55 protein-coding genes (2 of these 55 cut by a window edge) are annotated in these 57,671 nt (G+C 49.0%); 24 read left to right on the top strand and 31 right to left on the bottom strand.

The window, feature by feature from the left end; all coding sequences use genetic code 11:
• Nucleotides 1–205 carry the 3' end of a homocysteine biosynthesis protein gene (locus N836_RS67120; RefSeq protein WP_023075992.1) on the top strand. 983 nt of this gene lie to the left of the window's left edge, so the window shows 205 of its 1,188 coding nt (coding positions 984–1,188); its start codon lies off the left edge, out of view; the stop codon is at nucleotides 203–205.
• Between the two features lie 34 nt (nucleotides 206–239).
• Here N836_RS67120 and N836_RS73890 read toward each other — a convergent pair whose 3' ends face one another.
• A complete protein-coding gene (locus N836_RS73890) occupies nucleotides 240–1,313 on the bottom strand; it encodes a hypothetical protein (protein ID WP_023075991.1) in 1,074 nt (357 codons plus the stop codon).
• A 583-nt stretch (nucleotides 1,314–1,896) separates the two neighbouring features.
• On the opposite strand from N836_RS73890, the gene N836_RS67110 reads away from it, so the two are divergent.
• Nucleotides 1,897–2,829: a tetratricopeptide repeat protein gene (locus N836_RS67110; RefSeq protein WP_023075990.1), complete on the top strand. Its 933-nt coding sequence runs from the start codon at nucleotides 1,897–1,899 to the stop codon at nucleotides 2,827–2,829.
• Between the two features lie 15 nt (nucleotides 2,830–2,844).
• Here N836_RS67110 and N836_RS67105 read toward each other — a convergent pair whose 3' ends face one another.
• Nucleotides 2,845–3,177, bottom strand: a complete 333-nt coding sequence (locus N836_RS67105) for a hypothetical protein (RefSeq protein WP_023075989.1) — start codon at nucleotides 3,175–3,177, stop codon at nucleotides 2,845–2,847.
• Nucleotides 3,178–3,258: 81 nt separating this feature from the next.
• Between N836_RS67105 and N836_RS67100 the strand changes: the two genes are divergently transcribed.
• Both N836_RS67100 and N836_RS67095 read left to right on the top strand, forming a co-directional pair.
• Nucleotides 3,259–3,906 carry a pseudouridine synthase gene (locus N836_RS67100; RefSeq protein ID WP_023075988.1) on the top strand — a complete coding sequence of 216 codons (648 nt, stop codon included), beginning with the start codon at nucleotides 3,259–3,261 and terminating at the stop codon, nucleotides 3,904–3,906.
• Nucleotides 3,907–4,267: 361 nt separating this feature from the next.
• The gene (locus tag N836_RS67095; RefSeq protein ID WP_081716998.1) at nucleotides 4,268–6,181 is read left to right on the top strand and encodes a serine/threonine phosphatase; all 1,914 of its coding nucleotides are present in this window, start codon (nucleotides 4,268–4,270) and stop codon (nucleotides 6,179–6,181) included.
• Nucleotides 6,182–6,225: 44 nt separating this feature from the next.
• Here N836_RS67095 and speA read toward each other — a convergent pair whose 3' ends face one another.
• Nucleotides 6,226–8,205 carry a biosynthetic arginine decarboxylase gene (gene speA / locus N836_RS67090; RefSeq protein ID WP_023075986.1) on the bottom strand — a complete coding sequence of 660 codons (1,980 nt, stop codon included), beginning with the start codon at nucleotides 8,203–8,205 and terminating at the stop codon, nucleotides 6,226–6,228.
• Between the two features lie 173 nt (nucleotides 8,206–8,378).
• On the opposite strand from speA, the gene N836_RS67085 reads away from it, so the two are divergent.
• Complete coding sequence (locus N836_RS67085; protein WP_023075985.1) at nucleotides 8,379–8,981, top strand: hypothetical protein; 603 nt, start codon at nucleotides 8,379–8,381, stop codon at nucleotides 8,979–8,981.
• A gap of 29 nt (nucleotides 8,982–9,010) precedes the next feature.
• Here the strand turns inward: N836_RS67085 and N836_RS67080 are convergent, their stop codons facing one another.
• The 3 genes from N836_RS67080 to N836_RS67070 form a co-directional block, all read right to left on the bottom strand.
• Nucleotides 9,011–10,579, bottom strand: a complete 1,569-nt coding sequence (locus tag N836_RS67080) for an Hsp70 family protein (RefSeq protein ID WP_023075984.1) — start codon at nucleotides 10,577–10,579, stop codon at nucleotides 9,011–9,013.
• A gap of 11 nt (nucleotides 10,580–10,590) precedes the next feature.
• Nucleotides 10,591–11,139, bottom strand: a complete 549-nt coding sequence (locus tag N836_RS67075; protein ID WP_023075983.1) for a hypothetical protein — start codon at nucleotides 11,137–11,139, stop codon at nucleotides 10,591–10,593.
• A gap of 79 nt (nucleotides 11,140–11,218) precedes the next feature.
• On the bottom strand, nucleotides 11,219–11,674 hold the full coding sequence (locus tag N836_RS67070) for a nitrate reductase associated protein (RefSeq protein WP_023075982.1): 456 nt from the start codon (nucleotides 11,672–11,674) through the stop codon (nucleotides 11,219–11,221).
• 67 nt (nucleotides 11,675–11,741) lie between these two features.
• Here N836_RS67070 and N836_RS76770 point away from each other — a divergent pair, with 67 nt between their 5' ends.
• The 4 genes from N836_RS76770 (at nucleotide 11,742) to N836_RS67055 (ending at nucleotide 13,310) form a co-directional block, all read left to right on the top strand.
• Nucleotides 11,742–11,900 (top strand): hypothetical protein, encoded by a 159-nt coding sequence (locus N836_RS76770; protein ID WP_023075981.1) that lies wholly within the window; start codon nucleotides 11,742–11,744, stop codon nucleotides 11,898–11,900.
• A gap of 166 nt (nucleotides 11,901–12,066) precedes the next feature.
• Nucleotides 12,067–12,279, top strand: a complete 213-nt coding sequence (locus tag N836_RS67065; protein ID WP_023075980.1) for a DUF2997 domain-containing protein — start codon at nucleotides 12,067–12,069, stop codon at nucleotides 12,277–12,279.
• Between the two features lie 70 nt (nucleotides 12,280–12,349).
• Nucleotides 12,350–12,745 (top strand): DUF1257 domain-containing protein, encoded by a 396-nt coding sequence (locus tag N836_RS67060; protein WP_023075979.1) that lies wholly within the window; start codon nucleotides 12,350–12,352, stop codon nucleotides 12,743–12,745.
• A 103-nt stretch (nucleotides 12,746–12,848) separates the two neighbouring features.
• A complete protein-coding gene (locus N836_RS67055) occupies nucleotides 12,849–13,310 on the top strand; it encodes a ferredoxin (RefSeq protein ID WP_023075978.1) in 462 nt (153 codons plus the stop codon).
• Nucleotides 13,311–13,314: 4 nt separating this feature from the next.
• Here N836_RS67055 and N836_RS67050 read toward each other — a convergent pair whose 3' ends face one another.
• The 5 genes from N836_RS67050 to phoU form a co-directional block, all read right to left on the bottom strand.
• A complete protein-coding gene (locus tag N836_RS67050) occupies nucleotides 13,315–14,463 on the bottom strand; it encodes a DUF4335 domain-containing protein (RefSeq protein ID WP_023075977.1) in 1,149 nt (382 codons plus the stop codon).
• A 179-nt stretch (nucleotides 14,464–14,642) separates the two neighbouring features.
• Entirely contained in the window at nucleotides 14,643–15,425 is a 783-nt protein-coding gene (locus N836_RS67045) for a hypothetical protein (RefSeq protein WP_023075976.1), read from the bottom strand.
• 51 nt (nucleotides 15,426–15,476) lie between these two features.
• Nucleotides 15,477–16,145: a flavin prenyltransferase UbiX gene (locus N836_RS67040; protein ID WP_023075975.1), complete on the bottom strand. Its 669-nt coding sequence runs from the start codon at nucleotides 16,143–16,145 to the stop codon at nucleotides 15,477–15,479.
• An 8-nt stretch (nucleotides 16,146–16,153) separates the two neighbouring features.
• Complete coding sequence (locus N836_RS67035; protein ID WP_023075974.1) at nucleotides 16,154–18,553, bottom strand: ribonuclease R family protein; 2,400 nt, start codon at nucleotides 18,551–18,553, stop codon at nucleotides 16,154–16,156.
• Between the two features lie 473 nt (nucleotides 18,554–19,026).
• Nucleotides 19,027–19,752, bottom strand: coding sequence for a phosphate signaling complex protein PhoU (gene phoU / locus N836_RS67030; protein WP_023075973.1), 726 nt, complete (start codon nucleotides 19,750–19,752; stop codon nucleotides 19,027–19,029).
• 457 nt (nucleotides 19,753–20,209) lie between these two features.
• On the opposite strand from phoU, the gene psaM reads away from it, so the two are divergent.
• From psaM to ribBA, 3 genes are all read left to right on the top strand, one after another.
• Nucleotides 20,210–20,305: a photosystem I reaction center subunit XII gene (gene psaM / locus N836_RS67025; protein WP_006514064.1), complete on the top strand. Its 96-nt coding sequence runs from the start codon at nucleotides 20,210–20,212 to the stop codon at nucleotides 20,303–20,305.
• Nucleotides 20,306–20,666: 361 nt separating this feature from the next.
• Entirely contained in the window at nucleotides 20,667–21,017 is a 351-nt protein-coding gene (locus N836_RS67020) for a hypothetical protein (RefSeq protein ID WP_023075972.1), read from the top strand.
• A gap of 74 nt (nucleotides 21,018–21,091) precedes the next feature.
• Nucleotides 21,092–22,828, top strand: coding sequence for a bifunctional 3,4-dihydroxy-2-butanone-4-phosphate synthase/GTP cyclohydrolase II (gene ribBA / locus N836_RS67015; RefSeq protein WP_023075971.1), 1,737 nt, complete (start codon nucleotides 21,092–21,094; stop codon nucleotides 22,826–22,828).
• A 17-nt stretch (nucleotides 22,829–22,845) separates the two neighbouring features.
• Here ribBA and N836_RS67010 read toward each other — a convergent pair whose 3' ends face one another.
• The gene (locus tag N836_RS67010) at nucleotides 22,846–24,174 is read right to left on the bottom strand and encodes a S41 family peptidase (RefSeq protein WP_023075970.1); all 1,329 of its coding nucleotides are present in this window, start codon (nucleotides 24,172–24,174) and stop codon (nucleotides 22,846–22,848) included.
• A 435-nt stretch (nucleotides 24,175–24,609) separates the two neighbouring features.
• Between N836_RS67010 and N836_RS67005 the strand changes: the two genes are divergently transcribed.
• Nucleotides 24,610–25,275 carry a YdcF family protein gene (locus N836_RS67005; RefSeq protein WP_023075969.1) on the top strand — a complete coding sequence of 222 codons (666 nt, stop codon included), beginning with the start codon at nucleotides 24,610–24,612 and terminating at the stop codon, nucleotides 25,273–25,275.
• Here N836_RS67005 and N836_RS67000 read toward each other — a convergent pair.
• From N836_RS67000 to N836_RS66970, 7 genes are all read right to left on the bottom strand, one after another.
• Complete coding sequence (locus tag N836_RS67000) at nucleotides 25,238–26,776, bottom strand: ArnT family glycosyltransferase (protein ID WP_200867475.1); 1,539 nt, start codon at nucleotides 26,774–26,776, stop codon at nucleotides 25,238–25,240. The genes N836_RS67005 and N836_RS67000 overlap by 38 nt on opposite strands.
• 174 nt (nucleotides 26,777–26,950) lie before the next feature.
• Nucleotides 26,951–27,616 carry a hypothetical protein gene (locus N836_RS66995; protein ID WP_023075967.1) on the bottom strand — a complete coding sequence of 222 codons (666 nt, stop codon included), beginning with the start codon at nucleotides 27,614–27,616 and terminating at the stop codon, nucleotides 26,951–26,953.
• An 80-nt stretch (nucleotides 27,617–27,696) separates the two neighbouring features.
• A complete protein-coding gene (locus N836_RS66990; protein WP_023075966.1) occupies nucleotides 27,697–29,022 on the bottom strand; it encodes a PhoH family protein in 1,326 nt (441 codons plus the stop codon).
• 162 nt (nucleotides 29,023–29,184) lie between these two features.
• On the bottom strand, nucleotides 29,185–29,877 hold the full coding sequence (locus tag N836_RS66985) for a hypothetical protein (protein WP_023075965.1): 693 nt from the start codon (nucleotides 29,875–29,877) through the stop codon (nucleotides 29,185–29,187).
• 25 nt (nucleotides 29,878–29,902) lie between these two features.
• A complete protein-coding gene (locus tag N836_RS66980; RefSeq protein ID WP_023075964.1) occupies nucleotides 29,903–30,586 on the bottom strand; it encodes a hypothetical protein in 684 nt (227 codons plus the stop codon).
• Nucleotides 30,587–30,869: 283 nt separating this feature from the next.
• Entirely contained in the window at nucleotides 30,870–31,262 is a 393-nt protein-coding gene (locus N836_RS66975; protein ID WP_023075963.1) for a hypothetical protein, read from the bottom strand.
• Nucleotides 31,263–31,365: 103 nt separating this feature from the next.
• A complete protein-coding gene (locus N836_RS66970; protein ID WP_081716997.1) occupies nucleotides 31,366–31,686 on the bottom strand; it encodes an SH3 domain-containing protein in 321 nt (106 codons plus the stop codon).
• A gap of 325 nt (nucleotides 31,687–32,011) precedes the next feature.
• On the opposite strand from N836_RS66970, the gene N836_RS66965 reads away from it, so the two are divergent.
• The 6 genes from N836_RS66965 (at nucleotide 32,012) to N836_RS66940 (ending at nucleotide 38,895) form a co-directional block, all read left to right on the top strand.
• Entirely contained in the window at nucleotides 32,012–32,488 is a 477-nt protein-coding gene (locus N836_RS66965; RefSeq protein WP_023075961.1) for a host attachment protein, read from the top strand.
• A 337-nt stretch (nucleotides 32,489–32,825) separates the two neighbouring features.
• Nucleotides 32,826–33,020 carry a hypothetical protein gene (locus N836_RS77240; protein WP_152532274.1) on the top strand — a complete coding sequence of 65 codons (195 nt, stop codon included), beginning with the start codon at nucleotides 32,826–32,828 and terminating at the stop codon, nucleotides 33,018–33,020.
• Between the two features lie 120 nt (nucleotides 33,021–33,140).
• Nucleotides 33,141–34,841, top strand: a complete 1,701-nt coding sequence (locus tag N836_RS66955; RefSeq protein ID WP_152532273.1) for a GAF domain-containing sensor histidine kinase — start codon at nucleotides 33,141–33,143, stop codon at nucleotides 34,839–34,841.
• A 379-nt stretch (nucleotides 34,842–35,220) separates the two neighbouring features.
• Nucleotides 35,221–36,066, top strand: a complete 846-nt coding sequence (locus tag N836_RS66950) for a response regulator transcription factor (RefSeq protein WP_023075958.1) — start codon at nucleotides 35,221–35,223, stop codon at nucleotides 36,064–36,066.
• Nucleotides 36,067–36,276: 210 nt separating this feature from the next.
• Nucleotides 36,277–37,209, top strand: a complete 933-nt coding sequence (locus tag N836_RS66945) for a response regulator (protein ID WP_023075957.1) — start codon at nucleotides 36,277–36,279, stop codon at nucleotides 37,207–37,209.
• Nucleotides 37,210–37,410: 201 nt separating this feature from the next.
• A complete protein-coding gene (locus tag N836_RS66940; RefSeq protein ID WP_023075956.1) occupies nucleotides 37,411–38,895 on the top strand; it encodes a serine/threonine-protein kinase in 1,485 nt (494 codons plus the stop codon).
• A 208-nt stretch (nucleotides 38,896–39,103) separates the two neighbouring features.
• Here N836_RS66940 and N836_RS66930 read toward each other — a convergent pair whose 3' ends face one another.
• Entirely contained in the window at nucleotides 39,104–40,417 is a 1,314-nt protein-coding gene (locus N836_RS66930) for a cytochrome P450 (protein ID WP_031294099.1), read from the bottom strand.
• A gap of 150 nt (nucleotides 40,418–40,567) precedes the next feature.
• Here N836_RS66930 and N836_RS66925 point away from each other — a divergent pair, with 150 nt between their 5' ends.
• Complete coding sequence (locus N836_RS66925; protein WP_023075953.1) at nucleotides 40,568–41,194, top strand: Uma2 family endonuclease; 627 nt, start codon at nucleotides 40,568–40,570, stop codon at nucleotides 41,192–41,194.
• Between the two features lie 222 nt (nucleotides 41,195–41,416).
• A complete protein-coding gene (gene panB, locus N836_RS66920; RefSeq protein WP_023075952.1) occupies nucleotides 41,417–42,220 on the top strand; it encodes a 3-methyl-2-oxobutanoate hydroxymethyltransferase in 804 nt (267 codons plus the stop codon).
• Between the two features lie 15 nt (nucleotides 42,221–42,235).
• Here panB and N836_RS66915 read toward each other — a convergent pair whose 3' ends face one another.
• From N836_RS66915 to N836_RS66900, 5 genes are all read right to left on the bottom strand, one after another.
• Complete coding sequence (locus tag N836_RS66915) at nucleotides 42,236–43,417, bottom strand: lipocalin-like domain-containing protein (RefSeq protein ID WP_235071173.1); 1,182 nt, start codon at nucleotides 43,415–43,417, stop codon at nucleotides 42,236–42,238.
• Between the two features lie 4 nt (nucleotides 43,418–43,421).
• Nucleotides 43,422–46,070: an FtsX-like permease family protein gene (locus N836_RS66910; RefSeq protein ID WP_023075950.1), complete on the bottom strand. Its 2,649-nt coding sequence runs from the start codon at nucleotides 46,068–46,070 to the stop codon at nucleotides 43,422–43,424.
• Nucleotides 46,070–46,852, bottom strand: coding sequence for an ABC transporter ATP-binding protein (locus N836_RS0139430; protein ID WP_023075949.1), 783 nt, complete (start codon nucleotides 46,850–46,852; stop codon nucleotides 46,070–46,072). Before N836_RS0139430 ends, N836_RS66910 begins: the two co-directional genes overlap by 1 nt.
• 302 nt (nucleotides 46,853–47,154) lie before the next feature.
• On the bottom strand, nucleotides 47,155–47,796 hold the full coding sequence (locus N836_RS66905) for a YHS domain-containing (seleno)protein (protein WP_023075947.1): 642 nt from the start codon (nucleotides 47,794–47,796) through the stop codon (nucleotides 47,155–47,157).
• Nucleotides 47,797–47,914: 118 nt separating this feature from the next.
• Nucleotides 47,915–48,997, bottom strand: coding sequence for a serine hydrolase domain-containing protein (locus tag N836_RS66900; protein WP_023075946.1), 1,083 nt, complete (start codon nucleotides 48,995–48,997; stop codon nucleotides 47,915–47,917).
• Between the two features lie 375 nt (nucleotides 48,998–49,372).
• Here N836_RS66900 and N836_RS66895 point away from each other — a divergent pair, with 375 nt between their 5' ends.
• Nucleotides 49,373–50,572, top strand: a complete 1,200-nt coding sequence (locus N836_RS66895; protein ID WP_023075945.1) for a lanthionine synthetase C family protein — start codon at nucleotides 49,373–49,375, stop codon at nucleotides 50,570–50,572.
• A 216-nt stretch (nucleotides 50,573–50,788) separates the two neighbouring features.
• Entirely contained in the window at nucleotides 50,789–51,790 is a 1,002-nt protein-coding gene (gene hpsE, locus N836_RS66890) for a hormogonium polysaccharide biosynthesis glycosyltransferase HpsE (RefSeq protein ID WP_031294097.1), read from the top strand.
• A 27-nt stretch (nucleotides 51,791–51,817) separates the two neighbouring features.
• Here hpsE and N836_RS0139425 read toward each other — a convergent pair whose 3' ends face one another.
• The 5 genes from N836_RS0139425 to trxA all read right to left on the bottom strand — a co-directional run bounded on the left by N836_RS0139425 (nucleotide 51,818) and on the right by trxA (nucleotide 56,470).
• A complete protein-coding gene (locus tag N836_RS0139425; protein WP_023075942.1) occupies nucleotides 51,818–53,557 on the bottom strand; it encodes a two-component system sensor histidine kinase NtrB in 1,740 nt (579 codons plus the stop codon).
• Between the two features lie 126 nt (nucleotides 53,558–53,683).
• Complete coding sequence (locus N836_RS66885; RefSeq protein WP_023075941.1) at nucleotides 53,684–54,307, bottom strand: Crp/Fnr family transcriptional regulator; 624 nt, start codon at nucleotides 54,305–54,307, stop codon at nucleotides 53,684–53,686.
• Nucleotides 54,308–54,504: 197 nt separating this feature from the next.
• Nucleotides 54,505–55,521, bottom strand: a complete 1,017-nt coding sequence (locus N836_RS66880; RefSeq protein WP_023075940.1) for a hypothetical protein — start codon at nucleotides 55,519–55,521, stop codon at nucleotides 54,505–54,507.
• 161 nt (nucleotides 55,522–55,682) lie between these two features.
• Entirely contained in the window at nucleotides 55,683–55,985 is a 303-nt protein-coding gene (locus N836_RS66875; RefSeq protein ID WP_023075939.1) for a DUF4342 domain-containing protein, read from the bottom strand.
• Between the two features lie 149 nt (nucleotides 55,986–56,134).
• Entirely contained in the window at nucleotides 56,135–56,470 is a 336-nt protein-coding gene (trxA, locus tag N836_RS66870; RefSeq protein ID WP_023075938.1) for a thioredoxin, read from the bottom strand.
• Nucleotides 56,471–56,638: 168 nt separating this feature from the next.
• Here trxA and N836_RS66865 point away from each other — a divergent pair, with 168 nt between their 5' ends.
• Nucleotides 56,639–56,965 (top strand): ArsR/SmtB family transcription factor, encoded by a 327-nt coding sequence (locus N836_RS66865; RefSeq protein WP_023075937.1) that lies wholly within the window; start codon nucleotides 56,639–56,641, stop codon nucleotides 56,963–56,965.
• An 8-nt stretch (nucleotides 56,966–56,973) separates the two neighbouring features.
• Here the strand turns inward: N836_RS66865 and N836_RS66860 are convergent, their stop codons facing one another.
• Nucleotides 56,974–57,671, bottom strand: partial view of a glycerate kinase type-2 family protein gene (locus tag N836_RS66860; protein ID WP_031294090.1) — the 3' portion only. 580 nt of this gene lie beyond the right edge of the window; 698 of the gene's 1,278 nt are visible here — the last part of the coding sequence; its start codon lies off the right edge, out of view — the gene reads right to left on this strand; the stop codon is at nucleotides 56,974–56,976.

Raw genomic sequence — 57,671 nt, 5'->3', positions numbered from 1 at the left:
TGGGCTGGTCAGCTATCAGCAGCTTAAATCCGGACATCTAACCATCAATGGCAGCCGAGTCAGGACCGCCCCCTTGTCTAGTCTGTATCTTGGACGTCAGGTGGCACTCACCCTCAAAGAATGGCTCCTCAAGGGTGAGTTTGAACTCAGTGAACCGGTCGCTCCTTTGCCCAAACAAACAGCCTTTTTGCCCCAGAATAATTAACTCGTGAGCCTTGAGGACTAAAACGACTGTGTCCTTACTCCTCTGAATTGTCTGGACTTGAGCTAACGCTACTGTCACCGACTTTGACCACAGTGGGTTTTTCGGCTGTCTTTTCAGCTCTAGAGCCATCATCTTTGGCTAAGTTGGGTTTGGGGCGAGAGCGTTTGGCAGGGCGTCGTTTACCACCACCACTGGGTGGCCGTTTCTTAGAACGCTTTTTCGGTGGCACAGCTGCAACATAGTTCCCCTCCTTGAGCACAAACTGATTGCCTTCTCGCTGTACATGCATATCCCAGAAGTAGCCAATGGTCTTGACCCCAATGCTGCCATTGATTAACAGCTTAAAGGGGCGCTTGGGCTGCTTACCTGTGCGCATTTTCTGGACAATGCTAACGGTAATTTCCTGTTTTCGTTCATCATATTTGATTACTTCACCCCGAATGGAGAAGTAATCAGGTTGAATCGCATCAGCCGGGGTTTCCAGCGTCTCATCCTCATCTTCACCCAGGGTTTCCGGTTCCCAAACACCAACAATCTGAACCGCAATACCCAAATCGTCCTGAAAAATAGTCCGAGGATACACAACCCACAGGTGTTCTTTTTCTAAATCCAGATGCTTTTTAACCAGGCTAGTGGTTCGTCCTAACAGTACCGCTGCAGTAGTGGTGCCATCGTGATTGATGATACCGCCACGATTAAAGGTTTCCTCTGAGGGTTCATATCGTCCCTTTAATAACCCAATGGCCCGGTACTGCATGGGCTCACTAGGCGGTGCAATGGGCTGGATTCTGGGTTGAGGAGTCTCTGGTTCAGTGGAGTCAGTGTCACTGCCATCGGCTTTATTCTCAACGGGTGTCTCAACGGGTGTCTCAACGGGTGTCTCAACCGCAGGCACAGGATCGGGTGCATCAGCCTTCTTTAACGCAACTAGCTGCTCTTTAACCGACGTTTCAACTGGCTTGGGCTCTTCAACAGGAGCCGGTCTCACCGGTCGTCTAGGCGGCTTTTTTAGAGCAGGGCGATCTGAGTCAGCAGCTGCGCTTACATCCGGCTTGCTATTGGATGCAGTGTTAGGCATTTCAGGGGGGCGACTGTCTGCAGAACTCATTAATCTCGAAACCTCCTCAATCAGGAAAACCGGCTTACTTAAAATTGGAACAATAGATTAGTTAGAGCATAGCGATAGGAAGAAGGTATTGGTTTGAGTATCTAAACCTATATTTGACCTACTACTCTGACCTAATTACTTATATCTGGTTTGTATCTTTACCTAGCTGGAAATCATAAATATCAAAGGGTGATATGAATTACCGTTTGGTTGAACCTAGCAGTTTTTAGATGAATAAACCAAGCCTATCCAAAAAAAATAGTAGGAATAGTAACTTAAACTAGATCACCTCATGGCCGCTTTTACGTTACCATTCATAGATTTTGACAGATGTCAGCTCAATTTAAGGATATTCTGTCTAATCAAATGTTTTGAACCGTGTTATTCGAGGTTTGACACTCTCAAACTGTGGTTTGTGAGATTTATAGGTAACGATAATAGTGATGTGATGTAAATATATTGTGCAATCTTTTTTAACGACGTTGGCTGGTGCATAGGAGTTGTGGCCTCCAGCAAGCTGCCAAGTCGTATCGACTCGTTTAGGTTTAAGATGGGCAAGTTGCTTTGAAGGAGGGGGAGTCCTGTGGCTGTCAAACGCAATCGCTGGCTAGTTGGCGGTATTTTATTCATAGCTGTAGCAGCGCTGTTAGCGGTCTCACTGGGACCTTTAATCCAAGCAGCGTTTAATCAAAATTCTGGTTATGACAATAGTGGGCACACTGCGGCTGCTAATGCTGATCGCCAGGCAGAATTACAGGGGCGTGCCAATGGCTATGAGCTGGTTCTAGAGCGTGAGCCAGATAATCAAGCTGCCCTTGAGGGACTGGTGGAGGCCCGTGTCGGTCTGGGGGATTTGGCAGGAGCGGCTGAACCATTGGCTCGCTTGGCAGAGTTAAATCCTCAAGAGCCTCGCTACTCTGTGTTGTTAGCCCAGGCAAAACAAGAACTCAATGATCTTGAAGGAGCCGCTCAAACCTATCGCAACATATTGACGGCGACCCCCGGCAATATGGAGGCGTTACAAGGTCTGGTGGCCTTATTGGTAGGGCAGGAACGCCCTCAGGCAGCGGTGGGTTTGTTGGAAGACACGCTGAAAACGGCTGAGCAGTCAAATCAGATTCGACCGGGCACCATTGATGTGGTTGCTGTGAAGCTGCTCCTGGGGCAGGTATATGCGGAACAGGCTCGCTATGATGATGCGATCGCCACCTACGATACTGCCATCCAGGATGTCGAGGCCCAGGGTGGCACCCCTGACTTTCGGCCCATGTTGGCCAAAGGCTTGATCCTGCAGGACATTGGTCAAGCTGATGAGGCTCAACCCCTATTTGAGACCGCTCTATCACTTGCACCGGCTCAATACAAGGACAGTATTCAGCAGCTGATGGCTCAGGGACAAGCCAACCAGCAGCCAGCTGCAGAGAGTGCTGCCGACGTCCCCACCTCCGATGAGACCGACACCGTGCTCCCCGACTCAGCTGATGTGCCTGAACCAGCTGAATCAGAAGCTAATTAATCTGTTCAACGGTACCTAGGCGACGGTTTGACTGGGCATTTGCGGATTAGTAAACGACTGATTTTGGCTGTCTTTAGCCGCGATCGCATCAACTTCACTAAATTCGATGTGATTGATTAAAGTAGTCACAAAGGCAAATAGCAAAAACGGAAGGGACAGAACTAAAATCAGCCCAACGCAAACCAGCGCATAGATTGGACGACTAGCCCCCATGAGAGCGAGGGCCGTTGCCAAGCTCAAAAACAGCACAATCAGCCAGACGATAATCTGTCCATAAATGTCACCAAAGGTCAACGTACAGACAAATCGGTACTTAGAGGCATTGTTCATCATATTGCCGATACTCATGTTGATCGAATCTATTCAGCATATCTATCGACCTAGCTGAGTTCACCATTTCTCAATACAGCTTCAAGAATTGCCAGGGCCATGGACCATCGCTATCTAATTTTTTATAAGCCCTACGATGTCCTGAGCCAGTTTTCCAACACTGAAAATGGCCACACTACTCTCAAGTCTTTTATTTCAGTGCCGGGAGTATATCCGGTCGGTCGGCTTGATCGCGATAGTGAAGGGCTCTTGCTGCTGAGTGATGACGGCAAATTACAACATCGATTGTGTCATCCCCAATTTCGTCATCCCCGCACCTATTGGGCACAGGTAGAGCGGATTCCCGATCCCAAAAGTTTGATACAACTGTGTCAGGGGGTAACCATTCGCGGCTACACCACACTGCCCGCCGAAGCTACCTTACTAGCGGCAGAACCAGAATTGCCCCCTCGCACACCCCCTATTCGCTTCCGCAAACAGGTGCCCACGGCCTGGCTACAGCTCACCTTGCGAGAGGGCAGAAATCGTCAGGTACGACGCATGACAGCCGCCATCGGATTTCCCACATTACGGCTAGTACGCGTTAGTATTGGGCATCTACATCTGGGAAATCTGCAACCTGGGGAATGGCGCGAGCTCACCTCCGATGAACGAACATACCTGCATCAGTTAACTAAAGGGTATGACTCGCTTCATCGGCGACGAAGGCAGCTATCCCGCCCTAAAATTCGACAACGTTACGATTAATGTAGTTGTATTGATATCAATGTATGCATGACCCATCGGCTATGCTGAACTGTATTTAATTTATTAAGAAACTACGATTTCCTATTCTAATGATATTGAGAGCTAAGACTATTTTTAACTTTGGGAATAATGGTATATGGCAACGTCATAATCATTATTGATTAAAAGGTTGGGTATAGTGATTAGCTTTACGCAACTGAATCCAAACCAGGAACTTGTATTTTCTTTATAGAAAAACTAAAGTTCTAAATGTGGACAAGGTTTATCTATCAGAGTTTTGCGAACTGATTCATAGGTTGGATCGGTAACGCCGTATTTTTCTTAGCTGCGGTCATTGTCAACGGCCTTCTTCTATCCACAGATGATCATTTGCCCATATTGCCAATTCAATAACCCGATCGAGCATAAATTTTGTCAGTCGTGCGGGTCACCACTGCAGCTATGGAGAGCCCTTATTTTGCCAGGGAAACCATCCATTGCCTTAGCAGTTGATGAGACGACTGGCCCTGAAATGGAGCCGTCAACCAGCGGCAACCCTGAGATTTGGCAACAGGTAGCTAGTGATAACATCGATCCGATTGCTGCTGAGGTGGTTGGGACACGAGCAGCTGGTGACTGGCTGGGGTCTCAACAGCGTTATCGCTTGATTGAACCAATAGCGCTCAATGCCGATAGCCAAAACCAAAAAGTTGTAGAAGTTCAGGTAACCGATACTAAGCCCAACGACATGGCGTCCTCCTTGGTGGAACAGCGGCATCGGTTTTCCTTAGTCGAGATCGATCAAGCTGATGGGAAGTCGCATTTTCCGCTGATGGCCTATCCCTATCTGGCACTCCACAGTCGGTTTTTCCCATCGATTCCAGAACTTCAAAATGCCTGGATTGAAGCTGACTACAGTGTCTTGATCGTTGAAGACCGCCGCCACCTGCCAGATTTACTCACGATCTGGCAGCAAGCCACGTTAGACCCACTGCAGCAGGTGCATAGCTTCTATGTCATGGTCGAACTTTGGGATGCGATGGCCGCCTTTAAGGGGCAGGGCAGTTTGCTAAACATCAGCAATCTGTGTATGGACGAAGACCAAATTGTCTGTCTGCGCTGTATTGAAATGGGACCCTATCGCAATGACTACCGACTGGCTGATATGGGTCTACTGTGGCAGTCTTTATTGCAGTCCAATAGTCAGTCCCTGTCAGATTTAATTGGGCTGGCGACCCAGGTCACTGAAGGGCAGATTGATGTCATTGATAGCTTAAAGGAAGCGTTGGTTGCGATCGCAGATCGATATCAGCTCGGTACAGACATTGCCCCAGCAGTTTCAGAAACCCCTGCCGAGAGCAACGTCCTGGCAGATTTAGACATTCCCGGCCTCGAAGGCATCGACATTAGCAGTGAAGATACCGGCATGGATAGCATCGACTCACCCACCATGGTGTTGCCGATGAAACTCACGGGTCTAGAAGACGCCGGCCAGTCCCATGTGGGTCAGCAGCGCGACCACAATGAGGATAATTACTTTATCCAATCTGCACTGAGTCGGCAGGAAACCCTATCTACCCAAACCCTGGACGCAAAATGTGCCTATATCCTCTGTGATGGCATGGGGGGACACTCCGGTGGCGAGGTGGCCAGCCAGCTAGCTGTGGATACTCTGCGCGAATATCTTGATGACCATTGGGATGCAGAACTACCTGATGAAAAAGAGCTACGCCATTCCATCGGTCTAGCTAATCAGGTTATTTATGAGAAAAATCAGATAGAAGAACGAACGGGAAGTGCGCGCATGGGCACTACTCTCGTCATGCTGCTAGTCAAAGGAACTACTGCAGTGGCCGCTCATGTCGGTGATAGTCGGCTATACCGCTACACTAAACGACTGGGGCTACAGCAAATTACCGTTGACCACGAAGTGGGGCAGCGAGAAATTAAGCGTGGTGTTGAGCCAGCCATTGCCTACGCCAGACCCGATGCCTATCAGCTGACTCAAGCCCTGGGTCCCTGTGGTGAAGAAGCGCTTGAACCCAGTTTTAACTATCTAAACCTCACTGAAGATACCCTATTACTGCTCTGTTCCGATGGCCTCAGTGATGATCGGTTGCTCGAAACCCATTGCTCTACCCACATAGAGCCAATTCTAAGAGGACATAAAGGCATTGAAGAAGGGGTGGCCGATTTAATTGAATTAGCTAATGAACAAAATGGCCATGACAACATCACGGCTTTAGTGGTGAAGCTTAAGGTGAAACCGGATCTCTCTAAGCTGCAATCAGTTTAAGAATAAATTTTGTGGGGGTGTTCCATGGAACACCCCCACAAAATTTATGACAGATAGGTATATCGGCTCAAACTCTCTTCGTAGTTTTGCAACAACAGCTGGGCCTCTGGCAACGTAATGCGCTTTTCTCTGAGGGATATCTCCGAACGACGGCGGATTTGTTCAACCAGGTCCTCAGAATCATACTGCACATAGCCCAGGACCTCCTTCATCGTGTCACCCTTCACCACATGTTCAATGGTGTATCCCTGGGGTGTCAGATGAATATGGACCATATTGGTATCACCAAAGAGATTATGCAAGTTACCCATGATCTCCTGGTAAGCCCCAGTTAGAAACATCCCCAGATAGTAGGGTTCATCAGCTTTTAGATCATGCAGTTCTAGAACAGATTTAACATCATGCAAATCAATAAACCGGTCGATCTTGCCATCACTGTCGCAGGTTAAGTCTGCCAGAGTTGCACGGCAAGTTGGTTCTTCGTGGAGACGATGGATAGGCATAATGGGAAATAACTGATCGATGGCCCAGGTATCGGGTGCCGACTGGAAGACCGATAAATTGATGTAGTAAATCGAGGCCATCATCTTCTCTAAATCAGCTAGATCATCAGGCACATAGGTCTCCTGACGCAGCACCTGAACAATCTTTTGACAGCAGGCCCAAAAGAGATTTTCTACCCGTGCTCGCTCTGTCAGACTCAGATAGCCAAAGTTAAAGAGACTAACCGCTTCCCCTTTAAACTGTTCAGCGTCGTGAAAAACCTCTTGGTAGTTTTTAGAGTTAATAGTCTGATAGGCTTCGTATAGCTCTTTGAGAATGGCATGATCGTCTGGTGAGGGTTCAAAGGGAACCTGGGGGCGCACCTCACTGCTCCCTAGCACATCAAACACTAGGACAGACTGATGGGATGCCACAGCTCGACCGCTCTCACTAATCAGTGTGGGTACTGGCAAATCCTTAGATGAGCAAGCTTCTTGCACCTCTGCAACAACATCATTGGCATAGTTTTGAATGCTGTAGTTTTTAGAGGCGGGAACGTTGGTTTTTGAGCCGTTGTAATCGACGCCTAGACCGCCGCCAACGTCCAAATACTGCATGTTGGCACCCAGCTTAGCCAGTTCTACATAGATTTGACAGGCTTCTCGGAGCGCGTCCTTGATGATGCTAATGGATGAGGTTTGAGACCCAATATGAAAATGGAGCAGCTGCAGACAGGAGAGCATATCGGCGGAGCGGAGCTGCTCAACTACGGTCAAAATCTCAGGTATGGTGAGCCCAAACTTGGCTCGATCCCCAGCTGAACCACCCCAGCGCCCCATGCCCTTGGTACACAGCTTAGCCCGTACCCCCAACCGAGGCTGAATCGATAGCTGTTGACTCACTTCAATCACCAGGGGTAGTTCGTTGAGTTGTTCTAAGACGATGATCGGTGTTTGTCCCAATTTCTGGCCCAGCATGGCCGTTTCAAGATAGGCCCGATCTTTGTAGCCGTTGCAGACTAACAGGGCTCCAGGGGTTTTTAACGTGGCCAGGGCAATCATTAATTCAGGCTTAGAGCCCGCCTCTAGACCAAACTGGTAAGGCTCCCCAAACTTCACCAAATCTTCAATTAAATGACGCTGTTGGTTACATTTGACTGGAAAAACTCCCCGGTAACAACCATCGTAGCCATACTTAGATATAGCTTTAGCAAAACAAGAATTGAGTCGTTCAATGCGATCCTCAAGAATGTCGGAGAAACGAACAAGAATAGGCAGTGACAAATTACGGGCCTGGAGCGCCTGAATCAGGCGGTGCAGATCTAAGGAACCCCCTCGATCCCCTTGGGGAGAAACGATTACATGACCTGCAGAGTTAATGGAAAAGTAGGGTTCTCCCCAGCCATTAATGCGATAGAGCTCTTCGCTGTCTTCAATGGTCCAAGTTGAGGACGCTGAAGAGAGTCTTGTTGTAGACGGTATCCCAGTCTCAGCAGGGACGTTCGGCGGCTGTTGATCGTTTGAAACTGGGGCTAAACTCATCAAAGTGTTTCCTTTAGCAAAGATGTAATGATAGTTTAAATTTATCCCTAGCTTATCTACCGAGTCTTAGTTGGGTTTCCATAATTGAGACATTAAGGCATGGTAGCTACACGTAGATATACTCGGTGCTACAGGTCATGAGGCATATTTGTACAAAGGAATAAACTCAGGTTATGAAGACACGCACAGCGCCGATACCGGTTGCCCCTGCTCTAGGTGTTGACTTGCTCATTTTTCTGGTGGCTGCTATTGCTGCATTTGTCTTTAGTCAGGCCGTCAGTCTAGCGCTAGCATCAGCATCTATCAATCAAACGCTAGAGGCTCCGCCGCAAGTTTTGGTGGTTGTATCTAGCGTAATTATTCCCATCTTTTTTATGGCGATGGATGGGATCAATGCGGCTGGTAATCGGCTGAAACTACCATTGGCTGGCAGTCGGAAACGAGCCCAGCAAATTTATGCCAGACGAATTCACTTGGGCCTATTGGCTCTGTATTTTAATGCGATTTTAGTGGCTCTCTGCTGGTCAGCGTCGGCGATGCCGGTGATGTCCAAGATCTATTTGGCGGCGGTATTTGCGATCGCAATCTACGCCCTTGGTCAAAGCATTCCATCCACTAAACTCAGCTTTACCCTATCTGGGATTTTATTTGTGATTGTGCTGCTGGCAACCCAGACCTTTATCATCACTAAAACCCAATCTGAGGCAGAACAGGCCGGTCAAGAACTTAGACAGCGTCTGGGCGGTGGCGAAGTGCCTGAAGGAGAAGCCCAGTAGAGGCGGCAGACTCAAGTTTTGCAGCCAAGTCAGGACAATTCTACTACGGTCTGATTATCGGCTAATACCTCTGTGGTCAGCAGGTCTTCTACGGTGACACGCAGCAGTCGGTCTTGATCGACTGTGAAGCTTAACCGCACTCGATCTTCCCCTGGCATACCAGGGGGATTTAGAGTGGCAATATTAGGAGCCTTGTCATTGAGAGGCTGAGCTACCGCCTGACCGGTTTTAGTTTGTCGAGTCACCAGGCGGTTACCTTCAAAATAGACCTCGGTACTTCCCTGGTCACGCCCTAGTTCACCAATAATCAATTCGATACTGGGCTGTTTTTCACTGGATGCCCCCAACACCAGCTCAACCGGTTGAGCCATCGGATAGGGTTGCCCCTGGGGAATAATGGGATGCCAGCCATGGCAGTTGTTACGCCGATCCCAAAAGCGAACGCCATAGCCGTGATACAAGAAATCCGTGAGCTTAATCTGTTGCAGTTTTAGGGCCCCAGCGGACACCGCTGTAAAGGGGCGATCGCAATATACCTGAGTCGTCTCAAAGCGAGTTTTCACCCAGGTTTGAATCGCTGGGATTTGAGTGGTTCCCCCCACCAGCAGCACCGCATTAATGTCAGCGATATCTACGCCCTGACGTCGTCCTTGCTGCAATACCTGATCGACCCGTTCATCCAAACGCTCAAAGAAGCCCTGGTCTTTGAGCACAGTTTCAAACTGGTCGCGCTCTAGGGTAAGCCCATAGCTATCAAAGGTTTCATCGTCAAAATAGCTCTCACTGGCACTTAGCGCCGTAGATAGCTGAATCTTTAGCTGTTCTGCCAGTCGTAGGGTCAGGGGCGATAACGACATACCATAACGGTCACATAGATACTGAGCCACCCACTGGTCAATATCTGCCCCGCCCAGATTTTCCCCCGCCTTCGCTACAACTTTGGCGGTTGACACCTGCTGGGCTGATTTGCCCATCGCCTTTTTACCCCACTTCAGGATGTAGCCCAGGCGCTGAGACTGACCACCGCTTAGCTGCACAATGGCCAGATCTAGGGTGCCGCCACCAAAGTCAATCACCAGTACGGTTTCGTTGTCTGACAGGCCATATCCCAGGGCGGCAGCGGTGGGTTCATCAATCATCCGCACCCGCTCGATATCCCAGCGCTGACAGAGGTTGCCTAACCAGCTGCGATAGGCTTCAAAACTGTCCACGGGCACCGTCAGCACCAGCTCATCAAGACCGTCTTCCTGCTGTTTAAACTGGTCAATCATCTGGGTTAAAAACCAGTCCCCCACCTGTTCAAAGGACACGGTGCATCCATCCAACTCGGGCATAAATCCCTGGATCGCAGTGCCAATGCCCCGCTTAAAGTTTTTAAAGCAACGCTCAGAACGATCTAACCCACGATCGCGCACCGGCTGACCAATCAGCACTTGATTCTGTTGGGCGTCTTCGACATAGAGCAAACTGGGAATCACGGCGGGCCCTGTCTGACGCTGGGCAATCGCATCCAGGGCGAGTACTTCAGAAGACTGGGTGGCTGCATTCCACCGGCAGAGCACCGTATTGCTAGTACCAAAGTCAATCGCTATTACCATCAGTTATATTTCTAGCTTGCGATCGCAAGCCCGAATGCTCCTCCAACAAATAATCCCAAAAAACAAACACTCAAAACTGACAGACTTGAGCGGATGCGTCCCATATTGGCTAACATGCGATCGCCAACATAAGCAATCAGCACACTACAACCAGCGGTCAGCACCAATACCCCCAAATTGACAAAAAACAAGGTCAAACCAGTCTGAACAAATTGAATGTTATCAATATCCGCCGTACCGCCAAACCCAACCGCTATGGCCAGCGCCACTACTGACAGGCCAACCCCCAAGCATGTCAAAAAACGTAGCAATAGAATTCGAATCCCTTTAAACGCCGATAGCGCTTTCGGGCCAGCCAGCGCCAGTGCTTGAATCAGGGTGCCAGCAAAGGCCAGGGGCCAGACCCAAAACGGTGGCGAAAACATAGATAAAAACAGCCCCACTCCAATATGTAGCGCCATGACCAGCATCAACCACGGCCAAGGGACACCCGACTGGGTCTGCCCAAATCGCCGGGGCACCTTTAATCGCTTCTGATGATTGGACGGGGGGATATTCATAGCTTCTCAGTCAGTCAACCAGCCTTTGTGCTGGTATTGATACTAACAGTCCGCACAGGTTAAAACCCAGCCATAGCAGTTAATCCGCAAGACCAAACTCCTGCATAGCTGGCATAAAGTTACGATTTTCATGACTTGGGCGACTAAGTTTAATCAGCGCAAATCGTTGACCTGGTGTTAGAGATTGCCAGGCATCGCCAGTGATTTTCAGGTTGTAGGTCGCCGCCTGCATCTGCACCTGTTCGGGCACATCTGCCTGCAGCCAGGGTGGCTCAGCCGGAACATCAATTTCCTTAGCAGGCTGTCCCGTATAACGAGTCACTAATGCTTGCAGATGTTGACGATAGGCCGGAATGCCACTGACCGTATCACAGGGCATAGCCACCAGCTCCTGACGCTCGGTCTGGGTGAACTGATGCCAGTGATTAAGTTTGAGCTTAACGCCACAGGTGTCGAGTTTAAGTCTCACCACCATAGGAATACAGCGTAGGGAGTCGATAAACTCCTGCTCAAATTGAAAGCCCCCAGATTCCATAAATTAAATTCACCTCATTTGATAGCTATCAACGTTCCTGAATCCCCATCTCTGTCACCTAGGGTTCATGGAAAACCCACAGTCCAAAACCAGTGACCTACAGTCCGTCAGTACAGATAGCATCATCGCCTATACCGAGAGCCAGTCAGACAAAGGAGCATCTCAAAACATTGATTTTTGTAACACATTTACGGTGGCTGCGGAGCCCTTCCAGTCCTTTGCTTGACGGCTTCAGAAAGTTGCGCGACACTAACTTCATACAACTGGCGCAGACACTCTCAGTTTCAATACTCTGTATTAACTTTTTATATGGAGTTTTAACTACTTTTTAGTTATCGTTTGTCTACGTAGGTGTCATTAGTGTGGCGCTCTCCTATAAGAGGTGAATCCCTTTGGAAACACTGGAATTTGTTATTTACCCCGATGGTCGAGTTAAAGAGTTGGTGACAGGTATTGTTGGCCGCTCTTGCGCTGAGGTCACTGCTGCTATTGAGGCCCAGTTAGGCCAGGTTCTATCTCAGGAGAAGACCTCTGAGTTCTATGCCCAGGGCAATCAGTTAACGTCTGAACAAATTGATTCCCAGGCTAATTATGGCAGCTGGTAGACGTTTCGGTTTCACCACTGCTCTGGCCCGATGGCCACATTGTTAACTTCTTATCAACACAAGGTTTAAGATGTCGCACTTTAGCCAGATCAAAACCAAAATTCGTAGTTTACCTGCTCTACAAGCTGCCCTCACCGATGTCGGTGCTGAGTGGAAAGCTGGTCCACAGGCAGTTCGTGGCTATCAGGGTCAGACTGAAACTGCTGAAGTAGTTATCGAGCAGGACAATGGTTACGACTTGGGGTTCAAGCGTAACACCGATACTGGAGATTATGAGCTGGTGGCTGATATGCAGTACTGGCAGCAGGCTCTTTCGGTGGATGGCTTTTTGAATAAGATCACTCAGCGCTATGCTTATCACACTGTCATGAGTGAAACGTCTCGTCAGGGCTTTCAAGTTGCTGAGCAAAAGACTGCCGCAGACGGTTCTATTCGTCTGGTTCTACAGCGTTGGGCTCAAAGCTAACGGTTTTTGAGTTGGCTAGCTAGATTGAGACGACGTTGGGTTACTCAACGTCGTCTTTGTTGCTTTAAGGGGCTTAATCCCCGTGTCATAGGAGTAACTATCGATGACTTTGCAAAATGAGCCTTCTAGCAACGAGCGTTCCGGTCTAGAACCTGAACTGGGTGGATTGCTTAGGGATGCTGAAAACCGCACTGGTCTGGAACCTGAACTGGGTGGGACGCTGCGGCAAAAGGGGGTTTATGTTGATGAAACCACCTGCATCGGCTGTACTAACTGTGTCCACGTGGCCCGCAATACGTTTTATCTAGAACCGCTTCATGGTCGGGCCAGGGCTGTACGTCAAGATGGTGACAGTGAAGAACTAATTCAGGAGGCGATTGATACGTGCCCTGTTGACTGTATTCACTGGGTTGACTACACCAAGCTACGAAACCTAGAGGAAGAACGTCGGCATCAGGTGATTCCTGTTGCTGGATTTCCGGTGAATCAGGGGTTAGTGCGCCGTAAGAGTCGGAGTGATCACCCACTGCGCCAGCCGAAAAATCAATCAACCGATGAGATTTAGTTGATTAGAACCGCTCTCTGACTGTGGGACGAGCACTGCCAGTGTAGATAATTTCTACCTGGAGTGAGCGTCCGGGGGGCTGTGTTTTAATGTTTGCGGGAATTTCTAGGTTTGGAGCATCCTCGCTCATGGGGTCCAGGGTTACGATGGTACCATCGGCAGCGATTTGTAGGTGATAGACCAGCGGATAGGCGGTATCTGTGGGTTGATACGGGGCTAGCTGGGTTGCGATCGCTGCCAGTAGGGCATCGTCAACAACCGGGTCATCAGGCAGTTGCGATCGCTGCGCCAGATCGCTAGCTGCACTAGCAGCAGGGCTTTTTAAACTTTCTTGCGTTTCCAATTGCCCAGGCACCTCAGCCGTTGTCATCGGCTCACTGGCTTCAGGTAGCGCCGACAATTTATCCTCGCCAGGGCCTAAATCTTGTTCAGCTATATCAGGTATTTGAGTTTCTGCAGCTGACGGTGCATTCGCTCCAGCTGCCTGGGGTGCAGCCGGAATAGTGCTAACACCATCTAGCTCTTCCTGGTCTAATGGCTGCTGGGCCAGCTCTTGACTGAGATTAAAAGATGGCTCAGCTGGGGCCGACTCTAACTCTGGAGCCGCAGGGGAGCTGGGTGGACTGCTCACACCATCTTCGAAAACTGCCTCAGGAGCCTGAGTGGTCGCCACTTCGTTAAATACTGGTGGTCTGTAATAAAGATAAGCCGTCGTCACACCTACAGCGACCAAGAGTGAGGCTACCGCTGAGCCCGTCTGCCAGGAACGTCGCCGTCGCCGCAACGCCGCCACAGGCAGAGTGATGTGACGCTGACCGTAGGCACTTAACACCTCAGCGAGATTAAATAACTGTATAGTGCTGAGTTTGATAGTCCTATCGAGTAGCTTAATGCTGTGGGTTTGAGGCCAGGCTTGCTGACTCAGATAGGTTTGCACATAAGTCTCAACCGCATCGCTAAGAGCGACTAACTGCTGCTGATTCCCCGCAGCCAGCTGCTGCCGCTCGGGTCGCTCTAACCATAGACTAAAACGCAGTCGCCGCACCACAGGTCGGTCGCTCCACTGGGAAAGGGGTGATGGCTGTGCCGTCACCTCTAACATATAGTTACCAGACCGATAGCGCTGGGTATTGATGGGTAAAACCGGGGACATCTCTGTTTTCGAGGTCAGATGAATAACATCTGCACAAGCTAAGCGCTACGGTTATAGCTTACTAGCCCAAACCCATAGCGACCAGCATGGTTACTGTTACCGAAACGTACTCCCTAGAAAGTGTTTGAAACAGGGATTGCACCACCGTGATCACCTGTCAGCATGTGGGATGTCCTGATTCACACGTCTTTGTCATTCCCCTCATAGGGAGGGATGATGACTCGATAGTTGGCGTCGTATACATCCTCTTCTGGGGCTTCTGGCGTTGCCTCTTCAGGTTTAGCGGCACTTGGGGGATTTTCCTCAGGTGCGTTATCACCATAGATCCAACCGTCTTCATAGGTGCGTGGCGATGGCTGGTCCGGTCTATCGTCGCGATAAGAACCGTGCTGCTCCCAGCCAATATCTGGCCCAGGGTCTTGCCTGGATGCATATCGAGCTGATGCTTCATAGTCATCATCGCCCCAGCCAGATTCAATGTCTTTAACAGCATCACCAATGGCATCGCCCACGGAGGGTCTGGGTCTGTCTGCAAACGTATCTCTGGCGGCAGCGGTGGTCTGCTGTTGACCCCAGTCGTCCCATTGTTCAGGAGCCCTAAATGTTTCCCAGTCATTATCGTAGGGATCTTGATGCCTGCTACTGCTGGGAGCAGAGCCACGAGAGGACGGACGGCTGTTTGTGGGAGGATTAGGGGAATCGACAAATCGATTGTTATGGGTGGTTTCTGGATCGTTCAGTCGTCGGCCAATAGGACGATACGCACGTTTTTGCGGTACTAGCTGATGGATCAGTAGGGTGCATAGGGCACCGATTGCGATCGCACCCAGCAACCAGACAGACAGTGGTAGCGCCCCCACCGAGTTACCCAATATCACTAGCTCTAAGACAGGCGTGAGATTTTGCAGCACTAGTATCAGCAGAGCTGCCACCACCAATAGAAGCGTAATCAGCTGAACCATTACTTTTTCCCCGATTGACCACGATTTGGTGAGCTATGTTCACCTTAGCGCTCAACTCTCCAACGTTGCCGTTTGACCATGACCTTGCCAACGATTTAATGGCACACAGTCAATATCCAGCTGATCAAGGGCTCTAGCAACCACAAAGTCCACCAGATCATCAATGGTTTGAGGCCGATGGTACCAGGCTGGAATAGCTGGGACAATTCTAGCGCCCGCTTCGGCCAGGGTTGTTAAATTACGGAGATGAATTAAACTCAACGGGGTTTCACGAGGTACCAGCACCAGGGGCTTGCCTTCTTTAAGCTGCACATCAGCAGCTCGTTCCAACAGGTCAGAACTCAATCCGGACGCCAGTTTGCCCACCGTACTCATACTGCAGGGCATAATCACCATGCCTAGGGTTTTAAATGAGCCACTGGCGATGGTTGCTCCTACATTACTCCAGGCATGGCAGCGCAGCATACCGGCTTTTTCTACTCCAGCCTGCTGCCGCCAGAATAGGACTTGATGATTTAAATCTCCGGGTAGGCGCACCTGTTCTTCTGCCTGCCAAACCATATACACCGCCTTAGAAGCGACTAAGTCCACTTCATAGCCTGCGGTTAACAGATGTTTGAGCGCTCGTACGGCGTAGATTAAACCCGAGGCTCCGGTAATGCCTAAGACTAAAGGACGAGCCAAGGGAGGGGCGGATGCTGCTTGCGCATCTTGTTGCATGGCTTTTTCTACTCTTCGCCGTCATCAAAGACGTCGTCTCTGCCCATGGACTCCTCATTGGTGATGTCGTCGTCATCGTCGTCCACGGCTTCACTACCCCCGCCCACTGCCACCAGGTCAATTTGCTGGCGATAGTAATCAACGCTCTTAACTTGGACCTCAACGCGATCGCCTAAACGATACTGCTGGCGGTTTTTGCGCCCCATTAACTTTTGCTGCCGAGACCGATATTCGTACCAGTCATCCTTAAGGGAGCTGACATGGACCAGACCTTCAACCAGTAACTCTTCTAATTCCACAAAGAAGCCGTAGGACTGAACGCCAGTAATCAAGCCGTGGAAAACTTCACCTGTATGGGCCTGCATAAAGGCCGCTTTTTTCAGTCCTTCTAAATCAGACTCTGCTTCTTGAGCCAATCGCTCCCGCTCAGTCAGGTGAGTAGTCATGTGGCTCAAGCTTTCTTCTAATTCGTTATGGATATCAGGTGGCAATACACTCCAGCTGACATTACCGTGACTGCTGCTGCTACGGAGATCAACTCGATCTTTGGAGCGGGTGGTTTTGCGATCGCGACCTTCATCAAAGACGGCATGGAGCACCCGATGCACTAACAAATCAGGATAACGCCTGACAGGAGAAGCAAAATGGGTATACCCATCTTCTAACGCCAGCCCAAAATGTCCGTCGGGGTGACTGCCATAGGACGCGGGCTTTAATGTAGATAACAACAAATAAGTCAGCACCTTTTCAGCTTTAGACTGACTAAACTGTTGCACAAAGCCTAAATAGTCCTTGGGTAAAACAATATCCTCATTTTCTAGCTGTAAATTCAGTCCCATATTATTGGCCAATTTAATCAGCTCTTGCACATCTCCTGGATCAGGTGTGCTGTGAACCCGATAAATGGCTGGCACACCTAACTCTTTGAGATGTTTAGCGACTAGCTGATTGGCCAACAACATACATTCAGTAACAATCCGTCGGGCTGGCAGTAAATCTGAAACCACCATGACACCCAGTCCCCCTTCATCATCATGTTGAAACTTAGGAGAAAGATAATGGGACAGCTCTTCTCCAGCTTCCTCTGGAAAGACATGATCGGGTAGATTTAAATCAAACGAGCCCCGCTGGTTGCGCTGTTGCTGCAGCAGCTTACTCACTTCAAACAACTGATCAATCTGCTCAAAACAGTCTTTAAACTTGGTCAGATCCCGCTTTTTAAATGACAAGGCTTCCATTGCCTCCTTGTCATCTCGCGCTAAGATTGCTTGGGCCTGGTAATAATTGAGCTGATGATCATTGCAAATCACCGATGGCTGCACTTCATAGGCCAACACTTCACCTTCTGAAGAGAGAATAACCATTACAGAAATGGTAAGTCGCTCCTTATCGGCCAGTAGCGCACACAGAGATGTGGATAGCGGCGGTGGCAGCAAGGGCACTGGTGAATCTGCCAGGTACACCGAGGTGCCTCGACGATAAGCTTCCTGATCGATGGGGTTATTGGACGGTACATAGTAGGAGACATCGGCCACATGAATCCCCAACAGCCAGTTACCATCCTCAAGCTGCTCTAATGTCAGGGCGTCGTCAATTACCTGAGCACCATCCGCATCAATACTAACGGTGGGCTGATCTCTCAAATCAATCCGTTTCCTAATATCCGCCTTACGCACCCGATTGGGTAGCGCTTTGGCCGCCATCATCACCTCTTCAGGAAAGGCACGAGGCAGGTCATGCTTACAATAAACAATGTCGATATCGGCAGCGGCCTCAGCATCACTGCCTAGAATTTGAGCCACCCTGCCATGGGGTAAATGTTGGCCAATGGGATAGCGCAAGATTTCCACATGCACTAAATGGTCAATAGCTGCCTGTAAATCAGCCTGACTTAATTCATCCTCTTCTTGATTTTTGAGATCCAGCTGAAACAGCAGTCGATCATCCAGGGGAACGGCCTGTAAGCTATCGTTACCTTCGACCTCTTTGATGCGGGCTAATACTGAAGAGTTAGCTCGTTCTAAAATCAGCTGGACTTCACCTTCTGGACTGCGGCGACGATTGCCCTCTTTGGTGACTTTAACTAATACTCGATCCCCATTCCAGGCGTGGTTAAGATGGGCTTCTCTGACATAGATGTCATCAGCTTCTTCCTCGTCTTGAATCGCAAAACAAAAGCCTTTGCTAGAGCAGCGTAGCTTGCCCTCAATGACGTCATCCTCATAAATACGACGATACTTACCCCGTTCTTTCTCTAGTACGCCAATGCGTTCCAGGGCATCAAGCGCAATGGTTAGATCGCTGGCATCGGTGTCATCGGAACAATTAAGTTTCTTTTCGAGGGTTTTAGTTGTAACGAGTTTATCGTTTGAAAAGTTAGCTAACAGGGAAGCAATTGAAAAATTCATGTAGCGATGAATCCTACGCGTTAGTAAAACAATGCCACTGGTTTCTTAGCCAGAGACTGGGTTCAGGAACGCGCTGCTTCTTCAGAAACCTACCAAAGCTGCATCCTTAGCAAAACCCAAATGCCAATGACAAACGCTGCTCTACGGACCGCAACTAATAACCACCACACCCTTCAGCAACCAGTAAATTTACAAGGTACGAGGGCAATCCCCCAAGACGCATCCCTGAAAATTACTCCAAACTACCGCTGCACGATATGGGGCACTATTTACACCGCCCTTAGCTGAGCACGTTCAAGAAAGTTAGCATATGAACGGTACAAGTTTTCCTCAAAGTGGCCGCTATGTCAAATATGTTTCAAATAACTTAGAGATCAGGATTTTATTAAGAGCCACAAATGTTGTCTGCAGAGGCGTTCCATGGAACGCCTGTAGGGCAAAAGCTAGAACTTAATTGATTCTCATTCCTTAGTTCAGTGCCGTTCCCCAGTCACCACAAATACAACTCGCCTGCCAATGTTTGTGGCGTGGTCAGCGATACGTTCCAGGTAGCGAATGACAAGCACTAGCAGGACTGTGGGTTCAATACTACCAGAAACCGGGGTCTGGACTAAAAGTTCAAATAGACGCTCGTAGTCGTCATCAACAACATCGTCTTTTTCTTTGATTTCTCGACCAGCGTCCACATCCAATTCAGAAAGAGAAAGAAGACTCAATGCCACCATGGACCGACAGCGATCAAGCATCACCTGAATCTGATCCATCACCTCATGGGGTGGATATGGAAACAGTTTTAGCGATACTTCACCAATATCTTTGGCATAGTCGCCAATCCGCTCTAAGTCACGAATCATCTGCATTAAAGCGCCGACTAAGCGCAGATCCTGGGTGACCGGGGCTTCCAGGGTAATTAAATTAATGCAATCTACTTCGATTTGCCGATATAGCTGATCAACTTGTTTATCGTGCTTTTTTAAGTTTCTAGCAGCTTCAATGTTGCGATCGCACAGCGCTTCTCTGGCTAACAAACATGAACTTTCAACCAGAGCCCCCATACGTAGCACATCCCGTTGTAATCGAGTCAGCTTTAGATCCAAAGCCGAACGAAATGTTGAAGAGACATCAAGGGATTGGTTTTGATTGATGTTTGGCGATACAGTGGAGCTATGACTCTCAATACCGGAAGACGCTGTATTCATTAGATTAAGGGAATATTACCTGCCATCAGGGCAGCTTTTAAATTGCTGATTTTATTGCACAAAACGTTTAGCTAGTGATAGCGCATCCACTATTAACGTGGGTGTTGTTAAAGTTACATTCTAATTCAGGCGCATCATTTCCTTCAGACAATTTGAGCATCAATAATCTATTTTTGGAGTGGCTTTTAACACCATTGAAGTGAGTTAGCCTCAGTCAACCATGACTGACATCGTTTCAAGTCGTTACAAAGCTCCACAATGTAAACAGCCTTCTCAGGCAAGCACTCCGTCCTTTGAGCCCCAATTCAGCAGGCACAAAGGACTGTAATTAACTGGATCTGGGACCTGTTGTTAAAGTCTGTAACAGATTAACTTCAAAGCGTCTGATTGTGACGGTTTTAGTCAACAATTCTCTAAGAGTATCGTCGTCAATATTTAGTAAGGAACTTAACACTCCATGGCTTTATCTGACACTCAAATTATCATTGCCCTTCTGATTGCTTTAATTCCTGGCGTTTTGGCCCTTCGTCTTGGCACCGAACTCTATAAGTAGAATCTGTAAACAGTAACGTCTGTAAACTAGGCCGTTTTTTTAACAGATTTGGTCAATCATTTGCCTGAAGATGCTAGTCTAGCGGTCTGAATGTAGCGAATCATTTTGAGCAATTTTGAGCAATATTTGTGACGGCCTGGGACATTGCCCCAGGCCGTTTTTTTGCTTAGTTAAATCCGCTCCGGGAAACCCGGCAAAAAATCTGAGAGCTGCTGATGGAACTTGAAGCTATACCGATTTAGGCCCCCAGGGCGATGTAATTTCCTTGTAGACCCGCAAAAATGTGGTGCAAATACATCAATGAGGCCCATAATATGGCAAGCTGAGCACCAGCTTAACGACGTGTTGGGGATGTGTGTTAATGACTCGACGATCAACGCCCAGGGCAATTCGAGGCAGAGCCCGTCAAGCCCTAGTTTTGGAGTCTACGGTCAAGCTCACCGTTAATATTTTGCTGGCAGTGGTAGCCACATCCACCATTACCAGGCTATTTCCCTACTATCAACAGCAAAAAGCAGAGCTAGATCAGCTCAATCGCTCTATTCTCGCCCTAGAGAAAGAACATGAAGGCGTGTGGCAGGACTTTAGTCACAACTTTGATCCGGAGCAATCTGGACGGATCATGCGAGAACAAAGCGGTCAGGAAGATCCCGATCGGCATCCTATTGTGCTGATTGATCCCTTACATAACTCTCAGCCGTCATCTCCCTAGGGGGATCTCCGCAATCTGGGGAATAAAACATTACAATCTATTGGCAGTCAATAGACAGTCAATAGGCAGGAGCCGTGGTTGCCAACGTTAATCCATCATCTCTATCCTCAAATGCGGAGGCCAGTCAATCAGTAGAACAAAAACTGGCACAGTTTAAATTTGACAGCGTCGATGCAGCACTGGCAGATCTGGCCGCTGGCAAAGCGATTGTTGTTGTAGACGACGAAAACCGCGAAAACGAAGGGGATGTGGTTTGTGCCGCCCAGTTTGCGACTCCCGACATGATTAATTTTATGGCGGTTGAGGCCCGAGGGTTGATTTGTTTGGCCATGACAGGGGACCGTTTAGATGAGCTCGATTTGCCGTTGATGGTCAGCGGTAGTGGCTTTGAGGATGAGAATGAACAAACAGCGTTCACAGTTAGCATTGATGCTAGCCTCGACTGGGGTGTAACTACGGGCATTTCAGCAGAGGATCGAGCTCGCACCATCCAAGTTGCAATTAATCGCGAAGCTAAGCCGCAAGACTTGCGCCGACCTGGGCATATTTTTCCCCTGCGAGCTAAGGAGGGAGGCGTCCTCAAGCGGGCAGGGCATACGGAAGCTGGCGTTGATCTGTCTAAACTAGCCCGGCTTTACCCAGCCAGTGTGATCTGTGAGATTCAGAATGCTGATGGCTCGATGGCACGTTTGCCAGAGCTGATTGATTATGCTCAAGTCCATGGTCTAAAGCTGATTAGCATTGCTGATTTGATTAGCTATCGGCTGCGTCACGAACGGCTGGTCAAACGAGAAGCGGTAGCTAATTTGCCAACGCAGTTTGGTAAATTTCAAATCTATGCCTATCGTAATCTGCTTGATAATTCTGAGCATGTAGCCATTGTCAAAGGTGATCCAGATACGTTTGGGACTCAGCCTGTAATGGTGCGTGTGCATTCAGAATGTTTGACTGGTGATGCTTTAGGTTCACTGCGGTGTGACTGTCGGCTGCAGCTGCAAACGGCATTAAAGATGATCGACAATGCCGGTGCGGGGATCATAGTCTATTTGCGTCAAGAGGGGCGCGGCATTGGCTTAGTCAATAAGCTGAAGGCTTATTCGCTACAGGATATGGGCTTTGACACCGTAGAGGCCAATGAAAAGCTAGGACTGCCAGCAGACCAGCGCAACTATGGGATTGGGGCCCAGATTCTGAATGACCTGGGTGTGCACCAGTTCAAGCTGATTACGAATAATCCTCGTAAGATTGCGGGTCTCAAGGGATATGGTCTAGAGATGGTGGATCGGATGCCCCTATTAATTGAGACAAATACCTATAACTCAGACTACCTATCTACTAAGGCGCAAAAGCTGGGGCATTTGTTGTTGCGATCGTATCTTGGCACACTCGCTCTGCTTTGGGCTGAACCACTGCCGTCAGCCCAACGCTATGAAAAGGTAAATCAGCTGCGTCAGCTGGCCCATGATGCCGGTTTGCTACTTCAAGAAGAGGCCCGCTCGATTGCAGTTTCGTTGTTTAGCCCCCAGGCCTTGATTGTCAATCTGGGACTGGCAGAACCGGTGGCCAGCGATTGGTTCTGCCAGCCTGATAATTCCTACCGACGTGCGATCGCGAACCTGCTAGAGCAACTGATCCAATGGTCCGACTTAGAAGAGTTAGACCTGCTGATTGCCAATGGTAGCGACCCGTTTACCACTTTACAGGTGGGTCTTGATCGCCAGATCTTTAGCTGGCAATCCCCCTCGATCATTGGTGAGCAGCTAAGCACCCAGCGCATCTATAGCTTTTCGCGCCACAGCGTCAATGACTAAGGGGGCAGGGAATTTCTTTACCGCTCCAATGTTCTGACCAACTGGGGGGTAGGCGCGATGGGTGAACTGACCGTAGATAACCCCTGACGTCGTCTGGCCGCCGTAACTTCAGTTTCTAAGGCTGATACCGCTTCAATAAACTGGGGATCGTTAGTGGTGCCCATGAGTTCAGGGTTGGTCGATAGCGTCCGGCGCTGATCGGACGATAGGCTTACCTGAATATCGGGGGTAATGCCTTTGCTACTGATGTCAGTACCGTTGGGCGTGTAGTAGTGGGCAACGGTAACCGCAATGCCAGAGCCATCGGAAAGCCCATGGAGAGACTGAACCAGGGCCTTGCCAAAGGTGGGACTACCGACAACCACGGCGCGATCGTTATCCCCGAGTGCCCCGGTCACAATTTCACTGGAGCTGGCCGATTCACCATTGACCAAAATAGCCATGGGCAGCTCGGTTAAATGAGTACGATTGGCAGAGATTTGTTCACTATCACCGCTGCGGTTAACCGTGCGAACGATGGGACCTCGCCGCAGCCACATGCGAGAGATATCAATGCTGGCCTGTAACAACCCTCCAGGATTGTTGCGCAGGTCCAAAACAAAGGCTTCAGCTCCCTGTTCACTGAGCTCAGCAATGGCCGCTTGCATTTGCTCAGCCGCATGGGCATTAAATTCATCCAGGCGAATATAGCCAATGTTGATGTCATCGAGGACTTCCAGCTTGGCACTGACAATCTGAATCTCCAGACGAGTGCGGGAGACAATTACGGTCTCAGACTGGCCTTCCCGTTCAATGGTTAGAGTGACCTGGGTGTCTGTTTCTCCATGTAGTAGCTGGGCTGTGCCCTCGGCACTCAGAAATTCCGTAGAGCGTCCGTTGACAATCAGAATATGATCACCCACCAGAATGCCAGCCGTGTCCGCAGGCGACCCCTCAATGACCTCGCTGACGACTACCGTCCCGGCATCGCGATCGCGCCGCAGCCGCAGACCGATACCAGAAATCTCCCCAGAGGTTTGATCCGTCAGCTCGGCATATTGGTCTGGACTCAAAAAGCGGGTATAGGGATCATCCAGCTGACGCAGGGCACGGCGTAATTCAGTGTAGGCCGCCTGACGTGACGTATAGTTCTGGCCTAGTAACTCTTGACGAACTTCAACCCAGTCAGTGCGATTGAAAGAGTCATCGACATATTCGCGATAAACAATCTGCCAGGCTTCGTCAAGAATTGCCTTGGGTCCGTCTGTAAAGGCTGCCTCGGCTGGACGTGAACTTAAAAGTGTGGGAGCTAGAATAACCGTTGCGATCGCGCCAGTTGACCGAAGTAACCCTAGAGTAGTTTTCATTAAAACGGTTGCAGCAGAGGTTGACGGTACGTTGAAAAGCAATTTAGGAGTCTAGAAAGTAGAGTAGATTTAACCCAAAAAAATTGAACGCCGAAAAATACCAGGCCTCGAGGTGAAACGACTACCCGTCTGCAGCAGCCCGTTTAGAACTAAACCCCGTATGCTTAATCCTTCAGCATAAACACTGGACTTAAATCTAGCGCATGAGACAGAGTAATTGCGTAAAACCCCAAGATCTTTATGCAAACCTTATTTTAGATACAGGTGCATCTGAAAACATCCATCAGCCTTTTTTAGCGGGTTTGAAGAAATTAATCGAGTATGTAAATCCTACGACTTCAGAGACTCCAGCGTCTATTTATATACATACACAGATTATTCCTTTAGCCGGACAATTACAGGAGTATATTTACGGAAGCACGCCACCGAGGCAAAATGTCCCAGGCTAAGTCATGGTCACGATGGTTGAGGTATGTCAGCCTCGGGCTGCTACTGTCAGTAGCCCTGGCTACATCAATCACATTGGTTAATCTCTGGCGGTCTAGCCAACAAGCTACCGATGCCTATCTGGTGCTTGGCGGCAGCATTCGTCGAGAAATGTATATGGCTGAGTTGGCGAGTAGCTTTTCGACTCCCCAACCAATTTTAGTCTCCGCTGGGTCTGTTGATCCCTGTATTCGGTTACTGTTTGAGCGAGCCAATGCAACCTTAGAGCAGGTGTGGCTAGAGAATTGTGCCGAGTCCACATTTGGTAATTTTGTCTACTCTGTCCCCATCCTAGAACGCTGGGATGTGCATCATGTCACCCTGGTCACCTCTGGCAGTCATACCCGGCGGGCCGTAACCCTGGCGCGGATTTTATTTGGAGCCCAGGGGATTTGGGTAACCCCCCTAATCGTCGATGAGATTGGCATTCCAGGTAACCAAGAATCAGCCTTAAAAACAACCCTTGATGTAGGTCGCAGTTTCTTATGGGCCTGGGTGGCTCGGGTCTATAAACCCACCTGTGCTCAGGTCGTGCCCCTCGCCTCTGTTGACTTGGAACAATGGCGGCAAAAGGGGTTTAAGTGTGAGCATCAAGCGGGGATTGAAGGTAGTTAGATGGGTTGGGTTCGGCCTGCTGCACTTTGCCTGCATACAGGTAATAGTCCTTTATTTTCACCCCAAACCGCTGCACTGGAATGGTAGCGACCTGGGTCCAGCCGGGCTCTAACTGCAGCGGTCCCTCGTCCGTAAAGGGATGCCAGTCATCGGCTAGGACCAGGGCAGATTGACCAATCAGAGGACGCGCTCTGGCCCAAACATCAAACTGATCAATGCGCTCGGATATAGCTAAAACTGTGGTGGTGTTGAGTGCATAGGCCAGGGCCGAGGCCGAACGGTAATCAGTGGTTAACAATAACTCAGACTGGGGGATATGGGCTGTGACCACCTCGGCCACCTGGTGCCAGCCAAAGGACATGCGCCCATCGGGGTCGCCAGCGGTCCCCCATAGGGCGGATATCGGTAGCAGACAATAGTTGATCACCAACAACCAGGCAACAACGGTGCCTAAAATTTGTATGCCTTGCCACCAGCCGCGGTGGCCCAGGGTGTCTGAGCCTGGCTGCAGAAAAAACCGGGGCACCAGCGGCAGTATTAGTAAATAAGCCAGAATATTCCAGTAGTAGAGGGCAGTGGAAAATAGGCCCACAAGCGACAAGAGGCCGGTTGATGTGATAAATAACCCCAACGCTACTGGACGGAAAGTAGGAGAGTTTAGGGTCCCTTTAAGCAGGACCGAGCGACCCATGACCCACACCAGGGGAGGCGACAAAATTAATCCGGCGGTGAGCCAGAAAAACACCACAGCATCAGGCCGCAATATGGGGCCATCACCACTGTCAACACTGCGGGTGAGATAATACTGAAACGATAGCCAGCCGTTTTGTAGGTTCCAGATCAGAATCGGTAGGGTGCATAGGAGTGCGATCGCAATTGCTCCATATAGCCGTTTATCGCCCAGCAGCCGTCGTAATTTTGCCTGGCTAACAATCACCCCCAGCACCGTAATCCCAACAAACACAGCCGTGTACTTGCACAGTATCGCCAGCCCCAGCATGAGTGCACCGCCATAGAGAAATTCACTACGGCCCTGGCCATGGTGCCAAACCCCATCTAAAAACCGGATAAACCAGTAGGCCGACAGCAGCGAAAAGGCGATCAGCCAGTGATCGTGCCAGGCCAGAGTCAAAAACAAAAAATAGAGCGGACTACTCCAACAGCATAGGAAAATCACCCACCAGGCACGACCAGCCTGTTGACCATAGAGATAGCGGGCAATGTGATAGTAGGTCCAGAAAAACAGCCCATTGCTCAGCACCGTGGGCAACCGCAAGATAAAGTGCGAATGGCCTAAATAGGAAAATAATCCCTGCACCCAGGCGTGAAACGGTGGATGATCGTAGTAAGACCAGTCCAGCCGCTGTCCCCATAGCCAATAGTAGGCCTCATCAGGGTTGGGAAATGCCGTCAGCCAATACACAATATGGGCTAGCAATATGAGCCATAGCCAGGGCGATCGCACGTGAGACTGCAGCGAACCTCTAAATTCAAAACTCAACCGTCAAACTCTGAATGGGGGGCCCCCCATATATTAGGGCACCTGCGACCTGGGATATCTACAAGGACCAGACGCTAATGCGCTTGCGCTTAAAAAGCACCCCATTACCCCATCACTCATCCACCCATCTGCAGCCTCAAACTGGGACTTGATTTTTGTGCAGTCCCCTAACCTCTACAGTTCTCCACTCTCATCGGCCGCTTCAATATCAATGCCCCACTCTCTTAGCGCTTCATCGCCATCATCGATCAACTCTTCTGATTCAAACTGAGGCGCTTCCACCAACTCCATCCGGTGCTCCGGATCGCTCCACAGCGTGGGAGTGTACAAAATCACTGGCAACTCTGCTCCATTCAGGCCACGGAGAATTCGTTCAGGAGTTTGAGGAAACGTAACAAACAATGGATAGGGGCGCTCAGATCCCTCGTTGAGCAGATGCTCATGGGGCATGGGCATTAACCACTCATAGTTTTCTGACAGTAATATCTGGGTTTGTCGCCAGCGAGACAACAATTCCGAAAAGTCTTCATCGGGTCGGTGAATAAACAGGACCACATCCACACCTGTTTTGACCTTCCACTCAGGGTCACACATCAGTATGACCAGGTCGCAGGGCAGAGATACCACCTCTCGCCGCTTGCTAATGGGCCCGGTTGAACGCTCGACAAGGCGACGAACACTGATATTAGGTAGCGGTATCGTAACAATACTTTCCTGAGGCCGTCGCATACTGGGCAACATTTCCAGATAGGGACGATGCTGCTTCAGCAAGGTCAATGCCCCTCGATAGTCGCTGCACCTGGCAAGCAGATTTTCGTAGTCGCCTTGCTGAATAGCCATGATCAATCGAAAGCTGGTCAAACGTATCTATTCTAGCTTTCCCATTGGCTATCCACCACTGACAAAGAACTCTGAGGTGGCTAGAGCAACTCAGTGGCTCTCTCAGCCAGTGCTGAGCGCTCACCGCGAGTCAACAGAATATGACCTGCCAGCGGTTCATGTTTAAATCGCTCCACCACATAGGTCAACCCATTACTAGCCGCATCCACATAGGGGTTATCAATTTGAGCGGTGTCCCCTGTCAACACAATTTTGGTCCCTTCGCCAGCGCGAGTTAAAATCGTTTTAACTTCATGGGGGGTGAGGTTTTGAGCCTCATCAACAATCAAAAACTGTTGGGGAAGTGTGCGACCACGAATATAGGTCAATGCCTCGATTTGTAGTAGCCCCATTTCCATCAGCTCCTCATGCCCTCGCCGCCAGTGGGCAGGTTTGCCAGTTGGGTCTTGAGTGCCAAAAATCAGGTCAAAATTGTCATACAAAGGTTGCATCCAGGGGGTCAGTTTCTCATTGACATCCCCTGGCAAATACCCGATATCTCGCCCCATGGGCACCACCGGACGGGATATTAGCAAACGGCTATAAAGTCTCTCTTCTGAAACCTTTTGCACCCCGGCAGCAATCGCCAGCAGGGTTTTACCGGTACCCGCTTTACCCACCAGTGTCACCAACGGAATGTTGTCATTTAACAATAGATTTAATGCAAATTTTTGTTCTCGATTTCGAGGGTGTACCTGTGAAATACCTGCATAGGGCACTTTGGGTAGCGGGATAATGCGGCCAGATTCTCCCTCCACCGTAGCCAGGGCTGTATGGGCCGGGTTGTTTACATCGATCAGCGTCAGGGATTGATTGGGATAAAACTTACCTTCTAAATTCAAGTTGCCACCACGAAACAGCTGAGTTAGCTGTTCTGCATCCACCAGCAGCTCCCCTGTCCCTGAATACAAATCATCAATGTCAATTTTATCGGTTTCATAATCTTCAGCTGCTAAACCCAGGGTATCGGCTTTGATCCGCAGATTGGCGTCTTTACTGATTAACACCACTGGACACTGACAGGTCTGTTTATGCTCTAGGGCAACGGCTAAAATTTCGTTGTCAGCTTTATCTCCTTCTAGCTCTAAAGGGAGTGAAGCCAGGGTTTCTTGATGGCAGAGGGAGACGATCAGCTTGCCTCCCCCTTCTAGAGAAATTCCTGCGGTGAGGCTGCCTTGACCTCGTAATTGATCCAAGGCGCGCGATACTTGACGGGCATTGCGTCCGGTTTCGTCCAGTGACTTTTTGAACCGATCCAGTTCTTCAATAATGGCAATCGGTAAAATGACGTCATTCTCCTCGAAGCGATAAATAGCTTTAGGGTCGTGCAAAAGCACATTGGTATCGAGGACGAATGTTTTTCTCATAGGTTAAGGATGACCTTTGAAGCCCTTTAAACCCATAATGGGCAGGTGCTTCCATACGCTAAAGTTACAACAGAAATGTGTGAATATTATCCACTAAACTTCATCTACTTGCTGAGCAGACTATATCAGTTTGCAATGGATTGACTAAATCAGCATACCCGACTAGTCACTCTGCTTGTTGCTTAGTTCTTGATGAACGCTGGTTCCCACCTGGAGGGCTTCATTGAGTAATTGCCCATAATCCCCGGCCATTTCTGTAGCCTGAAGAGCCTGCAGGCTCGATAAATTTGTTTCTATGCTGGCAAATAATTCGTGACGGCGGGCAATAAATCGCTGGTGTTTGCGCATGATTTTATCGCTCATCAGACCACAAACCAAGCTCTCGCGGGTCAGGTGCAGAGCTTCTTTAACCGCGTCTGGATTCTCCAATGACAGCCGTTTGGAGGTGTGATCGGCCTGACGTAACTCTTCTAAAATTTCAACTGCCTTGATCATCTCGTTAAAGCGATCCACTTCATCGAGTAAATGGCTGAGGATTTTGAGCTGTTGCCCTTTATAAATGCCGTAGCTGCCATAGGCGAGGGTGGTTGCGATCGCACCTCCTACGCCAACAAATGCCCCAACCGTTTGCTGGGCCAGATTGCGACTGATCACCAAGCTAGCTGGCAACCATAGCACCAGCGCCACCGTCAGTATCAGTCCTTGATTTATCAACCAGGCCCAGCGCAGCCGAGGACGCTGAAACACGGACAGCCGAGTGGCCCACCCCATTGATAAATCGCTAATATCCAGACCTGTTAGCTCGTCCAAATCACGGTTTGTAATCCGCAGACTATCAAGATTGGCACTACTCACTAGTTACTACTCACCTCTGCCATGCCTACTGCAATCCCAACAGCGACCCTAGACTGGTTACAATCTGGGCATAGAAATTCCCTTCAATTTCTGGGCGAAATACCTGAAACGGCTCATTGGGCGCTCCGAAAAAGGGGCGCAGAGTCCATCCGAGTTGAGACCCCACCAGCGCATATAGCCCCAGCCAACCTAGCAATAAACGGTTGCGCAGCCGACTGCCAGCTGCATCTGGTCCAACCACTTGGCGCATGCCCTGATAAAACATCCGCACACCAATCACCCCGGTCAGGCCCATGACCGCCACATTGAGCAGTAAAAAGAAGTTATAGCCTTGGATTGAGATTAAGAAAAATAGCACCACTGGCGCAAAGCTAAACAGCAGCACACTGATAACCGCTACCGTGGTCATTAGCATGGCGCTGTATTGGCGAAAATTTAGCTTCGAACCAAAGAGAATATCGAAAAAGTACAGGGTTGGCAGACAAATGCCGAGGGTCAGTAAATAGAGAGCAGGCAGCTTAATGGCCGATGCGATCATCTGAAGCAAGCTGCTGGATGAACCGATAATGGCACCATAAATGCCAAAGAAGATACAGCTGACTACTAGTAATGAAAAGATTTTGCGCTCCAGTTTGACATCATGGCGAATGTCTTCAAGAAACTGGTTGCGATCGCGCAACAAATGAATCAAAACCGCAAAGTGCTTCATGTGATGCCTACCGGAATAACATTCAGGAATACTCCTGTAATGGCTACACATCGACAGCTAGCAATTTCGCAAAGGACCCAACAAAAACCCTGAGGTGCTAACCATTAGCCCTCAGGGTTATAAAGCTTTTGGCAACTCGTGTTCTGGCAACATTCAGCTCGCCAGATATTAATCATCAGACTTCTTGCAATCAAAACCTAGCTCAGGTGGTTACCCCCTCAGGGGCTCTACCCCACAGCCAATTCCCTGGCAGCCATGGCTAGTTGGTAAGCAAGGTTTTCGTCTAAGATCCCTGTGCCTTAAGCTGTTCAATTTCTTGACGAATTGCCGACAGTTGTTCAGTGAGGGCTTTAATTTCAGCTTGAATGCCGCTATCAGCTACCGGTTTAGCTACCGTATTGACCGTCGCATTGCTCGCTGATGATGGCGCAAAGGGATTAGGCCACTGTTCATCAAAATTGCTACTAATAGTATCGACAAACTCGCGTGCTTCTTTCTCTGTCAGGGCTCCCTTGACCTCCAGCTCATCAGTCAACCGATCAAAGTCTGTACCAATGTCAGAAAACTTGTTAGCAGATGCCTGGGGATCTTGAAGAGCCTCAACTGCAGATGCAGCGGCTCCTAGGGAAACCCGAAAGCTTTTTTGAATAAACTCGGTAAACGTATCAAAGTTCATGACTAAAGTCGATCTAAACGCCTAATCACCGCGAGCATATATTATAAACACCATCGCCCGGTCTAACTGTGTCTAAGACATATAGCTCAATACCCGAAGACTCCTAAAGTCCTAAGCACTGTCGTGCCATCCAGCCAATCTCCTCACCCACCTGCACTCGATACCAACCGCGTCCCGATTCACCCAATAGAGTGACGGCAACGCCATTCCGAAACGTCCCCACCACTCTATACTGAATTCCCCCGGCGCTACGTAAATTACAGGCGTTGTAGGGAGCCGGTGCCTGAATCACCCTTGTCCGCTGGGCTTGAGCCGGGCTCGCCAGCATCAAGACAGCCATTAACGTGAGAATAAATCCCCCCCATTGTTTGCCCCGACGACGCATTGGGAGTTGAGAGAGGTGAGTCGTTAAATGAGTAACCATATGCTGTTAAAGCTTTTACAAGTGTTCACAACAGCTCTTTATAGTTAATCTTAATCAGAAAAATTCAACCCACAACAAGTTAGCTGGAAAACTATATACTTTTCCAAAGTATTGACAACTTTTTTGTGCAACCAACAATTACAGATAGTGTTTAAGCAGCAAAGCTAATTCATCAAAACACCACAGGTAGTGTCCAAACGAATTATGTCTAAACATCACGATAATCAATCAACCTGTTAACACTTCCCCAGGAGTTAGTAAGACAGGAGAAATCCACTGCTAGAATCAACTGTGATTCCCAATACAAATAGTTAGGATTTGGTGTATGCGCTCTTATCTCGTTGCTGTTGTAGATGGTGCCCACGCTCGATTTTTTACCCTTGCAGCTGCTGAATTCTCTGATCAGGGGCAATCTGGCCCGCATTTAACTGAGCACAGCGGCTTGAATAACGCTGACAAGCCCATCGCGACTAAAGGCGCTAGCAACAATTTAATTGGCCGTAAACACCACGGTAATCGTCACGAAAAAACAACACAGGATACAGAGATTACCCGCCGCTTTGCCAATAAAGTAGTCCAACACATTGGTGCTGTTGTCCAAAATACGGCAAGTCAACATCTTATCCTGGTGGCAGAACCTCATATTCTGGGTAATCTCCGCGAATCTGTCCCCAATCACGTGCCATCAGCGATGACTACTAGTGAACTGGCGAAAGATCTCTGTCGCTTAAATGCCCACGAACTCCACAAATATTTAATCAGTAAACAGATGTTGCCTAGTCCCAAACGCTCAGTCAAGTAGCAAAAACGGCAAATAACGTGATCTTTTAGACCGTTTCAATATAGCAAATCACCTCCTAACCCCTGTGGATATATCTGCCTGAAAGCTGGGTATCCATAGGGGTTTGCTTAGGGCAGACAGATTTTATGATCACTGGTATGGCAAGAGGGTCGTTGCACTTGTTATGTTAAAGACAATATGTGCAAAATCTCTATACTAGGCACAGGCATGCCTAAAGTATTGAAATGTCACGGATGCCGCTAGGCAAAAGTTTATACATGCCTGCCATTTTTTTGTCAGTAGTCTAGACTACTAGCAGAAACTTGGTGATATAAAGCTGTTGTTGATGAGGTTTTTTATGCTGATGGAATTGTGTCCCTGCTGCGGTGTTCGACTACTACGCCATGCTAGTAAATCTGGTGCTTATTTACGCTGTGGCAGCTGTCGATTTGAAATTCCTGAAGATCTCCAATCTGTCACTGATAAAAACTCTAAACCTGCCAGCGATTTGCTCGATAGTTTAGACACAGCTGAAACAGCAACGGTGTCTTAGCAGCTGAAACTGCTTAAACTATCGATTTGATGTTTCCCGTATCATAGACAGTCAAACGCTGTGGCCAGCCGTTATGTTTTGGTCACAGCGTTTGATCTATCAGACAATTATTGAATGACTATGGCTAAGTCCGAGCACTTTCTAGCTCAGCAAACGCTTACTGTACTGGCAAATTTAAGCTATCGCGATCGCAACCTCAGCAACTATCTAAATGGCTTAGCCCAGGGCGTTCAGAGCATTTTGGGGACAGATTGGGCCGTGGTGACTTTGTGCTGGGAGAATTCAGAACGGATCTTAGCCAGTACCATTGACCTGGGGGATAATCCAGACGAAATTTATGAGTTGCACGGTACCCTCACTGACAAAGTCTTTACCACAGGCTGTCCGCTGACAGTGGAGAATTTTATTGACGATCCCAGCCATGGCGTGGGTCCAGAGGGCTATCGCGCCTATTTAGGGGTACCCCTGCGCACCGCTGCTGGCACCACCATTGGCACCATCTGTACGTTTAGCCAACATCCAAAAATATTTTCCACCGAGCTAATTAACATGGCGGAACTATTTGCCGAACGAGCGGCTACCGCCATCGATAACCACCAGCTATGGCAGCAACAACAGAAGTTTAACGAATCCCTGGAAGCCGAAGTCATTAAACGCACTCGGGAGCTACGAGCGGCCCAGGCTGAGCTGATGACGGTCAATGCTGAACTGGAGGAGCGGGTGGCCCAACGCACCGCTGAATTGACTCGGCTGAATGCCCAACTGCAGGACAGTGAAGAACGGCTACGGCGCATTTTTAATGCCTCGAACGATGCTATTTTTGTCATTGATCCAAGTAGCGATCGCATTTTAGAAGCTAATCCCCAGTCCACTCAATTGTTGGGGTACAGCCGTGAGGAACTGCTAGAAAGCGTCCATATTTCTAGCGTTCATCCCCAAGAGATGCCGCAGCTATTAGCCTTTGCTGAATCCGTCTTAAAAAATGGACAAGGTTGGACAGACCAACTGACCTGTCTGACCAAATCTGGTCAGGTAGTACCTGCCGAAATTTCTGCCTCGACCCTAGAGTTTGCCAACCGCGTCTGTGTTGTGGCGATTGTCAGGGATATTAGCGATCGCAAACGGGCTGAACAAGCCCTGGCAGCCCTGGCTGAAGTAGGGGAATTAGCCTCGATGATTGTCCATGAGGTCCGTAATCCCCTTACCACTGTCAAGATGGCCCTGGGAGCATTGCGCCAATCAGCACTATCAGAGAGAAATGCTCTGCGTCTGGATCTAGCCACCTCTGAAGCTGAACGGCTAGAATCTCTCCTCAATGAGATTTTACTTTATGCTAAACCTCAAAATTTGAAAACCACAGCGGTTAACCTGACTCAATTAACCATGGAGGTGTTAGATATCCTCAGGGCACAGCCTGTTGCCAGCGATCGAACCATTATCTTCAACACCACAGCCGAGCAAATCACCATCCAAGGCGATGCTGACAAATTAAAACAAGTTTTGATTAACCTGGTGAGTAATGCCTGTGAGGCCATTCAGCCAGGAGACTCTGTAACCTGTTCTCTCGAAACAACCTCGGAGCAGGTATATCTTCGGGTTCACAATGGCGGTACGCCGATCCCACCAGAGATACTGCCAAAGCTCACAAAACCATTTTTTACCACAAAATCCACAGGAACTGGATTAGGGTTAGCAATTGTCAAGCGAATTGTAGAGGCACACCAGGGCAGTTTTAGGATTGAATCAACCGCTACAACCGGGACACTGATAACGAGCGTCTTTAGAGCCGCTGCGACAACACAAGACAGAATTGTTGGTTAGGTCATCTTAAGTAACAACAAACAGGCGCTGACAACTGCACTTAGTAACGTACTACGTCATGCACACATGTACGTAAGTGGCATCATTTTTTTCAAGAAAGTTTATATTTATAGCCAAAGTCCGTATTTTGACTGATCTTTTTAGAGTAGCTGGCTAAAATAGCGTCTGATATATCGTTATAAGCTAGTAGAAAGAGGTATACAAAAGATAGGTTTATAAAGAGTATCGTTATCCTCAAACGCTGAGTACAGGGCTTAACCCTGGGGCTCAATTTTGGGGCATTTATTCTATTTGAAAAGTAGTTTTAGGAGGCACCCATAAGAGCTTTGGTTTTCATGACTAGATAAGTTTTTACGCATAGATAACTTTAATAGTTTATATGGCAAAAATTTTATTGATAGATAATGATAGAGCCAGTCGTCAGATCCTAGAACAGGCCCTTAAGCTTTACGAATACGATGTTGTGACCACCAAACGTGGTGATGAAGGCCTCACATTGGCGGTCACGGCAGCTCCTGACTTAATTGTTATGGATATCGATGCAGCCGGGTTAAATGGCTGGCAGGCGATTAAAGTTCTCAAAGAGTCTAGTCCGACATGGTTGATCCCAGTGATTGCTATGGCCAAGCCTGCTGTTACCAGTCAACTGTTAATCCAGACTGGATTTGACGCTTATGTGCGTAAACCGGTGTCGGCAAGACATATTTTACAAAGAATAGAAACATTACTCACTCATGCAGCTCATAATTTTGTTGGCACGCCACTGTCAACCTCATCAAATTTAAGGACCAATAAATTAATTAAAGAAACAATTGCCAGGTTGTCAGGTTCTCAATGCCGATCAGAGCAGGCATCGGTGGTATATGTGGAGAACAGCACAGTGGACAACCAAACCCTGGGCAAAATTGTTGAGAGAGCAGGTTTTAGCTATGCCAACATTTCCGATCCCCTCCAGGTTCTCTCAAAACTCATGGACTTTAAGCCCCAGCTGATATTTTTAGAATTAGTATTACCTGTCGCCAATGGCTATGAGCTATGCGCCCAGATTCGACGTATTTCTGTTTTTAAAGATACTCCCATTGTAATCGTAACGAATCACAACAGGATGACTGATCGAATGCGAGCCAAAATTGTGGGTGCGTCGGATTTCTTGTGTAAGCCTATCCAAGCAAAATCTGTTTTAAAGGTTCTGATCAAATATCTATCGCCTCTCAATATCAGTTAGGGATCAGGATCTTATTGAATTCTCATTCCTTAGTACACGGCTGGTGTCTTTAATGTTCAGCCGCCCAGCCCATCTCATGGGTCTCAAACTTTGCGCAATTTATCCAATACTGCCTACGGCAAAAAACTGAATTATTGCAGCAGATGCCACTTTGACGTCAATACAACAGTCAGCTGAAGTCCGAGTTTCATACAGGATTACACTGACTTTATGCCCCACAAAATCTTATTGGTTGCTGAGGATAGCTCTGTCTGCAGTTCGCTACAGCCATGGCTCACACAGTGTGGATATACCGTAGTGCTGGCCACCGAGGGAGGAGATCAAGGCATCTTACTCGCGGTCACCGAATCACCGGACCTTATCCTCATAGACACAGACTTACCGGTAATTAGTGGCTGGCAGACAATTAATATTCTGAAAGCGTCTACGGTGACTCGACACATACCGGTGATGGCGCTAGTGCTGCCTACCACAGCCCCTGACTGGAACAGAGTCCTTGATTCTGGCTGTGATGCATGCGAGCTAAAACCGATTGATATAGTCAGCATCCTGACTAAAGTGAAAACCTTACTCAATCACCCATCCAGTGCTACCGCATCCTATGGACAGGGACCATCAGTGGGGGCCAATCTTTTACTGTTTCCCAAGCCACCGGCAATAGACCAGATCTCTGTATCCACCGATCATCAAGCCTTAGGCAATCGGGGTGCCAGCCTGGTCAAGGTGCAGGAATCGACGGTCGTTTACATCGACGATAGCGCCATAGATAGTCAAACAATGGCTGCTGTTATTCAGCAAGCAGGCTATGACTATCACAACATTTCTAACCCCATAGAAGCCATCCCATTGCTATTGGAAATCAAACCTAAACTGATTTTTCTAGACTTGGTGATGCCCTATACCAATGGTTATGAGGTTTGTACTCAGATTCGACGCGCCTCTAATTTGAAAAACATTCCTGTTGTCATCGTCACTAACAATAGTGGCATTATTGACCGGGTGCGGGCCACAATCGTGGGAGCATCTGGCTTTTTGAGTAAGCCCATTAAAGAAAAACGAGTGCTCAGAATACTCCAGAAACATTTAGCCATAGACAGTCCATCCCCGGCTTCTTTTCAAAGTCGGAAGGTCGAGTTGGTTTGAACTATTGGTTACGACTCTGCACCCGTGGCACGGCTAAAAATAAAGAAACTATACTTCTTTTGCTTGATAATAGTCTTGGCGTTGCTGCTCCGAACTATGATTGCGTCCTCTAAATTCGCAACGGCATATCCTTAGTCCGGGATCAGACAGCCTAAATCTGAAGTTAACACTGTAGCTATGCATCCCATGTGTCCAGACTAAATGCTTGACTCGACATACCATCAACTGACAAATGATGAGATAGCTCAACTGGGAGAACGCTATGAGCTGCTAGAAGCCATTGGACATGGCGGTATGAGCATTGTATTTCGTGGACGGGATCAGGTACTCAACCGGGCCGTTGCGCTGAAGCTTTGCAGACCCCATGTGGATGTGTCGCGGCTTCATCGAGAAGCGATCGCAATGGCTGGTATTCAATCCCGGCATGTCGTCTCCGTTCACGACTTTTTAAAGCTCAATCAGCAGCGGGGCGTGCTGGTAATGGACTGGATTGAGGGTCAAGACCTGGCCACGATTATGTGCGATCGCAAAATCGCCCTCAACGATGACATCGTCCGACAGTGGATGCGCGACGTCTGTACCGGCATGATCGATGCCGAAGCCAAGGGCGTGATCCACCGCGATCTAAAACCCTCCAACATTATTATTGACGCCCACAAGCGAGCATTAGTCATGGACTTTGGCATCGCCACCGGGCAAACCATGGATCAGCTCACCTTAGATGGCCAGGTCCTGGGCACCCCCTTGTACATGGCTCCAGAACAGGCCGAAGACCCCAGCAATGTCGATACCCGCGCCGACGTCTACAGTTTTGGCGCAACCTTTTACCATGCCATTGTGCATCAGCCACCGTTTGAAGCCGAAACCCCCTGGTCAGTTGTCTGGAAACACAAAACCGAGCCCCTAATACCGCCTAAATCCCGTAACCCCTCCGTTAGCAGCGTATTAAACGACTGCATTGAACGATGTTTAGCCAAAGATCCCGCCGATCGATTTTCCAGCTTCTCACAAATCAATGAAATCCTAAGTTCATCTGGTATACAGCCCTGGGAGTACACCATAGATGAAACCCTGGCCAACTATCTCGGCATCTTTAAAGTCCATCGCAAACAGTTTTTAAGCCCAGACCTGACAGAACCCAATCGACCCACCATTTTTGACTTTCCCAACAGACGTCGCCTCAAGATTCTCTTTGGAGATTTAACCAAGCAAGACGTTGATGCCCTCGTCAGTTCTGACGATGCCATGTTAACCATGAGCAGTGGCGTATCCGCTGCCCTCGCCCAAAAAGCCGGCGGTTCATTTCGTGAAGATGCCCAACGATTTACCCCCGTTCGTTCCGGTAGAGTCGTAGTCACAGCCGCAGGAGATTTACCCTCAAGGTTTGTCTTTCACGGCATTACCATTGGTGTCGATGGAGAGTCTCGCCAGTTTCCCACCCGCGATGTTATTGCCGAAATTGTTGATAGCTGTTTTTATCAAGCCGAAACATTATCCATCAAATCCATTGCCTTTCCACTGCTGGGTACCGGCAATGGCAGCTTTCCTCGGGGCGTGGCCATAGACACCATGTTTCGTGTCATTGCCCACAGACTACTCAGACGGGTTACCCCGATCAAAGAAGTTAGAATTGTCCTTTGGCCAGAAGTCGCCTCACCCGATGACAACACTCTGATCCTCGATTAAGACTACGGGAAGAGAGCTATGGCAAAGAGAGCTATGGCAAAGAGAGCTATGGCAAAGAGAGCTATGGCAAAGAGAGATTTTGGGCTGAGACTGTCAGGGATTGAACCAAATCCGAATTTAGTGACCCCGACTAAAAATGAATAATTCCGTGGGGGCAATCCCTGATAATTGCCCGTCAATATCGGGAGCATGTAACCAAGATTTTGGATTAGATAGTCTGGAGCTGCATCGGCAAGCCATCTTGAGGACGAGTATTAAAACTAAAGTAAGGCTGCATTACATAATCAGGTGTAGTGCTCAGGCGATAACGCTGCAGAATAGTCGCCAGATTAATCCGCATTTGGGTCATAGCAAACGCCTGACCAATACAAATGCGGGTGCCTCCCGAGAATGGTAAATAGGCAAACTTTGGCATCTGGCTACGACCGCTGATATCAAACCGGTCAGGGTCAAACGTTAAGGAGTCTGGATAAATATCGCTACGGCGATGTAGTGTCCAGGGCGAGATTAACACCGCTGCATTTTTAGGAATCGTCCGGTCAGCCCAGGTAACTGTTTGAGTCGCCTGGCGTGCAAAGACGGCTGTCACCGGCATCAGCCGCATCGATTCCTTCAGTACACATTCCAAATATGGCATATTGGTCAGATCCTCAAATGTGATAGCTCGATTTCCTAAGATCTGGTCAATCTCTGCGCGTAGTCGTGTTTCTACAGTGGGATATTGATCAATCAAATGTAAAGCAAAGGCTAACGAGTTAGCCGTCACCTCATAACCGGCAGCAAACAGGTTCATGACTTCGTTACGGACTTGCTGATCGGTGATTAAACCGGTTGTATCAGACGCTTGAGCTGCCACCAGCATGGCTAGAATGTCAGTGTATATGCGAGATGTATGCCGACGTTCATTAATCAGTGCATCAAACAGCTGAGCCGCTTGAGCAATCTGAGTCTTCATTTCTCTCGTAGCCGGTAGCGGGACCCAGGCAGGTACTGGTATTCCAGAGATGCGTTGGTTAAATAACTCAATAAAGCGAACAATATTTTTAGCTTCCGGACGGTCTCGCAGATCTACCCCAAAAAAAGCCTGACTGGTGATTCCCATAGTCAGATCCATCATCGCCTGACAGATTTCAATCATTTGCCCTGAGTGCCACTGACTCACCATCTTGGCCGTCTCGTCAATCATAATCTGGGCATGGTCTCGAATCTGTTGAGACTGGAATGCAGGCTGCATGGTTTGTCGCAACACTTTCCACAGCCTGCCATCGGTAGTGAAGAGATTTTCACCAAACAAACCACTAGCAGCATACTTAATAGTAGAAGGCTTGTGGAACAACTCTGCCTGGGTCACCAGAACTTCGCGAATATCATCTGGGTGGTTAAGATAATAGGCAGTGCCAAGACCTAGAGGAATTTTGAGAAAATCGCCCTGCTGCGATAGACCTTCGAGATAGCCAATCATATCCTGGCGCATGGCACGAAGATGACCAGCCTGGGGGCGTTGGGCAGTGGCAGAAACCATAGGAGTTGAGGTTAGCAGCATTGTTTTCTATGGTAGAACGTTTAGAATCTATAAAGCATTCAATAGGGTGACTGACCGTCCCCTAAAAGCACAATTTATGCAATTTATGATTTGGTAGACTAGAGGTATTGATTGGGGCTGAGGTAGCCTATGACCGTTGCAGCTGACCGGCCAATTGAACAAAAGCCTCTGAGTTTTGACGAGTTTCTTGCTCGTTATGGTAGCGATAACCGCTATGAGTTAATTGATGGCGAGGTATTTGATTTGGAACCAACCGGCCAGCATGAGGAGGTTGCGGCTTTTATCACAACAAAGGCCTGTGTTCAGATTGATCAAGCAGATTTACCTTGGTTTGTTCTACAACGGGGACTCTTTCGACCGGCTAATGCGGGTATGACGGCTTTCCGGCCTGATGTGTTAGTTGTTGATCGGACAGAACTTGTCAATGAACCTCTGTGGCTAGATCAATCGATTTTAACCAGGGGCAGTTCAATTAAGTTTGTGGCAGAAGTAGTGAGTAGCAATTGGCAAAATGACTATGCCCGTAAAGTTGAGGACTATGGGACCTTAGGCATTGCGGAGTACTGGATTGCAGACCATGCAGGCTTAGGCGGTGTTCGGCATATTGGTAAGCCTAAACGTCCAACGCTGTCTATCTGTACGTTAGTGGATGGAGAGTATGAGATTCAGTTATTTCAAGGCCATCAAGCGCTTGTCTCTAAAACTTTTCCTGATCTAAATCTGACGGCTGAACAGGTTTTGAAGACCAATGGTTAGCATCATGGTTAAGAGTTTAAAATCTTCTCAATGCGACGATCGGGGATCAGCCACATAATAGCAACGGCAATGTACAGAAAGCACGCCAGCTATCCGCATGTATCCGTGGGATTGAATGATTAAAGACTCAATTAAGCAGCAGTCATCTCTGTTTCCCTTTTATGGCTTATCGTTAAGTCCTCTCTAACAGTTATTAATCTTTTCATGGAGGCATTCGAAAAAATGAGTCGTATTACTATTCAAGATTTGTCTGCCTATAAATCTCGGGGAGAACGCTTCGCGATGCTGACTGCATACGACTATCTGACCGCAACAATTTTTGATAAAGCTGGCATTCCACTAATCCTTGTTGGAGACACCCTGGGCATTTTTGTTCAAGGCCATGACACAACATTGCCAGTCACTATGGATGCCATGATTTACCATTGTGAGATTGTGGTTCGTGCGGTAAGTCATGCACTCGTTATTGGAGACCTTCCGTTTGGTTCCTATGATACCCCGGAGGAGGGCATCTGCAATGCTGGCAGACTCCTTAAAGAAACTGGCGTTCAAGCAGTAAAGCTAGAAGGGCGACATGATGCATTGATTCAATGCTTAACGCAAAACGGTATCCCTGTGATCGGTCATTTGGGCCTCACTCCACAGTCCTATCATCAATTAAGTGGAAACAAAGTACAAGCCAGGACAAAAACAGCTGTTGAAATGCTGATTCAAGATGCTCTGGCACTTGAGAATGCTGGAGTATTTGCACTGCTTTTGGAGGCAATTCCAAGTGCAGCTGCCAAGGCAGTAACAGAGGCTCTCAAGATTCCAACAATCGGAATTGGAGCCGGCCCTGATTGTGATGGTCAGGTGCTTGTTTCAACTGATATGTTGGGTTTACATAGCGAACAAACACCGCGATTTGTTAAGCAATACGCGCAGCTACATCCACTGATTGCAACAGCTGCAGAGCGTTTTGCCGCAGAGGTGCGCGCAGGCGTTTATCCCGGCACTGACTATGCCTACAACTGGACGCTGAAATAATTTTGAATAATTAGCCTAAAGTACCGCATCCAGTCGATCGGCATAGCCGGTCATTTCTATGTACCCTTTGGCACTAACAGGCTGGTCGGCAACAGTTCCTTCAAAGCCAACAGCGCCTTCCCAATAGGTTGTGGAGAGATTTAGTTCCTGATTTGCTATTAACGATTTACCATCTAACACCAGATCTAGCTTAGGAATCTCAATGTGCCAGTGGGCAGGATAGACTGCTTTACTAGTTGTACTGCGCCAGGTATCCAGCACATCAATTTGCCATTCAGTATGATCAACAGATTGAGTTTCGCCAGTGGCGCTGATGTAAGTACCGCTAGAAACGTCTAAAAGGTCTCCATTCTCTTGGCGCAGTCCGTATAGCATCAAGGATGCCCCATTATCCAACTGTAGTGAAAACCAGTCCCAGCCTACCGTGCCAGGGCTCAGTGCACTGGTGGAATACTCATGATCTTTCCAGGTTAGACCGTTTACCTCAAAAGATTCATCGGCCACCATCACTGTCCCCTGAGCCTGTTGCTGCACAATAGAATAGTAATAGGATGCATTGCCTGGCTCTGTACTCTTTCTACTGTAGCCATGATCGCCCTGGGGCACTGGTGGGATGGTCTCGGTCAGCATTAAATCGAGGGCTACATCCTCTGCGTCAGCCATCAGGTGAACCTGACCTGGAGCGACTTCTGTTGCTGACCAATTCTCTAGCCAGATTCGGTAAGGAGATGCCTGTGCTCCGGAGAGTGCTGCTGACTGTCGACTAAACCGCTCGTGAGGATAGAATTTTTGATTCTCAATGTCACTGATGGTGAAGTGAGAGAAGTAAATCTGGTTTGACCGCCAGTCTGAAGCATCTGTCACCGATGCTGTGTCTGGGGTCAGCGCCCGTCGGAAGAATGTGAGCTGATAGCCAAATTCTCGCCCAGATTCAGTTTGCAGATTGCCGGTGTAGTACCACCATTCTGTTTGATACTCATTGTGAGAGCCCAGCTCTTGGGGGAACTCTAGGGCCTTAGGTTCAGTGACACGGGCAAATCCATCTGAGCTGTCGGTCTCCTGGGCAGAGAGCCATTCTACAGAGGCTTTGCCGCTGTTGGTGATGCCCGGTCGTGGCCAGAGGGTGACAAGCAGGACTAGGGTGATGGAGAGAATGACGAGGGGGAGGCGTTTCATAAAATTTGGTGCTGAAGACATTGCTTTACTCCTCCCGGATCGCTGTGGCGACGACCATCTTGCTCAAACGCCATGCCGGATATACCCCGGCCAACAGAGCAGCTACCACAGCTACTACCCAGGCCTGCCAAAAGTAACTCGGTTCAATCTGCATCTGCAATGTCCATCCAAAGGAGCGTACATTAATCACATAGATTAGAATCCAGGCCAACACATAGCCCAATGGCATTGCAAACACGCCAGCTAAACTGCCCATAATGCCGGTTTCTAACAGAGTGATCTGCCACATTTGCAGTGGGGTCATGCCGTTGGCGCGGAGGATGCCTAATTCTTTTGTGCGCTCTAACTGCAAACTCATTAGGGCACTGAGAACACCGATAAAGGCGACAACAATGGCCAGTAGTCTCAATGCTCCGGTAATGGCAAAGGTGCGGTCGAAGATTTCTAACGAACCTTGACGGAGGTTACGGTTTGACTGGGCTACTAAGTCCTGACGATCTTTAAATGTTTCTCGCAGGTGGGTGACTACGCTATCGGCTGAGATGCCTGGTCTCAAGAACAGTCCTAGGGAGGCAATGGTGGGATCTTGCCACACCTCTAGATACCGATCGTTGTCCAGCAGAATTGTGCCGCGATCCGAGGCATAGTCGTAGAAAACGGCGACCACTGGCAATGTGATCGGTCCCTGGGGGGATTCTAGAGTGATTGTTTCAGGGGGTTCGGATACTCCAGCTCGTAACATGAGGGCTTCTGAAATGATCACGCCCTCACCAGCATCTAGCTGGGGCCAGGGGTTTTGCACATTGTCTCGAATCCAGGCATAGGGGCGCTGACCGTCAGATACATCCCCATCGGCGGAGATTAATTTGGCCGAGCGGTTAACGGATATTTCAGTGGCGTTAGTGGCGTCAGTGCCTTGGCGATTAAAGGCAATCACATCCACGTCGGTATCGTTGTAGGTGACAATGTGGTCGATTTCGGGCCAGGTGTAGGTTTCGTCAACCACGCTTGGATCTACACTGCCGAGGATGCGATTGGCGGTGGTGCTGGGGGGAGTGACATAGATGTCGGCCTGCAGGGTTTGGTCTAGCCACTGCACTACGGTGGTTCTAAAGGAACCGACCATGACTGAAACGCCGACGATAACGGAGACGGCCACCATCAGGGATGCGATCGCAACCGACGTCCGACTCAAGGACCGGGTAATATCGCGCGGGGCCATCTTCCCTAAAACACCTAGCAAACCTGTGAGTAGCTGCGATAGCCACTGCATCAACAACGCTGTCAACGGGGGGGTTAGCAAAGCAGCGGCCAACAAAATGGCAAATAACCCACCGAAGGCAATCACCAGCCCACCATTTTTAATACTGAGCAGACCCACACCGCCCAGAGTAAACAGTCCCCAGGCCAACACCAGCCAGGGCAAAATCTGTTGCACTTTGCTCTCCAGTGTAGAGCGCTTAAGACTGTTATTTGGGGACGTGCCCATCGCCTCAAGCGCCGGAATCAGAGAGGCAAACAGAGCGGCAAAAATACCAATCACCATCCCCTTAATCAAGGTGAAGGAGCTCAGGCTGATATCGCGCACATAGACAACAAAGTAAAAGTCATTAATGCTCTGGGTAATCAGCCCGACAATGCTGCGGCCAAGAATTACCCCCAGCCCCAGCCCCAGGATAGACCCGACAATACTCAACAGCAGCGATTCTCCTAAAATCAGCTGAAACAGCTGCCCCTGGGTCACCCCCAAACACCGCAGCGTCCCAAACAGTGGCCGCCGCTGAATTACGCTAAAGGTGACAGTGTTGTAAATCAAAAACATACCCACGACCAGGGCCAACAGACTCAGGGCTGTCAGGTTAAGTTCAAACGCTGCTGTCATCTGCTGCACAGCATTTTTCTGAGCCTGGGCAGTTTCCAGCTTGACCCCGGTGGGTAGCAGTGCTCGAATGGGTTCAAGCGCAGCATCACTGTCGGCAATCAAATCGATGTGGCTGAGATACCCCTGCATCCCCAAAATTTCCTGAGCCGAGGCAATGTCGGTAAACAGCACATTGCTGAGGGCATCGCGGGTGAGGGTATTGGCCGGTTGCAAAATGCCGACAACATGGGCTGAGACCGGCTGACCAGCCAGGGTTAAGGTGAGTCGATCACCTACTTGCACGCCATAGTCAGCGGCGGTGTCCCGAGCCAAAATTACCGCACCTGGCTCGGTCAAAAAGGTAGTTAACGCTTCAACCCCCTGGTCTGAATTTTCGTTAGAGCCATCATTCAAATAGCTGCGAAAGGGAGCCTCGGCGAAAAAGTCTACGCCCACCAGCCGCATGGGCTGACGATCTAAGTCTTCAGCCACCACATAGCCTTCGACAATGGGGGCAGACTGGGTGTAGCCCAGCTCGGTGCGCAACTTACGATAGAGGGATTCATCGATGCCAATGGGAGAGATGGCTTCGATTCGATGGGTGGTACGACCTGCGATCGCATCGGTCGATAACGCAAATGCTCGCTGGGCTGACCCATTGGCCAGGTCAATGGAGACCATCATGGCCACCCCAATGGCAATACCCAGAATAAAAAGGACGTATTGAAAGGGACGACGGCGCATGCGTCGCCAGGCAAGACGCCAGAGGGGCGCGTTAGAGAGGGTGGCAGAATCAGAGGAGGAAACAGGCATCAGGCAACGGCTACCTCTTGGAATTCGGCAGTCGCGTCTTCTAAATGCCCTTCGTGCACCCGCAGGACACAATCCGCATATCGGGCAATGTCCGGATTGTGGGTGGCCATAATTAACGTCTTATGGGCGTTGTGGGTCAGGTCTAACAGTAGCTTGAGAACGGTTTCTCCTGTGTCTTCATCCAAGTTGCCAGTGGGTTCGTCTGCCAGAATTAAGCGCGGTTCATGCACCAGGGCACGGGCAATAGCTACCCGCTGCTGTTGCCCCCCGGAGAGTTTATCGGGAAAGGCAGCGGTGCGATCGCCCAGACCCACTTTTTCCAGTAGCTGACGGGCTTTAACTTCAATATCCTGAGGAGCATTGCCAGCCAGCTCCTGGGGCAGGGTGACATTTTCCAGCACCGTCAGCGTAGGAATCAGGTTAAAAAACTGAAAGATAATGCCAATCTCATCCCGTCGGAACAGGGTGCAAGCCCGCTCATTTAGCTCAGTAATGGATACACCATCGATCAGCACGGTGCCTGCCGTCGGTCGCTCAATACCACTAATCAAATTCAGCAGAGTACTCTTACCACTGCCACTCTGCCCCAGCAGCACAATAAACTTACCTGCATCAAAGGTGATGCTCAAATCCTTCAGCACCTGTCGATTGGTAACGCCTTCAGTAAAGTCTTTGCTGAGGTGACGCAGCTCTATAAAACCCTGGGACGGCTGCTGCCGCCAATTGCCCGCTGGCTGCCACCAGCCACTGATCCGCGAAATGATGGACGGCCCAGAACCCATAACCACTGACTCTTTGTGAAGTTTCTTTGCAGATATTAACGCAAATTGAACAGGCTGCCACAGCCGACCTGTTTTAGAGCATGGATGTAGGAACTACCCCAGAGATAGCCATGTATACAGTCAGAGAAGTTGGAATAGAGGCCACGGACGAACTTGTGCCTCTTCTGATGCTAACAAGCGAGCCCAGCGGTTTTATCAAAAGCTGAGCTTTAAACCACTAGGCCCTGGCCCCACCTTAGCAGTGGGGACGGATCATCTATCGTCAACCATAATGGCCTTAAATATCGATGGGGGCTGAGAGATTATGAATCGGCTAAGACTCCCGGCCAATTAGTATTTGCCTGAGAGATATTGCCAGAAATATCTCTCTCCCAGCGACGCTGCACCCCTCTGCTGTAGTTGAGGTACAGCTTGCCATCGACAATTCTCCAGGCATTGGGGTCAATGGAAGCGGTATAGCCCTGACTCACGGCCCAGGCACAGAACCCACCATACTGAGGAGCATATTGTTCAGGATTGGCGGCAAACAAGTCGCGGTTTTCTGCACTGGCAAACTGCCAGGTGGCATTGCCCCATGTGTAAGTAAATTCAGCACTACCAGCCACAGGTCCACCTTCAGTAAAGTAAGCAACTGGGTCTGTGCCCCGAATTGCCAGACCCTGGCCATCCACAAAATAGCGAATATTTTGCTGGGGCTCAGCGGCAACTTCGACCGTTGGTGACTCAGCAGCACTGATTTCTATGGTCGGCTCAGGAGCAACACTGGCACAGGGATTGGCACCAGCACAAGGGTCAGCCACGGAGACAGCAGCGGTTTCTTCCGGATTGTTGTTATCTATACTTGGCTCAGCAGATGTCGTGGGTGAACTGGAAGCACAGCCGGTAGCGATGGCTAGACCAACAAACAGTGCAGTGGCGACCTGACCAAAGTAATGAATACGCATGAGTTAAAACCAGTTTTAATGCTAGACCTAGCTAAACACGGCAAACTGAATTTCTGCTGAAGCAGGGCTAATAATTGTGTGGCAATGTTTTCACCAATGATAAAGTTGAGCTAAAGTTCTACTCGCTATTCTCAGCATCGTATAAATAGGTTTCCAAGGAGATAATGGCCTTGGCAGCGTCTTCACCGGTACCGGCTGTAAAAATTAAGTCACGTTGCTCGGCATAGTCTATCAACTGCGCTGAGAATACCTGGTTGCCACCATCATGCCAATAAATTTGGCCAATACCGTCCATGTTTTCAACGACAAGCCCATAGCCGTAAAAGCTGTCGTCATCCTCAAATTCTCGGATGTGAGGTGTTTGCACAACTGCCAGCATATCTTTTGAGATGACCTCACCAGCTACCACAGCTTGACGAAATCGAATCATATCTTCAACGGTCGATATCAAACCGCCGTTGCCAACCAGATTCCAATAGGGTTGGGGGTTCCCCCAGCTGGCCTGGTCAATGGATTTGCCCCGTTTAGTCGTTAATGAACGGCTTTGATCATAAACAGAGGCATAGCCGGTATTTTTCAACCCTAACCCGGCAATCACGTCTTCAAGTAAGTAGTCTTCGTATGATTTGCCAGAGCGGGCCTCGATGATGGCAGCAACGATCCCAAATCCAGTATTGGAATATTGATAGATTTCTCCTGGAGACGACTCTAATGGCGAGTTAAACGCTCGCAGCAAAAAGTCTTGCTTGCTGAGTTGTTCAGGATCAGGACCTAACGCTTCCTTGAATCCGGCTGAGTGGGTCAGCAGCTGATGTAAGGTGATGCCCGACTTGTCAGCGGGGACGTTGTCAAAAAAGTCTTCCAGTGTTTCATCAAAGCGAGCCTTTCCTTGTTCAACCAGCTTGGCTGCCATCACGCCTGTGACTGTTTTAGTGATGGAATTGATATCAACCAGCGTCTGTTCAGGTGGAATTGTATCCGCTGCTGCAGACCCAAACTCGTAATACTGTAAAGGAGTACCCTGGTGAGAGATGGCAATAATCACATCTAGATTTTGAGCCTCAATGTCTGCTAAGGCAACATTTAAACGCTCTGAGAATGACGCACTTGTTGGTAGAGATTCTCGTTGCGGTTGACACCCAAGACTAGCTGCTGAGATCAAGCCTAAAGTCATCAGCAAAAATAAATTTGAGCGACACATAATCTTACTTTGAAGAGGGCCACAGTCGATTACAATTACACACAATAGCCGAGTTGGAACATCTGATTAATCTCAAGTACTCAATGGTGAAAAGAGGCACTGTTAGGTCTCTCTCATGATGGCAGATATATGGCAGATATGTAGCCTGGTGCAGATACATCTAGCATTTATTCCCTGACGATTTTTGTTTCCCATAGCGTTTTCAAATTTAGAGCAACTCAGGCGCTTGCGCTTAAATAATCACCCCATTACCCCATCACTCATCCACCCATCTACGGCCCCAATCTGGGTCTTTATTTTTGTGCAGTCCCCTCAGTGTATCGACCTCCCAAGCTAAAATGCGGCTAATGGCCGATGGCTAACTGAGGCAAAACGATGGCACTGTTTGATCCAACCAGACATTACCCGCTTGTAGAAATCGATTGGGACGATAACAAGGTTCAGCAGGCCATTACTGCGATCGCAACTGAAACCATCATTCAGCTACAACGCCAGCCATCCTTGTCTGGGCATCCCATGGATGACCATGAGTTTGGCACCGACCTGTATTTTGGCAAAGTCGGCGTGCTGTGGACTATCCACTATTTACAAACAGTTGGAGCCATTGACTCTACCTTTGATGTAGCTACGCACCTTGCAGCAACCCTGGAGCAAAATCGCCAAGACTATTCTCACCACAGCCCCTATCCACAACAGTCATCTTACCTATTTGGAGAACTGCCACTGCTGTTGTTGCAGTATAAACTCTCCCCTGGTGACGACAAAGCCAACCAAATCGCAGAGTCAATTCATAAAAACGATAGTCAGCCAGTGCGAGAATTGATGTGGGGCATGGCGGGCTCCATGCTGGCGGCCTATTTTATGCACCAGTGGACCCAAGCACCCAGATGGCAGGAGATTTTCAAAGCCCAGACGGCGTTACTACTACGGGAGTGGCAACCGATTAAAGGGGCTGGCTATTTATGGACAATTGACCTATACGGCAGTCAACGGAAATATCTGGGGCCGGTCCATGGGTTTGCTAGCAATTTGGTGCCGTTGCTGGTGGGACGCTCCTTACTGAGCGATGAAGAATTTGCAGAGATTGCCGCTAAAGCCATGGCAACCGTGGTGCAGACGGCAGTCACGGATAATAACGGGGCAAACTGGCCGGCTGTTTATCAGGCTGCTCATTCCACCAACCTAAAACTGGTGCAGTACTGCCACGGTGCTGCTGGTATGGTAACAGCCCTGGCCACATTGCCCCAAGGGATGAATGAAGAGTGCGATCGCATTCTGGAACAGGGAGGAGAACTCACCTGGCGAGCTGGCCCGTTAAAAAAGGGATCTAATCTGTGCCATGGTACGGGGGGCAATGGCTATGCCTTTCTCAAACTATTTATCCGCACTGGTAACCAGCTGTGGCTTGACCGCGCTAGAGCCTTTGCCATGCATGCAATTGAACAATATCGACTATCACAGAAAACCTACGGGCAACTGCGCTACCCGCTATGGACAGGAGATCTGGGTCTGGCGGTTTATCTGTGGGACTGTCTACAGGCACAGGCCCAGTTTCCCACCGTTGACGTGTTTTAGGCTAGATAATCAAAATTATTCAATGTATTAAACATAGCGGATTTTCTCTCTTTTCCCTGGACAAATTGAGGTTCGTTCTCATCCTTATATCCGTAAAGTTGCTGTACAAAGAACGTACCAAACTGCATCGTTAGGCCCCGTGCTTTTAGGGAAGAAATCTGACAAAAGTTCAGGCATCATGAGGCTCTTATCTCATACTTGTTGATTTTGCCGCTTGTGACTGACTTTTCTGTTGTTATCTGTACCTACAATGGTGAACATCGTCTACCGCTACTGCTAGATCACTTAAAAGAACAGCAGATCCCCCAGTCCCTGGCATGGGAAATTCTTGTGGTTGACAACAATAGTCATGACCACACGGCCCAGTGCATTGATCGCTATCAGCAAGACTGGCCCACCCACAGCTCACTTCGGTATGTATTTGAGCCACGTCAGGGTCTAGCCTACGCTCGGCGGCGGGCGATGCAAACGACGACCAGCAATCTCGTCGGGTTTCTCGATGATGACACCCTACCCGCTGATGATTGGGTCGCCCAAGCCCATGGGTTTGGCCAACGCTATCCCCAGGTTGGTGCCTACGGCAGCACTATCGATGGCCAGTATGAGAGTAAGCCACCCCCAGGCTTTGAGCGGATTGCAAGCTGTTTGGCTGTGATTCAACGGGGAGAGCGCCCCTTTCAATACACAGCCCAGCAGGGCGTTTTACCAGCGGGGGCTGGCATGGTGATCCGGCGGCAGGCCTGGTTGACCTGTGTCCCCCCAAAACCGCTCCTGAGTGGCGTGTGTGGCACCAGCTTAACCACTAAAGGAGAAGATGTAGAAACTCTCAGCTACATCCGTCAAGGCGGTTGGCCAATTTGGCATCATCCCCAAATGCGCTTAACCCATCGGATTCCAGCGACTCGGTTACGCCCTGCCTATTTGCTACCCCTGTTTCAAGCCATTGGTGTCAACCGCTACGCCTTACGCTGGGCCCGCTATCGTCCCTGGCAACGCCCTGGGATGCTCATCCTCCATGGGCTCAATGACCTGCGCAAACTAATTATCCATATCCTGCAAACCCAACAGCTACAGCCCACCGATATTGTCACCACCTGTGAACGCACGTTGTTGGTCCATAGTCTGATCAGCCCTCTTTATCGCTTACCAATACATCAGGTATTGGCAAGTTTGACAACAGAGGTTAGAGGGCAAACCTCCAAATCTGGAGAATTTTAGAGATCATGGGGCTGGCCGCCGCTAGAGCTAATGTTTGAGGATGGGTAGTTTCACCGTCACAGTGGTACCCGATTGCGCATCTGAAGTAACTCTCAGCTGACCTTGATGGGTGGTCACAATCCGTTTAACAATGGCTAACCCCAGACCATTACCATGGGACTTGGTAGTAAAGAAAGGTGTGGTCATTTTCTCCACAATCGACGGAGGAATGGGCTTACCTCCATTATTAATTTGTACAGTCAGGTAATCGGCCTTAGATGGATGGAGAATTTCCCAGGTCACGGTCTCACCTGGGGCAATTGCCTCACAGGCATTGGTTAACAGATTGATAAACACCTGCTTTAGTTTGTCAGCATCAGCAGACACAATCACTGAACTGGGGTTGGGCGTAAATTGAATCACCCGATCTACCACTAACGGATGAGACTCAATGGCGGCCAGCAGATCTGCACTCCAACTGTTTAGCTCCAGGGGTTTATGGTCCAGCATTTGTGGTTTTGAGAAAAGCAGAATCTCATTGAGCAGTCGTTTTAGCCGTTCAGCTTCTTCTAAGGCCATATTTAGCCGCGCCTGGAAGCGACTGTCTAGCTCTAACTTCTGGAAGCTGGTCAGCCCCATGAGAACCGTAGTCAGCGGATTACGAATTTCGTGGACAATCATGGATGCGAGTTCTCCCACCTCAGCTAGATGTGAGAGCGCTTTTTGGGCATTTGCTTCAGCTCGTTTGCGTTCAGCGTTAAGTCGTTTTCTTGTACTAATATCCCGCACCATGGCCAAAATACATTGACGGCCATCAAAGTCAATGGGAGCGGCTGAAATTTCAGCTGCTAGCTTATGCTTAGTCTTGGTCAGACAGGTGAGCTCATCCGTCCAGCCTTGGCCGTTACGGAAAACATCTGATGTAAAGGCAATCAGCTTGGGCATTTCATCGGGATGCACCTGGGAAATTTTGATGGAGTTGAGCAGCTCCTGACGTGAGTAGTTGAGTAACTTTGTGGCCCGAGGATTGGCTTCTAAAATCTGATCCTGGCTTGGATCAATCACAAAGATGGCATCGTTAGAGCCCTCAAAAATTTTGCGAAAGCGCTGTTCTAATGAAGAATGGGCAATGGTTTCCACTTGTAATCGGGCGGAAACTCGTTGCAGCTCAGCGCGATAGTGGTCGAGTTTTTGGGTGAGCTGTTGATTTACTGCCAGCAGCTCACCCTGTCGTAGTTGCAAAGGATGACCTGATCCTGGTGCTGCTATGGATGGCCGATGTGCTGCCGAGCAACAGCGTTCTAGTTCTATTGCCATGGCCGCCTGGGTGGCCATCAGGGTTAAAACATGGACATCTTCAACTTGAAAGGGCTCTATAGTGGGTCTGAGGGCTAATAAAATGCCACAATTTTCGCCCTGGGGTGTTTCTAGTGGTACCCCACAATAGGCCACACTCAGGTTGGCCTGGAGGGCACACACCCCTGTTCCCGAAATTTTCTGGGTTACAATGCCTTGGGCTAAGTTGCTCCAAAGGTTAGGGTTTTCTGGTTCGTCTGGCTGCAGTTCTGGACTGACAATAAAGTGATAGCTGCCAGCCTCTAAACGTTGACCCAGCATGACGCGACTGGCTCCCAGACCATGGCGTAAACCTGAAACCAGTTCTTCTAAATAGACCGTTAGATAGCCAGCCCTATAGTGCAATGACGCTAGGGCTGACAACCATCGGGGTTGCATTTGATGGCTGGGGAGACAGGCAACTTGGAGCTGAGTCTGATTGATTGAAGCCATAGCAGTACTCAGATGAGATTTGCCAGAATTTTAGATGAGTACTTCCTGAGAATCTATGATTCAAATCAAGTTCGTTAATAAATTTGAATTTTTAGACTGACATAAAAATCCTTGATTTCATAGGATTTATCCCTTCAAAAAGGTGATTTTTCTCTGATTTCTTTGAATAGTGCCATCATCCTGCAATTTTCGTAGCGAACGTGACACCACTTCGGGGGTTAGGCAAATTTGCTCAGCAATCGCTTTGAGCGGTGACTCAAGCACACAGGTGTTTTGACCCGGTCGTTTGAGGCTATGAAGATAAACGAGTACGCGGTCACGGGCGGAACGGATACAGCGCACGGTCATTAGGTTTTTAGCGATGTGGAGCTGTTCTGTAAGCTGCTCTGTAAAGTGTACGGACATTTCAGGCTCATACCGTAACAGGGCGAGAAAGTTTTGCTTGGGGATAGCAATGAGTTGAGAGGGGGTAGTTGCGATCGCAGAACTTGAATAAACGTCATTAAATAACGCTCTTTCACCAAACCAGGCACCATTGTTTACAGGGTATTGATAACTCATCTGACCATTGTCCAGATAGCGAACCAGCTGAATCTTCCCAGTTTTTACCCCAAAGATTCTCTCAGCCGGATCTTCAGCATGAAAAACAACCTCACCTGCTTTGAGGGTTAAAAGACTTGGAGTCCTATCGATTAGCCTCTGTTCAAACAAGCGATTAAACGCCCGCATATAACTATCCAATGATTCCATTGAAAACCACTTAGACAACAATGCTACCTAAATTAAAGACCTAATCTAAGAGATTCCCAATACTGACCTAAATCCAACCTCAGTTAGGCTGAGGGTTTACTTAAAATTCACCAACTAACCCCTCAGGCAAGGCTCAAGAGTTTATCAGCCAGCCCCTAGAAAGCAACTCACAAGCCAATTTCCTATTCTTTTTATCGTTATCCTCGGGCTCTTTTGCCTTCTACCATAGCAAAGAGTGCCAAACACAGGGGCCAAATAAAATACTGTAAAAACAGAACAGAATTAAAATACAAAAACGCCATCATCACCAGGGTCGATGCCGTAAAGACACCCACCCTTTCCTTCCAAAAACTTAGATAAACCAGGGCCATCAGCAATAGCATCAACAATTTAGCCCTGAGACCCACTAACCATGGATAATCCACAGCAAAAATGACATCAATAGACGGAGCACCGCTAATATGTAAATCCCCTAAGCGTGTGGCAGAAAACAAAACGGACTTGAAGAAGCCCTCCGCATTCCACAGAATAAACGGCAGCGATGTGACCAGGGGCACACTGACAATAATTAGCAATCCAATCAAGCAATTCTTGGCATACCTGTCCCGCTTTTTCCACAGATAAACCAGATATAGCGGCAATAAGAAGACAGCAATCTGTTTGATCCCCAAGGAGATACTAAACAGTAACAACGCTAAGGGAGTTTTTTTGCTTAAAAGAGCTAACGAAAATACCAAAAAGACAATGGCCGCAAACTCTAGATGATGGACGCGAACAATATAAATGCTCCAGCGGCCTAACAAAATAACCGTAGATGCGGCGATGCCTAGCAGCAAGACTCCTCGCTTTTGAAAGTATTGCAGCGTCAGACCAACAATACCCATATGACAGAGCAAAGACAGGGGCCGCCAAAAATAGAGCCAGTCGCGATACTCTAGAAATCCCAGCTTTTGCACCAGGGCCGATAACAGATAAGCGATGGGAAAATAGGTGGCATATTTGTCATTTTCCCTGAGGTTGCCTGCCAAAATCCTGGCATAGGGATTTTCTCCAGCCAGAATACGTTTCCCCTCTAGCCAGATATAGTACATATCGTGGCCCTGCAGCTCAGTAGCTGGGGTTTGCCAAAAGTGGTAGTGAATAAAAAAGCCAGCAAATGCCAATGGTAAGAAAATCAGCCAGTACAGCTGATTTCCTCTAGATAACCTGGACATAGTGAATGCCTGAAACAACAGAATGCAACTTGGGCATAGTTTAAGGCTCCAGTATGCCACTAACAGGACAGGTTAGCCCCCGACGCTTGGGCAAGTTTGAAGTGTGTTTCTTGCCAAACTTGGGGGCTCAAGCACCTGTCCAGATACGGCCAAGTATTGCCCTAAACTCGTCGTTCAACCACCAGGGTAAAGCGAGCAGCGAGCATACCAATCGATGCGATCGCAACCAGCGGCGAAAAATATGCCAGACCCACCGCACCACCGATTAGACCTGCAGTGAGGGGAATCTCCAGCAAGGTGCGACCTTCAGCATTTTTAATCACAATTCGTCGGATATTACTCTCATTGAGTAATTCTTGTACCTTACTCACCAGAGTCTCACTATTCACCGAAAACTCTTCAGTTGACGATTCATGACCAGGGGGGGGATTAGGAGTAGACGGATCGGGGTCAGAGTAGCTCATAGGATGTTTAAAGATTGACCTAACGTTAGTGAACAAACCGGATGTCTAACGACAAACCTGCTCCTGTGATACCGGGTATATCCAGGAACAGGCCGTCATTCTAAACCTTCTTTTTAGTTTTGCACCGCCAGGATTACGCAGCGTCTGTCTTAATCCAGATATTTCTCCAGGGTGCTTGATAAGGTGCTCGCTGGGACAGCACCGACCACAGTGTCAGCCACCTCACCATTCTTAAACACCAGCAGGGTGGGAATGCTGCGGACACCATAGTTGCTGGCACTGTTAGGATTATCATCCACGTTGAGCTTGAGCACCTTGACTCGACCTTCAAACTTGGCCGCCACCTCATCGACAACGGGCGCTACCATCCGACAAGGACCGCACCAGGGTGCCCAAAAATCTACCAATACGGGCACTTCGCTACCCAGTACATCAGTTTGAAAATTGGCGTCAGACACCTCGTTTACCAAAACACTTTCAGCCATTTTTTGATCTCCTTAAAAACCAACTCATCAGTAATACAGTAGCCCTATCAAGGTAACTCTGCATTTTCTCGATGACCTAATTATAGTTCCAAAATATCGAACTAATATGGGCGGTCATCTACCCTTTAACCCGGTCTGCCAGGCATAGACCCATGTCATAATGCAGGTATGCGTCCAATTTTCCATCCAGATACAACTCAAATAACCCTGGCAGACGTACTGTACGCCCTGGGCGATCCAGTCAGGCTCAAAATTGTGAAAACCATCGCCCAAAAAGGCGAGCAAGCTTGTCGTAGCTGCGGTGGTGATGACATCGCTAAGTCTACGCTGTCCCACCATTTTAAGATTCTGCGTGAAGCTGGCATTGTTCATACCCAGAAGGTCGGCACCCAGCATTTGAACTCATTGCGCCTAGATGAGTTAGAAGCCCGGTTCCCAGGGGTGCTGCCGTCAGTGCTGGCGGCAGCGACTGACATTGAAGTATGTGATGAATAACGCCCACATTATTCAATCACGATGGCCCGAAAATCATTCACATTCGTCAGGGTTGGCCCCGTCACGACCAACGCGCCAATGGATTCAAAAAAGCTATAGCTATCGTGGGTATTGAGATATTTCTGGGCGTTGTGGCCCTGTTGCCATAGCTCGGGTGTAATCAAAGCACCGGCGTTGTCTTCACTGCCATCGATGCCATCGGTATCACAGGCAATGGCGGTGATACCAGGCTCACCATCTAGATAGCTGGCCAGGGCCAGTAAAAACTCGCTATTACGCCCCCCTTTGCCGACAAAGTTTTGCTGCACCGTAACCGTAGTTTCCCCCCCCGAGAGGATGACGCAGGGGGGCGCAACGGGTTGGTGATGACGTTTGGCTTGCCGGGCGATGGCTCCATGGACCAGGGCCACATCGCGGGCTTCGCCTTCAATGGCATCGCTGAGGATCAGCGGGGTATAGCCGTGGGCGATCGCAACTTGAGCTGCGGCTTCTAAGGACTGCTGAGGCGTGGCAATCAGATGATTGGTGGTTGTACTCAGGCGCGGGTCGTTAGGGGCAATGACCGGGTTGGGATTGCGCTTTAGATAGTCCCGCACTGGATGGGGGATCGTCATCTGATAGCGGTCTAAAATATCCAGGGCATCAGCGGCAGTAGCGCCATCGCCGACGGTGGGACCCGATGCGATCGCGCTCAGACTATCCCCCG

The organism is Leptolyngbya sp. Heron Island J, assembly GCF_000482245.1.
GTDB lineage: Bacteria > Cyanobacteriota > Cyanobacteriia > Phormidesmidales > Phormidesmidaceae > Leptothoe.
Note: the sequence above shows the minus strand (reverse complement) of the source record. Positions and strands in the feature narration are given on the sequence as shown.

What these genes read in the sequence shown, in the direction of transcription:
- N836_RS66875 (WP_023075939.1), bottom strand. Translation starts at nt 55,985, where the DNA reads ATGAGCTACTCTGACCCCGATCCGTCTACTCCTAATCCCCCCCCTGGT.
- N836_RS73890 (WP_023075991.1), bottom strand. Translation starts at nt 1,313, where the DNA reads ATGAGTTCTGCAGACAGTCGCCCCCCTGAAATGCCTAACACTGCATCC.
- N836_RS67075 (WP_023075983.1), bottom strand. Translation starts at nt 11,139, where the DNA reads ATGAATATCCCCCCGTCCAATCATCAGAAGCGATTAAAGGTGCCCCGG.
- N836_RS66910 (WP_023075950.1), bottom strand. Translation starts at nt 46,070, where the DNA reads ATGCCTGTTTCCTCCTCTGATTCTGCCACCCTCTCTAACGCGCCCCTC.
- N836_RS67035 (WP_023075974.1), bottom strand. Translation starts at nt 18,553, where the DNA reads ATGAATTTTTCAATTGCTTCCCTGTTAGCTAACTTTTCAAACGATAAA.
- N836_RS67050 (WP_023075977.1), bottom strand. Translation starts at nt 14,463, where the DNA reads ATGTCCCCGGTTTTACCCATCAATACCCAGCGCTATCGGTCTGGTAAC.
- N836_RS67010 (WP_023075970.1), bottom strand. Translation starts at nt 24,174, where the DNA reads ATGAAAACTACTCTAGGGTTACTTCGGTCAACTGGCGCGATCGCAACG.
- phoU (WP_023075973.1), bottom strand. Translation starts at nt 19,752, where the DNA reads ATGAATACAGCGTCTTCCGGTATTGAGAGTCATAGCTCCACTGTATCG.
- N836_RS66925 (WP_023075953.1), top strand. Translation starts at nt 40,568, where the DNA reads ATGACCGTTGCAGCTGACCGGCCAATTGAACAAAAGCCTCTGAGTTTT.
- N836_RS67005 (WP_023075969.1), top strand. Translation starts at nt 24,610, where the DNA reads ATGTCCCAGGCTAAGTCATGGTCACGATGGTTGAGGTATGTCAGCCTC.
- N836_RS67100 (WP_023075988.1), top strand. Translation starts at nt 3,259, where the DNA reads ATGGACCATCGCTATCTAATTTTTTATAAGCCCTACGATGTCCTGAGC.
- N836_RS0139425 (WP_023075942.1), bottom strand. Translation starts at nt 53,557, where the DNA reads ATGGCTTCAATCAATCAGACTCAGCTCCAAGTTGCCTGTCTCCCCAGC.
- N836_RS77240 (WP_152532274.1), top strand. Translation starts at nt 32,826, where the DNA reads ATGCTGATGGAATTGTGTCCCTGCTGCGGTGTTCGACTACTACGCCAT.
- trxA (WP_023075938.1), bottom strand. Translation starts at nt 56,470, where the DNA reads ATGGCTGAAAGTGTTTTGGTAAACGAGGTGTCTGACGCCAATTTTCAA.
- N836_RS66995 (WP_023075967.1), bottom strand. Translation starts at nt 27,616, where the DNA reads ATGGCTATTCAGCAAGGCGACTACGAAAATCTGCTTGCCAGGTGCAGC.
- N836_RS0139430 (WP_023075949.1), bottom strand. Translation starts at nt 46,852, where the DNA reads ATGGGTTCTGGGCCGTCCATCATTTCGCGGATCAGTGGCTGGTGGCAG.
- N836_RS67055 (WP_023075978.1), top strand. Translation starts at nt 12,849, where the DNA reads ATGACTTTGCAAAATGAGCCTTCTAGCAACGAGCGTTCCGGTCTAGAA.
- N836_RS67105 (WP_023075989.1), bottom strand. Translation starts at nt 3,177, where the DNA reads ATGAGTATCGGCAATATGATGAACAATGCCTCTAAGTACCGATTTGTC.
- N836_RS67095 (WP_081716998.1), top strand. Translation starts at nt 4,268, where the DNA reads ATGATCATTTGCCCATATTGCCAATTCAATAACCCGATCGAGCATAAA.
- N836_RS66980 (WP_023075964.1), bottom strand. Translation starts at nt 30,586, where the DNA reads ATGAAGCACTTTGCGGTTTTGATTCATTTGTTGCGCGATCGCAACCAG.
- N836_RS66940 (WP_023075956.1), top strand. Translation starts at nt 37,411, where the DNA reads ATGCTTGACTCGACATACCATCAACTGACAAATGATGAGATAGCTCAA.
- N836_RS66880 (WP_023075940.1), bottom strand. Translation starts at nt 55,521, where the DNA reads ATGTCCAGGTTATCTAGAGGAAATCAGCTGTACTGGCTGATTTTCTTA.
- speA (WP_023075986.1), bottom strand. Translation starts at nt 8,205, where the DNA reads ATGAGTTTAGCCCCAGTTTCAAACGATCAACAGCCGCCGAACGTCCCT.
- N836_RS67045 (WP_023075976.1), bottom strand. Translation starts at nt 15,425, where the DNA reads ATGGTTCAGCTGATTACGCTTCTATTGGTGGTGGCAGCTCTGCTGATA.
- N836_RS66895 (WP_023075945.1), top strand. Translation starts at nt 49,373, where the DNA reads ATGGCACTGTTTGATCCAACCAGACATTACCCGCTTGTAGAAATCGAT.
- N836_RS66905 (WP_023075947.1), bottom strand. Translation starts at nt 47,796, where the DNA reads ATGCGTATTCATTACTTTGGTCAGGTCGCCACTGCACTGTTTGTTGGT.
- N836_RS66965 (WP_023075961.1), top strand. Translation starts at nt 32,012, where the DNA reads ATGCGCTCTTATCTCGTTGCTGTTGTAGATGGTGCCCACGCTCGATTT.
- N836_RS67060 (WP_023075979.1), top strand. Translation starts at nt 12,350, where the DNA reads ATGTCGCACTTTAGCCAGATCAAAACCAAAATTCGTAGTTTACCTGCT.
- N836_RS66900 (WP_023075946.1), bottom strand. Translation starts at nt 48,997, where the DNA reads ATGTGTCGCTCAAATTTATTTTTGCTGATGACTTTAGGCTTGATCTCA.
- N836_RS66955 (WP_152532273.1), top strand. Translation starts at nt 33,141, where the DNA reads ATGGCTAAGTCCGAGCACTTTCTAGCTCAGCAAACGCTTACTGTACTG.
- N836_RS66975 (WP_023075963.1), bottom strand. Translation starts at nt 31,262, where the DNA reads ATGAACTTTGATACGTTTACCGAGTTTATTCAAAAAAGCTTTCGGGTT.
- N836_RS67070 (WP_023075982.1), bottom strand. Translation starts at nt 11,674, where the DNA reads ATGGAATCTGGGGGCTTTCAATTTGAGCAGGAGTTTATCGACTCCCTA.
- N836_RS66945 (WP_023075957.1), top strand. Translation starts at nt 36,277, where the DNA reads ATGCCCCACAAAATCTTATTGGTTGCTGAGGATAGCTCTGTCTGCAGT.
- N836_RS66930 (WP_031294099.1), bottom strand. Translation starts at nt 40,417, where the DNA reads ATGGTTTCTGCCACTGCCCAACGCCCCCAGGCTGGTCATCTTCGTGCC.
- N836_RS67080 (WP_023075984.1), bottom strand. Translation starts at nt 10,579, where the DNA reads ATGGTAATAGCGATTGACTTTGGTACTAGCAATACGGTGCTCTGCCGG.
- panB (WP_023075952.1), top strand. Translation starts at nt 41,417, where the DNA reads ATGAGTCGTATTACTATTCAAGATTTGTCTGCCTATAAATCTCGGGGA.
- N836_RS66990 (WP_023075966.1), bottom strand. Translation starts at nt 29,022, where the DNA reads ATGAGAAAAACATTCGTCCTCGATACCAATGTGCTTTTGCACGACCCT.
- N836_RS66950 (WP_023075958.1), top strand. Translation starts at nt 35,221, where the DNA reads ATGGCAAAAATTTTATTGATAGATAATGATAGAGCCAGTCGTCAGATC.
- N836_RS66915 (WP_235071173.1), bottom strand. Translation starts at nt 43,417, where the DNA reads ATGTCTTCAGCACCAAATTTTATGAAACGCCTCCCCCTCGTCATTCTC.
- N836_RS76770 (WP_023075981.1), top strand. Translation starts at nt 11,742, where the DNA reads ATGGAAAACCCACAGTCCAAAACCAGTGACCTACAGTCCGTCAGTACA.
- psaM (WP_006514064.1), top strand. Translation starts at nt 20,210, where the DNA reads ATGGCTTTATCTGACACTCAAATTATCATTGCCCTTCTGATTGCTTTA.
- N836_RS67085 (WP_023075985.1), top strand. Translation starts at nt 8,379, where the DNA reads ATGAAGACACGCACAGCGCCGATACCGGTTGCCCCTGCTCTAGGTGTT.
- N836_RS67040 (WP_023075975.1), bottom strand. Translation starts at nt 16,145, where the DNA reads ATGCAACAAGATGCGCAAGCAGCATCCGCCCCTCCCTTGGCTCGTCCT.
- N836_RS67020 (WP_023075972.1), top strand. Translation starts at nt 20,667, where the DNA reads ATGACTCGACGATCAACGCCCAGGGCAATTCGAGGCAGAGCCCGTCAA.
- N836_RS66885 (WP_023075941.1), bottom strand. Translation starts at nt 54,307, where the DNA reads ATGGAATCATTGGATAGTTATATGCGGGCGTTTAATCGCTTGTTTGAA.
- N836_RS66865 (WP_023075937.1), top strand. Translation starts at nt 56,639, where the DNA reads ATGCGTCCAATTTTCCATCCAGATACAACTCAAATAACCCTGGCAGAC.
- N836_RS66970 (WP_081716997.1), bottom strand. Translation starts at nt 31,686, where the DNA reads ATGGTTACTCATTTAACGACTCACCTCTCTCAACTCCCAATGCGTCGT.